This window comes from Pseudoalteromonas sp. AWH4_217, from assembly GCF_056161105.1.
Genome location: NZ_JBSWYM010000022.1, coordinates 1 through 57,671, shown reverse-complemented (window position 1 = coordinate 57,671; position 57,671 = coordinate 1). Strand labels below are relative to the sequence as shown.

General features: G+C 50.1%; 49 protein-coding genes (1 of these 49 running past the window's edge). 17 read left to right on the top strand and 32 right to left on the bottom strand.

Annotated features, from left to right (window positions below; genetic code table 11):
- Positions 1-135, bottom strand: the 5' end (the start) of a protein-coding gene (locus ACXAH1_RS21315) for a DMT family transporter (protein ID WP_475199461.1). Its footprint begins 786 nt before the window's first position; only the first 135 of its 921 coding nucleotides appear in the window; the start codon lies at positions 133-135; the stop codon falls past the left edge of the window.
- Between the two features lie 108 nt (positions 136-243).
- On the opposite strand from ACXAH1_RS21315, the gene ACXAH1_RS21310 reads away from it, so the two are divergent.
- Positions 244-1,692, top strand: coding sequence for an aminotransferase-like domain-containing protein (locus ACXAH1_RS21310; protein ID WP_253050748.1), 1,449 nt, complete (start codon positions 244-246; stop codon positions 1,690-1,692).
- Positions 1,693-1,741: 49 nt separating this feature from the next.
- On the opposite strand, the gene ACXAH1_RS21305 is transcribed toward ACXAH1_RS21310, so the two are convergent.
- Positions 1,742-2,524, bottom strand: a complete 783-nt coding sequence (locus ACXAH1_RS21305) for a YggN family protein (protein ID WP_475199458.1) — start codon at positions 2,522-2,524, stop codon at positions 1,742-1,744.
- A gap of 315 nt (positions 2,525-2,839) precedes the next feature.
- On the opposite strand from ACXAH1_RS21305, the gene ACXAH1_RS21300 reads away from it, so the two are divergent.
- Positions 2,840-3,022, top strand: a complete 183-nt coding sequence (locus tag ACXAH1_RS21300; protein WP_054017367.1) for a PA3496 family putative envelope integrity protein — start codon at positions 2,840-2,842, stop codon at positions 3,020-3,022.
- 76 nt (positions 3,023-3,098) lie between these two features.
- On the opposite strand, the gene ACXAH1_RS21295 is transcribed toward ACXAH1_RS21300, so the two are convergent.
- The gene (locus tag ACXAH1_RS21295) at positions 3,099-3,548 is read right to left on the bottom strand and encodes a c-type cytochrome (protein WP_475199457.1); all 450 of its coding nucleotides are present in this window, start codon (positions 3,546-3,548) and stop codon (positions 3,099-3,101) included.
- Between the two features lie 364 nt (positions 3,549-3,912).
- Here ACXAH1_RS21295 and ACXAH1_RS21290 point away from each other — a divergent pair, with 364 nt between their 5' ends.
- Positions 3,913-7,965 (top strand): S8 family serine peptidase, encoded by a 4,053-nt coding sequence (locus ACXAH1_RS21290; RefSeq protein ID WP_475199455.1) that lies wholly within the window; start codon positions 3,913-3,915, stop codon positions 7,963-7,965.
- 309 nt (positions 7,966-8,274) lie between these two features.
- Here the strand turns inward: ACXAH1_RS21290 and ACXAH1_RS21285 are convergent, their stop codons facing one another.
- Positions 8,275-8,739: a DUF2721 domain-containing protein gene (locus tag ACXAH1_RS21285; protein WP_253050753.1), complete on the bottom strand. Its 465-nt coding sequence runs from the start codon at positions 8,737-8,739 to the stop codon at positions 8,275-8,277.
- Complete coding sequence (locus ACXAH1_RS21280; RefSeq protein WP_475199453.1) at positions 8,739-9,242, bottom strand: TlpA family protein disulfide reductase; 504 nt, start codon at positions 9,240-9,242, stop codon at positions 8,739-8,741. Before ACXAH1_RS21280 ends, ACXAH1_RS21285 begins: the two co-directional genes overlap by 1 nt.
- 303 nt (positions 9,243-9,545) lie before the next feature.
- On the opposite strand from ACXAH1_RS21280, the gene ACXAH1_RS21275 reads away from it, so the two are divergent.
- Positions 9,546-9,971 (top strand): YqaA family protein, encoded by a 426-nt coding sequence (locus ACXAH1_RS21275; protein ID WP_475199452.1) that lies wholly within the window; start codon positions 9,546-9,548, stop codon positions 9,969-9,971.
- A gap of 17 nt (positions 9,972-9,988) precedes the next feature.
- Here the strand turns inward: ACXAH1_RS21275 and folX are convergent, their stop codons facing one another.
- The 6 genes from folX to ACXAH1_RS21245 all read right to left on the bottom strand — a co-directional run bounded on the left by folX (position 9,989) and on the right by ACXAH1_RS21245 (position 16,821).
- Positions 9,989-10,354, bottom strand: coding sequence for a dihydroneopterin triphosphate 2'-epimerase (folX, locus tag ACXAH1_RS21270; protein ID WP_054017373.1), 366 nt, complete (start codon positions 10,352-10,354; stop codon positions 9,989-9,991).
- Between the two features lie 9 nt (positions 10,355-10,363).
- Positions 10,364-10,918 (bottom strand): GTP cyclohydrolase I FolE, encoded by a 555-nt coding sequence (folE, locus tag ACXAH1_RS21265; protein WP_054017374.1) that lies wholly within the window; start codon positions 10,916-10,918, stop codon positions 10,364-10,366.
- A gap of 35 nt (positions 10,919-10,953) precedes the next feature.
- Positions 10,954-11,661 carry a dihydromonapterin reductase gene (gene folM, locus ACXAH1_RS21260; protein WP_475199451.1) on the bottom strand — a complete coding sequence of 236 codons (708 nt, stop codon included), beginning with the start codon at positions 11,659-11,661 and terminating at the stop codon, positions 10,954-10,956.
- A 148-nt stretch (positions 11,662-11,809) separates the two neighbouring features.
- Entirely contained in the window at positions 11,810-12,646 is an 837-nt protein-coding gene (nadE, locus tag ACXAH1_RS21255) for an ammonia-dependent NAD(+) synthetase (RefSeq protein ID WP_475199450.1), read from the bottom strand.
- A gap of 111 nt (positions 12,647-12,757) precedes the next feature.
- Complete coding sequence (locus tag ACXAH1_RS21250) at positions 12,758-13,375, bottom strand: YceH family protein (protein ID WP_475199449.1); 618 nt, start codon at positions 13,373-13,375, stop codon at positions 12,758-12,760.
- A 131-nt stretch (positions 13,376-13,506) separates the two neighbouring features.
- Positions 13,507-16,821: an ATP-binding protein gene (locus ACXAH1_RS21245; RefSeq protein WP_475199448.1), complete on the bottom strand. Its 3,315-nt coding sequence runs from the start codon at positions 16,819-16,821 to the stop codon at positions 13,507-13,509.
- Between the two features lie 285 nt (positions 16,822-17,106).
- Between ACXAH1_RS21245 and ACXAH1_RS21240 the strand changes: the two genes are divergently transcribed.
- Positions 17,107-19,398 carry a penicillin acylase family protein gene (locus ACXAH1_RS21240; protein WP_475199447.1) on the top strand — a complete coding sequence of 764 codons (2,292 nt, stop codon included), beginning with the start codon at positions 17,107-17,109 and terminating at the stop codon, positions 19,396-19,398.
- On the opposite strand, the gene ACXAH1_RS21235 is transcribed toward ACXAH1_RS21240, so the two are convergent.
- The 12 genes from ACXAH1_RS21235 to lptM all read right to left on the bottom strand — a co-directional run bounded on the left by ACXAH1_RS21235 (position 19,395) and on the right by lptM (position 30,972).
- On the bottom strand, positions 19,395-20,447 hold the full coding sequence (locus tag ACXAH1_RS21235; RefSeq protein ID WP_475199445.1) for a GGDEF domain-containing protein: 1,053 nt from the start codon (positions 20,445-20,447) through the stop codon (positions 19,395-19,397). The two genes, ACXAH1_RS21240 and ACXAH1_RS21235, sit on opposite strands and share 4 nt — an antisense overlap.
- 88 nt (positions 20,448-20,535) lie before the next feature.
- Positions 20,536-21,408, bottom strand: coding sequence for a multidrug transporter (locus ACXAH1_RS21230; RefSeq protein ID WP_253050774.1), 873 nt, complete (start codon positions 21,406-21,408; stop codon positions 20,536-20,538).
- Between the two features lie 194 nt (positions 21,409-21,602).
- Positions 21,603-22,295: a pseudouridine synthase gene (locus tag ACXAH1_RS21225; protein WP_475199444.1), complete on the bottom strand. Its 693-nt coding sequence runs from the start codon at positions 22,293-22,295 to the stop codon at positions 21,603-21,605.
- A 43-nt stretch (positions 22,296-22,338) separates the two neighbouring features.
- Positions 22,339-23,472, bottom strand: coding sequence for a TIGR02281 family clan AA aspartic protease (locus ACXAH1_RS21220; RefSeq protein ID WP_475199442.1), 1,134 nt, complete (start codon positions 23,470-23,472; stop codon positions 22,339-22,341).
- Positions 23,473-23,478: 6 nt separating this feature from the next.
- Positions 23,479-24,360 (bottom strand): dTDP-4-dehydrorhamnose reductase family protein, encoded by an 882-nt coding sequence (locus ACXAH1_RS21215; RefSeq protein WP_475199439.1) that lies wholly within the window; start codon positions 24,358-24,360, stop codon positions 23,479-23,481.
- A 279-nt stretch (positions 24,361-24,639) separates the two neighbouring features.
- Positions 24,640-26,139, bottom strand: coding sequence for a peptide MFS transporter (locus ACXAH1_RS21210; protein WP_475199438.1), 1,500 nt, complete (start codon positions 26,137-26,139; stop codon positions 24,640-24,642).
- Between the two features lie 115 nt (positions 26,140-26,254).
- Positions 26,255-26,959: an HAD-IA family hydrolase gene (locus ACXAH1_RS21205; protein ID WP_475199436.1), complete on the bottom strand. Its 705-nt coding sequence runs from the start codon at positions 26,957-26,959 to the stop codon at positions 26,255-26,257.
- Positions 26,960-27,018: 59 nt separating this feature from the next.
- A complete protein-coding gene (gene xerC, locus ACXAH1_RS21200) occupies positions 27,019-27,963 on the bottom strand; it encodes a tyrosine recombinase XerC (RefSeq protein ID WP_475199434.1) in 945 nt (314 codons plus the stop codon).
- Positions 27,960-28,604: a DUF484 family protein gene (locus ACXAH1_RS21195; RefSeq protein ID WP_475199432.1), complete on the bottom strand. Its 645-nt coding sequence runs from the start codon at positions 28,602-28,604 to the stop codon at positions 27,960-27,962. The genes xerC and ACXAH1_RS21195 overlap by 4 nt, the downstream gene beginning before the upstream one ends.
- Positions 28,601-29,431, bottom strand: a complete 831-nt coding sequence (gene dapF / locus ACXAH1_RS21190; RefSeq protein WP_475199431.1) for a diaminopimelate epimerase — start codon at positions 29,429-29,431, stop codon at positions 28,601-28,603. The genes ACXAH1_RS21195 and dapF overlap by 4 nt, the downstream gene beginning before the upstream one ends.
- 89 nt (positions 29,432-29,520) lie before the next feature.
- Positions 29,521-30,774: a diaminopimelate decarboxylase gene (gene lysA / locus ACXAH1_RS21185; RefSeq protein WP_475199429.1), complete on the bottom strand. Its 1,254-nt coding sequence runs from the start codon at positions 30,772-30,774 to the stop codon at positions 29,521-29,523.
- The gene (gene lptM / locus ACXAH1_RS21180) at positions 30,775-30,972 is read right to left on the bottom strand and encodes an LPS translocon maturation chaperone LptM (RefSeq protein WP_475199427.1); all 198 of its coding nucleotides are present in this window, start codon (positions 30,970-30,972) and stop codon (positions 30,775-30,777) included. It abuts the gene before it with no gap.
- A 127-nt stretch (positions 30,973-31,099) separates the two neighbouring features.
- Between lptM and cyaY the strand changes: the two genes are divergently transcribed.
- The 7 genes from cyaY to add all read left to right on the top strand — a co-directional run bounded on the left by cyaY (position 31,100) and on the right by add (position 38,109).
- Positions 31,100-31,420, top strand: coding sequence for an iron donor protein CyaY (gene cyaY / locus ACXAH1_RS21175; RefSeq protein ID WP_475199425.1), 321 nt, complete (start codon positions 31,100-31,102; stop codon positions 31,418-31,420).
- Positions 31,420-32,073 (top strand): alpha/beta hydrolase, encoded by a 654-nt coding sequence (locus tag ACXAH1_RS21170; protein ID WP_475199465.1) that lies wholly within the window; start codon positions 31,420-31,422, stop codon positions 32,071-32,073. Before cyaY ends, ACXAH1_RS21170 begins: the two co-directional genes overlap by 1 nt.
- Before the next feature lie 17 nt (positions 32,074-32,090).
- On the top strand, positions 32,091-32,972 hold the full coding sequence (locus tag ACXAH1_RS21165) for a DUF2914 domain-containing protein (RefSeq protein WP_475199423.1): 882 nt from the start codon (positions 32,091-32,093) through the stop codon (positions 32,970-32,972).
- A gap of 19 nt (positions 32,973-32,991) precedes the next feature.
- Positions 32,992-33,930: a hydroxymethylbilane synthase gene (gene hemC / locus ACXAH1_RS21160; RefSeq protein WP_138553044.1), complete on the top strand. Its 939-nt coding sequence runs from the start codon at positions 32,992-32,994 to the stop codon at positions 33,928-33,930.
- Between the two features lies 1 nt (position 33,931).
- On the top strand, positions 33,932-35,731 hold the full coding sequence (locus tag ACXAH1_RS21155; RefSeq protein ID WP_475199420.1) for a uroporphyrinogen-III C-methyltransferase: 1,800 nt from the start codon (positions 33,932-33,934) through the stop codon (positions 35,729-35,731).
- Positions 35,728-36,831, top strand: coding sequence for a heme biosynthesis HemY N-terminal domain-containing protein (locus tag ACXAH1_RS21150; RefSeq protein WP_475199419.1), 1,104 nt, complete (start codon positions 35,728-35,730; stop codon positions 36,829-36,831). The genes ACXAH1_RS21155 and ACXAH1_RS21150 overlap by 4 nt, the downstream gene beginning before the upstream one ends.
- Before the next feature lie 282 nt (positions 36,832-37,113).
- Complete coding sequence (gene add, locus ACXAH1_RS21145) at positions 37,114-38,109, top strand: adenosine deaminase (RefSeq protein WP_253110118.1); 996 nt, start codon at positions 37,114-37,116, stop codon at positions 38,107-38,109.
- Between the two features lie 30 nt (positions 38,110-38,139).
- Here the strand turns inward: add and ACXAH1_RS21140 are convergent, their stop codons facing one another.
- From ACXAH1_RS21140 to ubiD, 3 genes are all read right to left on the bottom strand, one after another.
- On the bottom strand, positions 38,140-38,550 hold the full coding sequence (locus tag ACXAH1_RS21140; protein WP_475199416.1) for a CBS domain-containing protein: 411 nt from the start codon (positions 38,548-38,550) through the stop codon (positions 38,140-38,142).
- A gap of 128 nt (positions 38,551-38,678) precedes the next feature.
- Positions 38,679-39,392 carry an NAD(P)H-flavin reductase gene (gene fre, locus ACXAH1_RS21135; RefSeq protein WP_475199414.1) on the bottom strand — a complete coding sequence of 238 codons (714 nt, stop codon included), beginning with the start codon at positions 39,390-39,392 and terminating at the stop codon, positions 38,679-38,681.
- Between the two features lie 144 nt (positions 39,393-39,536).
- Positions 39,537-41,009: a 4-hydroxy-3-polyprenylbenzoate decarboxylase gene (gene ubiD, locus ACXAH1_RS21130; protein ID WP_475199411.1), complete on the bottom strand. Its 1,473-nt coding sequence runs from the start codon at positions 41,007-41,009 to the stop codon at positions 39,537-39,539.
- A 275-nt stretch (positions 41,010-41,284) separates the two neighbouring features.
- Here ubiD and ACXAH1_RS21125 point away from each other — a divergent pair, with 275 nt between their 5' ends.
- Entirely contained in the window at positions 41,285-43,927 is a 2,643-nt protein-coding gene (locus tag ACXAH1_RS21125; RefSeq protein WP_475199408.1) for a putative bifunctional diguanylate cyclase/phosphodiesterase, read from the top strand.
- On the opposite strand, the gene ACXAH1_RS21120 is transcribed toward ACXAH1_RS21125, so the two are convergent.
- Both ACXAH1_RS21120 and ACXAH1_RS21115 read right to left on the bottom strand, forming a co-directional pair.
- Positions 43,924-44,709, bottom strand: coding sequence for a tetratricopeptide repeat protein (locus ACXAH1_RS21120; RefSeq protein WP_475199405.1), 786 nt, complete (start codon positions 44,707-44,709; stop codon positions 43,924-43,926). The two genes, ACXAH1_RS21125 and ACXAH1_RS21120, sit on opposite strands and share 4 nt — an antisense overlap.
- 88 nt (positions 44,710-44,797) lie before the next feature.
- Positions 44,798-46,231: a M28 family peptidase gene (locus ACXAH1_RS21115; protein ID WP_475199403.1), complete on the bottom strand. Its 1,434-nt coding sequence runs from the start codon at positions 46,229-46,231 to the stop codon at positions 44,798-44,800.
- A gap of 155 nt (positions 46,232-46,386) precedes the next feature.
- Here ACXAH1_RS21115 and dbpA point away from each other — a divergent pair, with 155 nt between their 5' ends.
- Positions 46,387-47,772, top strand: a complete 1,386-nt coding sequence (gene dbpA, locus ACXAH1_RS21110) for an ATP-dependent RNA helicase DbpA (protein WP_349288030.1) — start codon at positions 46,387-46,389, stop codon at positions 47,770-47,772.
- A gap of 39 nt (positions 47,773-47,811) precedes the next feature.
- On the opposite strand, the gene ACXAH1_RS21105 is transcribed toward dbpA, so the two are convergent.
- On the bottom strand, positions 47,812-48,387 hold the full coding sequence (locus ACXAH1_RS21105; protein ID WP_253110134.1) for a DNA-J related domain-containing protein: 576 nt from the start codon (positions 48,385-48,387) through the stop codon (positions 47,812-47,814).
- 86 nt (positions 48,388-48,473) lie between these two features.
- On the opposite strand from ACXAH1_RS21105, the gene ACXAH1_RS21100 reads away from it, so the two are divergent.
- Entirely contained in the window at positions 48,474-51,335 is a 2,862-nt protein-coding gene (locus ACXAH1_RS21100) for an ATP-binding protein (protein WP_475199401.1), read from the top strand.
- Here the strand turns inward: ACXAH1_RS21100 and ACXAH1_RS21095 are convergent.
- From ACXAH1_RS21095 to trxA, 3 genes are all read right to left on the bottom strand, one after another.
- On the bottom strand, positions 51,312-52,595 hold the full coding sequence (locus tag ACXAH1_RS21095) for a methyl-accepting chemotaxis protein (protein ID WP_475199399.1): 1,284 nt from the start codon (positions 52,593-52,595) through the stop codon (positions 51,312-51,314). The genes ACXAH1_RS21100 and ACXAH1_RS21095 overlap by 24 nt on opposite strands.
- 213 nt (positions 52,596-52,808) lie before the next feature.
- Positions 52,809-54,068 (bottom strand): transcription termination factor Rho, encoded by a 1,260-nt coding sequence (gene rho / locus ACXAH1_RS21090; RefSeq protein ID WP_010387091.1) that lies wholly within the window; start codon positions 54,066-54,068, stop codon positions 52,809-52,811.
- 218 nt (positions 54,069-54,286) lie between these two features.
- Complete coding sequence (gene trxA / locus ACXAH1_RS21085; RefSeq protein WP_010387092.1) at positions 54,287-54,613, bottom strand: thioredoxin TrxA; 327 nt, start codon at positions 54,611-54,613, stop codon at positions 54,287-54,289.
- Positions 54,614-54,704: 91 nt separating this feature from the next.
- Between trxA and rhlB the strand changes: the two genes are divergently transcribed.
- Both rhlB and gppA read left to right on the top strand, forming a co-directional pair.
- Complete coding sequence (gene rhlB, locus ACXAH1_RS21080) at positions 54,705-55,991, top strand: ATP-dependent RNA helicase RhlB (protein WP_475199398.1); 1,287 nt, start codon at positions 54,705-54,707, stop codon at positions 55,989-55,991.
- Positions 55,992-56,029: 38 nt separating this feature from the next.
- Positions 56,030-57,532: a guanosine-5'-triphosphate,3'-diphosphate diphosphatase gene (gppA, locus tag ACXAH1_RS21075; RefSeq protein ID WP_475199396.1), complete on the top strand. Its 1,503-nt coding sequence runs from the start codon at positions 56,030-56,032 to the stop codon at positions 57,530-57,532.
- The last annotated feature ends 139 nt before the right edge of the window (positions 57,533-57,671 follow it).

Sequence of the window (57,671 nt, the reverse complement as noted above, 5' to 3'; positions counted from 1 at the left end):
CATGCAGGCCGCAGAAATTGCAAAGCGGTAAAACAAAGAGACCACTTCGTCGACCGTGCCCAGCTGAAACTCAATCGCCAGCCACGTTGAGCCCCAGATAAGGACAGTGATCGTATACAAAAAGACGTTGTTCATTCTTTCATCTCACAACAAGGACTAGTCAGCGTGGCCAGTTTAACGATATATTCTGTATATGCCAGATACAAAAAATGTGTTTTTAGACCTATACAGATTGAGCGTGCCATGAGTCAGACCAGCCTAAAACCCGATTATTTATATCAGCAAGTGATCACTGTGATACGTGAGATGGTGGAGCAGGGGTTGCTGAATCCTGGCGATAAACTGCCGTCACTCAGAGCGATGGCGGGTCGACTACGCGTGAGTATTCCTACGGTGCAGCAAGCCTATCAGCAGTTAGAGATGTCGGGTCAGGTTGTGGCCCGGGAAAAGTCTGGTTACTTTTTGCAAAGCGGTCATCCCACCGCCACGCCCAAGCGCAGTAAGTTGCCAGCAAAACCTGTGATGGTGAACAAACAGCAACTGATTGAGCAGGTATATGAGGGGATCCATCTTCCCGATGTGGCGCCGCTGGGACTTGCCAACCCCGTAGCTGCTGCCAGTCCGCAACAGGCTCTGGCCAGAAGTATGCGCCAGGCCATGCGTCAGGCTCAGGAGAGAATGCTCGACTATGGCGCAATTGATGGCCTGATGATGCTAAAAACGCAGATAGTGCAGCAATATCTGGCACTGGGGCTGACCGTGAACAGTGATGACCTGATCATCACCAATGGGGCGCAGGAGGCTATAGCCATTGCCCTGCAGTGTGTGACCCAGCCTGGCGATATCGTCGCGATCGAATCGCCCTGTTACTTTGGCATTGTGGAGCTGGTCGAAAATCTGGGTCTGAAAGCGATTGAAATCCCGGTCTGTCCGGACGATGGGCTGTGGCTTGACGACCTCAGTGCCGCGCTGGCACGGCACTCCATTAAAGCTTGTGTATTCTCGACCAGTATCAATAACCCGCTGGGTAGCCAGATGCCCGAATCCCGGATGCAGCAGTTGCTGCAATTATTGCGTGCTCATGATGTGACTCTGATTGAAGACGATGTGTATGGAGACTTGTATTTTGGCGAACAGCGGATCAGACCGGCACAGTGCTTTGCCCAGCCGGGTGAAGTATTGACCTGTTCGTCGTTTTCTAAGACCGTTGCGCCTGGCTACCGGGTGGGCTGGATGCTGGCGGGACCATACAGTGCACGGGCGAAGCGCTTTAAGCGCGCGCTGAGTTGTTCGGCCCCTATGATGAATCAATGGGCGCTGGCAGATTTCATGGCCAGTGGCGAGTTTCAGCGGCATCTGCGCCAGTTACGCAAGCGGCTGCACGACAACAAGCAGAAAATGCGCCTGGCAGTACAGAAGTACTTTCCGGAGCACGTCCGGGTCAGCGACCCCAAAGGGGGATGTGTATTGTGGCTGGACCTGGGTGAAGGCTATGATGGCGGTTTGTTCTTTCAGCTTGCGCTTCAGGCTGGGATCAGTGTGGCACCGGGTGCCATATTCAGCGCCTATGAGCGTTACCGCAGCTGTGTGCGGATCAGCTATGGTCTGCCCTGGTGCGAGCATATGGAAGGCTATGTGCGTACGCTGGGCACTTTGGTGGCACAAGCGAAAAAGCAGCCACACATGCGCTAAGTATTGAACTTATGCAAGTGTGGCCGACTGTGCAGGGATAAACCTAGGTTTAGCGGTACGCGAACAACTGATACCCTTTCATTTGGGGGATCATGGCGCTGAGCTGAGATTCTTGTTCTGCAATGGTCTTGAAGTTGCCACACAAAGCGTTGGCTTGTAGTTCCAGCGCTTTTGCCTGGTGCTCTATCTTTTGTTCAATTTCGGCACCCAGGTTTTCCATGCGCTGTTCAAAGCGGTCCATATCGCCGCCTGAACTGACCATTTCTGAGCCGATGGCGACCAGCAGGCTGCCAATGGATTCCATCATGGCGCCTTCTATTGCTTGTTCTATTTTTTCTTCAAACTGATGCTCAAACTGCTCACCGAATTCATTGAAGGCCTGCTCTCCCATCACAAAGGTGCCTTGCTGATAAAACGCGCCCTCAATCTCTGTATGCAGTTCATCCATCAGGCCCGACAAGGAATCGAAGTTGTGCAGATTAAACGCGGTTGCCACTTCTTCAATAGCGACGCCAGCCAGTTCTACGCCCTGCAATGCAATACTGGCCACTTTGGGCAGCTCGGCTCTGAGCGTATCGGCATATGTCTGCATGGCCATGCGTTCATCCTGGTTCAGCGAAACGGGTTGATCTGCAATAAACAGGAAGCCTTGCGCGTCTATCATCACAGGCTGGCCGTTGCCATTTTTGATAAATACCTGATCAGGGGTGATCTGTACGTCGTTTTTAAAATCAACAGCGCATTCATCCGTGCTGACAGAAAAATGGTTATCTGTGTGGGCTGCCACCTGGGTAGATAACGCCAACGTTGAAGCAAGCAGTATAGTTTTCATAATAGTGGTCCTTGGTGTGTTGATGACAAGGAAGAACCAACAAGAACAATGCCAATTTATTAACTTATTGATTATTATAGAAACGCCGTATTTTCCTGTGCGATGCATTAGCTGTTTTGTTCATCAATATGACCAAAAAGTGGTGCTTTTGACTAGTGTGTTTTTTGTGCAAAAGCATAATAAAAAATTTTTATCGTATAGATAAAAATGTCTTGCTTTTCAGCGCCTGAATTTAGCGCTAAATACTAACTTAAGCAGGCTCATCATTGCATGAACTGCCGGACTAGTTAGCGAATTTAAGTTTTGGAGCTTATCGTGGGTAAAACATTTTCCTATGATCCGTTAGATGAAGATTATGAAGACGACTTTGGCTCGTTAGACAAAGAGTTGCAGGCCCAGCAAAAGAAGCGGGTGAAGCGTCGTCTGGATGATTATTTGGAACAAAAACGCCTGAAGCGTAATCTGGGAGAGGATGATCTAGATTTCTTAGATGATTGAGCTTGATTGCGGGATTGTTACCTCGCTTGAGCGTTAAATGATAAGGCAGCATTTGCTGCCTTACTTGTTTAGATGCTTAGTCTTTGAACGAGTTGTGGCAGTCTTTACAGCCCTTCGCCCAGTTCTTAAATGCTGCACCAATGACTTTCTTATCGCCTGATTCCGCCGCTACAGCCAGCTTTTGCGCATAATCTGCGAATGCCTGTGCTTTGCTGTCAAAGGTTGCTCTGTCAGACCAGATAGCAGGCAGTGCGTCTGTTTCGCCTTTATCTGATCCAGCCGGGAATGCTTCCCATGGCATGGCAGACAACTGAGCTGCATTATTTGCACGTTGTTTAAAGCGTTCTGCGTCAAACGGGACTTTACCTTTGAGCATGTCGCCCATATCCCCAATCTGGTAACGGATCAGCTGAAACGCTGCTTTACGGTATTCAATTGCATCTTCCGGCTTTTCGAATAATGAACTTGCCTGAACATTCAAAGACAGCCCAGTTAACAGGCTTGTTAATAAAAGTGTAATTCTCATTTCGACCCCTCAATTAAAAAACTGACTCTGTTCTAAGGCTTTATAAAAGATATTGCAAGTCTCTTAGACGAGATGGGAATTCTGAACTAGATTATATAGTCGATTTGTGTGTATTTTGTTCATCACGTTTTACAAACTCATCAATGTGACAACATGATGATGGGTTGGTTTACGTTTGTTTACAGTTTCAAATTTCTTTATAAACATGGGGTTACAGTGAGACATGTGATTTGCTTGCAAATTTTGTAACTTCTTTGTTTGTTTAATATTGTAATTAACCGCGAAGTCACATTATATTGATGAGCGAATCTACTCTCTAAAATTAAAAGAAACATCATTTCAACAACAAGTCCTAGGGGAAACTATGGCCAAGTATTCATTTAAAGCCACCGCGGTAGCAACAGCTGTCTCTGGTGCATTGATGGCAGCATCTGCCACGGCTGCAACGCAGCTTCCAGCAGCTCCTGCTTCTTTGAAGGTACAAGCTGAAGCACTCAGCAACCCGCAACAGGAAAGAGCAGAAGCGTTCCTGGTTGTTCTGAAACAATCTACAGCGGTTGACCTGATGTCTGAAGGCACGTACAGCGCTGAAGCTGCTAAGCAAACTTTCTCATCAGTGCAACAAGCTCAGTTCCAGATGAAAGAGCAAATGCGTGCACTTGACCCGCGGGTGAAAATCCTAGGCTCAACGAAAGTACTAGCCTCAACACTGATCGTACAAGCGTCTGAAGATGCACTGAAAGCACTCAGCAAAAACGAAATGGTTGACCGTATTCTTCCACTACGTGAAGACCGCTTGTTTGTTGAAGCAAGTTCTGACTATATCGGTGCGACTAAAGTTCGTAACGAACTAGACGTAACAGGTAAAGGTGTACGTGTTGCTGTACTAGATACTGGTATCGACTACACACACAAAGTATTCAATGAAGCAGCTGGTACGCTAGATGACTATAAAGCGGCTGCTGAAGATCCAACAACAGTAAGCTGGCCACAGGGTATGGTCGTAGGTGGTTACGACCACATGCGTGATGACCCAGATCCGATTGAAGACGATCCTACATACCGTCCAGAGGCAGATGAGCTGTCTGACCACGGTACACACGTATCGCACGATTTAACAGGTATCGCTCCGGACGTTGAGCTTTACGTTTACTCTGTATGTGGCGGCGGCTGTCCTTTCGATGCACAGGTTAAAGCGCTTGAGTCTGCAATGGATCCAAATGGTGATGGCGACATCAGCGACCGCGTAGACCTGATGAACATGTCACTGGGTGGTGAGTTTGGTGATACTGATGTTTCTTCTGGTACGGGCTACCTGATCCATCGTGCTGTTAAACTAGGCACGAACATGATTATCTCTGCAGGTAACGATGATGACATTCCGTTCCGTGTTGGTGGTCCAAGTACAACGCCTAACGCGCTGTCTGTAGCCTCTTTGACGCACCCTACATTTGAGCGCTTGTTCGGTGAAGCAACGGTTGCTGGCGAAGCAACGGTCGTTCAACCTGCAAGCTTTGGTCCTCAGGTTGCGTTTGACTTTACTCAAGACAATGCTGAACTGGTTTACCCAGAAGCAAACCAAAACGGTTGTGATCTGGACGAAGATGCAAACCCGTTTGCAGACATGGACTTTACTGGTAAAGCAGTACTGATTGACCGTGGCGCCTGTGCGTTCACTGAGAAAGTACTGAATGCCCAAGAGCGTGGTGCAGTATTTGTATTCATCGCAAACAACAACGATGACGGCACTCCGGCGCCTATGGGTGGTAGCGACGATGCTGTGACTATCCCGTCTGCAGGTCTGAACTTCGCAGCAGGTGCAAAACTTAAAGAGCAAATGAAAGATGGCGGCAAAGCCACTTACAGTGTCTCTGGTGTTGTTAAAGCGTCTCCGGGTGGCGTATCTGACTTCTCATCACGTGGTCCTTCAATGGACGGCCTGCTGAAGCCTGAAATTGCGGCTCCGGGTTCAAACATCCTGGCTGCGGCTCCGGGTACGGGTGATCAGCTACACCGTAAGTCTGGTACCTCTATGTCTGGCCCAATCACGGCTGGTGCATTGGCGCTAGTGAAAGAAGCGCGCCCTGAGCTTGATGCTCTGGAAGTTAAAGCGATTCTGATGAACACCGCTGACCTGAACATCACGGTTGAATCAACAAACGTAAACCCTGACTCACCGCTGGCACCTATCAGCCGCATCGGTGCTGGTCTGGTTGACGTTGAAAAAGCCATTGCGTCTCCGGTTGCAGCTTGGGTAGACCTGCCTGAGTTTGACACTAAGCAGGCGGCATTGTCGTTCGGTGCTAAGCGTCTTGCAGAGACTCAAACTTATACTAAGTCTGTAGTACTACGTAACTACTCAAACGAAGAACGCACATATAACCTGCGTATGGACCACCGTTATCAGAACGATGTGGATTCAGGCGCTGTAACGTTCGAACACCCAGCACAGGTTATTGTACCAGCGGGTCAGACAATTCTGATTGACGTTGACATGACGATTGATCCAAGCAAGCTACCTGAGTTTGGCATCATGAACCCGTTCGACAACGATGAACTGGCGAAAAGTGTTGAAGCACTAGACCTGGCTGAGTACGACGGTGCGCTAATCTTTGATGATGCTGCAACTGAAGGCGACCACGATCTACATGTTGTTTATCACGTGCTACCAAAAGCAGCGGCAGATGCTGAATTCAGCATCGAAGCGGGTGAGCAAATGTCATCGCTGATGGTTGAGAACACCGGTGCTGTGGCTATCTCTGGTATGGCTGAGCAAGTTGTATTGACCAGCGAAGATGATGATCGTCGTTTTGACATCAAAGCAGTGACTACAGCTGCATTCTTGAACGACAACTGTGATTCTGGCATCTCAACTTCTTTCTCACTGCAGTTACAAGATGGCATTAACCACCTGCGTCAGGCGGGCTATCGTCTTGAGTTAGACCTTAACAACGACGGTATTGCTGATAAGTTCGTAACGAAACTGAACGATACCGGTAATAACCCTGCAGTACGTGGTCGTAGCCGTACGCTGATTGGTTCAATCGTTAATGGCGATGACCAGTGGGAGTGGGGTACACCTATGCTGCACGAGTCAGGTGAAGACACTGTGACCTTCACAGCGTGTTCTGACCTGTTTGGTTTGAATGCAGATATGGTTGGCATGCCAGTTGGTGTTGAAGCGTTCGTTGGTGAAGCACACTGGCAGTCTGGTATCTGGGGTGCGCCAATGGATTCAGCGAACGGTGGCTTCATCTTCGGTATGAACCCAACTGTGGCACTGAAAGACGGTGAAGGCGAAGCGCTGAAAGAGCTGGCGCCTGGTGCAAAAGCGACTGTTGAGTTCGATATGCCGTTTGCATTCACATCAACTGCGGGCACAAACGTAATGGCAGTTGTTCCTGGTGACCTGGACGTACCTGCACTACCTGAGCTGGTTGTTGAGGGTGACCTGAGCGTGAGCGAAAACGCTGAGCCAATGCCTGTTGCAACAGTGAGCTTCGGTGATGAGTCTCCAGCGTTCCCAATCCTGGGCTACCGTCTGGATGGCATGCACGCTAGCAGCTTCGCAATCGATAACAAAGGGGTTATCTCTCTGGTAAGCTCTGAGTACCTAGACTTTGAGATGGGCGTTGAAAGCGTAGAGCTGAAAGTGATGGCGATGGACACTATGGGTTCTTCGACTATGACTGACATTGAAATCGCAGTGACCAATGAGCATGACGAAATGCCTGTGGTTGCACACGGTCAAATGTTCAGCATGATGGACGGTGCACCAGCAGGTACAGTCGTTGGTATGCTTGACTACTCTGTATTTGAAAGCGCAGCTGACGGCATTGTTGGCGGTGAAGTAGAAGGCACTGACCTGTTCGAAATCAACGAGAAAGGTGAGCTGGTAACAACGGCTGAAATCAACCAGCTGGCAGTACCAAGCTATACATTCAAAGTGATGGTTGAAGACAGCGTAGGCCTGAAGTCTGAGATGGTTGAAGTTACTGTTGATGTTGTACTGAATCCTTCATTACACGCACCAGTGATTGACCACGGTCAAATCTTCTCTGTAACTGAGAACGCTCAGCTGGGCACTGTTGTTGGCAGACTGGCTTACTCTGACCCTGATGCAGACGTATCACCAGTGACTGAGTTCATCGTAACTGGTACTAACCTGTTCACTGTTGACGCTGATGGCGCCATCCGTGTGAGCGGCGAAATTGACTTCGAATTTGAAAAAGAAGTGAGCTTCCAGGTTCAGGCGAAAGACTCTGCACAATTTGTATCTGAGGTTGTAACTGTACGTGTTAACGTGACTAACGTAACCGGTGGTGATGACAATGACGACGACGATTCAGGTTCACTGGCTTGGTTGACGTTACTTGCAGCACCGTTTGCAGCACTACGTCGCCGTAAGCGTAAGTAAGCAACTAACTAAGCATTAGTTGAAAAACCGCCCCGGGCTTCCCGGGGCGGTTTTTTTATGTGTGCAGCTGAATAAAATAGTACGCTGAAATTGAACTGGATGAGGACCCCGCTCAGAGTGTGGTATGTAATGCGGCTCGGCATCTGCAAGGGGCGAGCGTAGCTAAAGGTTGGGGATTCAGTGAGAAGTAGGTTGCAAAGGAGTTTTGAGGCCGCCGCTCAGGCTGAAGTCTCAGGCTGAGCGATGCGTTGAATGTTTCTGATTGGCGGGTATCTGACAGCACGGCTCTGCCAATCCGTATCATTGGTATTAGTCACCAATGTCTTTAAAGATCATGCCCCGGCGCATGCTGCGAGTGGCGAGAAAGACTTCGGCCAGCAATGCCACAAATGCGCAAATCAATAGCAACATAGCACCAATAAAACAGCTGGAGAGGGTAACGCCCAGTGACAGTGTGTACAGGTGAGAGACAAATAGCACCATAACGACGGCACAGACCAATAATGCAGACAGAACACTCATACTAAACGCAACGTGAATGCAGCGAGAACGTTTGAGCAGGGTGCGCATTTCGCGGGTCAGGTGGCTTTTGAGTTCTTCATCCTGACTATTGTTGAGCTTGCGATCCAGCAATCTGGCGCGGTCGGTGATGCGGGCCAGGCGATTCGATAATACGCCTAATGTGGCCGCGATACCGGTGATCAAAAAGACCGGGGCGACGGCAGTTTGGATCACCTTAGCCATGGTCAGTATACTGACGACATCCGTGTTCATTACCAACGGACCTGGTCGATAATGCCGGGCTGTTCGCCAATGAGTGTTTTTACTACCCTGTTGTGTTCATCCAGCAGAATAAGACGCGGGATCCCTTTATTTGCGTAGTGCTGATAAATCTGTCTATCCGGATCCGCAACCAGTGTAAAGTCCACTCCGAATGACTCACGAAATGCAGAGAGTGTTTTGTCGTCTTCTTCCCGGCCAATGGCGACGACCTGAAGTGTGGGATCTGCCAGTAGGTTAGAGGCTTTCAATTCAGTTAAGGTTCGTTGGGAATCAGAGCACCAGGTGGCGAACAGGATGACTAACTTTTTGCCCTGAGCTAACTGCACAGGCTGACCGTCAATATTGATCAGTTGAGTATGCTTGAACAGCTCTCCAGACTGGATATAGGTTTCATAGCCTTTGCTGTGAGGAGCGGGATCGGGTGTAGCGTTACAGGCACTGAGTTGGGCACCGAGTGCGATAACCAAAGTGGCCATTGCGAGAGGTTTTATCATTATTATGGTCCTTGCGTTACAATACCCCCCATTAATGCGTATTTTTCAGGTGAGCGCAAGTTTCAGCGGTGTATCCGCTTGCCCTCTTCAGAAACAGACCAACTCAGAATTACACCAATTTGCTTAATTAAGTGTTCTATTTTGAGGCGAGAAAACAGGGTCGATAACAAGGCAAAAATTTTGCTATTTAGTTGCTCTAAATGAGAAATTTTTAACACAGTTAGCGTCATATTTGCTCCTTCAAATTGAACAGGTATTAAGTGAAATTAGTTTCACACAGGCCATTGGTAGACGCCCATTATTATGTTGTATACATCGTTGTTTTTATCTGCCTTTATTTCCGCTACTTTGCTACCGGCTTCTTCAGAGCTCTTGCTGTCAGGATTGGTTGTACAGCAACAAGGCGCGCTGTGGTTATTGTGGCTAAGTGCCACTGCGGGCAATGTGCTGGGCAGTGTGATTAACTACTATTTGGGGACCGCGGTGAGCAGGTTTGAGGGACGACGCTGGTTTCCGGTTTCCAGATCAGCCATGGATAAAGCGCAAAGACAGTTTCAAAAATATGGCTCCTTTAGCTTACTGTTTGCCTGGTTACCCATTGTTGGCGACCCATTGACCCTGATTGCGGGCGTATTTCGCGTTCGCTTCGGGCTTTTTTTGTTGCTGGTATTTCTGGGCAAAGGCTTACGCTATGCCGTGGTGATAGGACTGGCAGCGGGCTTAGTGTAAACCGCTGCCAGACAAGGTCATGCAGGCTTGCGCCACTCCAGTGTTAAGGACACGGAATCGGCAAAGCGCAGTGCATGTGGCTTATCGACCCTGACTTTGGCATAACTGACATCTGGGTGCTGATGGCATTCAGTCAAAATGTCAGCAACCAGCTTCTCCAGCAACAGAAAGTGGCCGTCTTCCACTTTGGCGATCACGGCTTTGGTGATGGTTTTGTAGTTCAGCGCATGACCAACTTCATCATGAAATAAGCATTCCGCATCGGCGGGGTAATGGATCTCGATATTGATCACGACATCCTGCTTTTTTTCTCTTTCTTCGGGATTAAACCCAATAAAAGTGCGTAACCTCAGATTGGTAATATTGATGATCGCCGTGTGCATAAGCGGTCCTTAGCGTTTTAGTAGTTGTAAGAATTCATTGCGTGTTTTGGCATCTTCACGGAAGTTACCCAGCATGACTGAAGTACGCATCTGTGAATTTTGTTTTTCAACACCACGCATCATCATGCACATGTGTTTGGCCTCGATCACCACGCCTACACCGCGGGCTCCGGTAACCTCTTCGACTGCCTGCGCAATCTGATGAGTCAGCTGTTCCTGGATTTGGAAGCGGCGCGCGTACATATCCACAATGCGTGCAAACTTAGATAAGCCTAACACCTTGCCATTGGGAATGTAAGCAATGTGTGCACGACCAACGAAGGGCAGCAGGTGATGTTCACACATTGAATAAAGCTCTATGTCCTGGATGAGAACCATGTCATCAGCATCAGAGCTAAATACGGCATTGTTGGTCACATCACTCAGCTCCTGGCGATAGCCCTGAGTTAGATATTCCATGGCCTTAGCTGCACGTTTCGGGGTATCAAGCAGCCCTTCACGATCTTTGTCCTCGCCAACGGCGGTGATAATTTGCTGGAAACTGCTTTTTAATTCTTCATGCATAATAAAACTCACTGTAGTTGATTCGCTCAGGCCTGCTATTTCAGGTGGCGGCCTCCGTCAACGGCCAGGGTGCGGCCGGTGATGTAATTACTTTTACGCAGCAACTCGACGGCGTCGATCACTTCTCGACAGCCCGGTTCAATGCCCATGATGGATTTCTTCAATGTCTTGGCCTTATATTCTTCACTGTCATCCTCGTTGAAAATGATCAGCGAGGGCGCCACTGAGTTGACCTTAATCTTAGGTGCGTACTTGGCAGCAAAGGAGCGACTGAGATTATCCAATGCCGCTTTACTGGCAGCATAAGCAATGTGTTTTGGGCTGCCTTTTTCGACCACATAATCTGTAATATGAATGATATCGGCCGTACTTTCATGGTTTTGCAGCAAAGGCGCCAGCCCCATATTAAGTAGATAGGGAACCTTGGCATGTATGTGCATCATGGCATCAAATAGTGCATTGTGATCCGGATTACGCGCTTCACAGTCCCAGCTTGATGCATTATGTATGACGGCACTTAACGCATTGGTATGCTGCTGAACCTGTGCGATCAGTGTTGCAACGGCATCTGGTTGATTGAAGTCGGCCTGAATACAGGTCACGCCTTGTTCAATCAGCGTATCGATGATCGGGTGTTTTGTGCGATATGTCATGATCACGGGGATGTCTTCAGCAACAAAGTGCTGAACCATCGCCAGCCCTACACGTTGTGCGGCTCCGGTAATCAAAATCGGCGATGTCATTGGCATGTATCCTTCTTTGCAGGTTTAACGAGTAAAGTGCGCAATCGGGCGCGCAGTAGAATAAGCGCCCGGGTTAAGCCCCGCGTTGTGCGTCTGGCTTTGTACGTGAGGTAACGCAGGCCAGATCACAGGGCATTGCGTCTGTCACTTATTCACTGTCGTAGATGGTGGGGATAGGCTGACGCTTGTGTTGTGTTTTCTGATAAATGCCGATCAGCAGTTGCTCAACATCCAGGCTGACAGGTTTGCCTTCCAGGAAGTCATCAATATCATCATAGCTCAGGCCAAGTGCTTCCTCATCAGCAAGCCCCGGGCGATCGCATTCCAGATCGGCAGTTGGGGTTTTATGTACCAGTGATTGTGGTGCACCCAGGTAGTCGGCCAAAGCCCGTACCTGTCGCTTGGAAAGGCCAAACAGTGGCGCCAGATCGCAGGCACCATCGCCAAACTTGGTATAAAAGCCGGTAATATTCTCTGCGCTATGATCGGTTCCGACCACCAAGCCTCTTGTCAGGCCAGCGATTTCATACTGCGCAACCATACGTTGTCTGGCTTTGACATTGCCTTTTACAAAATCAACCAAGGTGGCGTTGGGCACTGTGGTGTCGCTGTCTTGCATAGCCTGAAGTGCCTGCTCGTGCATAGCATCAGCAGCCGCCTTAATATTAACGGTTAAGCGTTTGCTGGGTTGAATAAACTCCAGCGCCTGCTGTGCTTCGTCTTCGTCAGCTTGAGTGCCGTATGGCAAGCGCATGGCAATAAACTGATAACCCTGGCAACCTTGTTCGGCATTCAGCTCGTCAATTGCCAGTTGGCACAAACGGCCACAGGTTGAGGAGTCAACACCTCCACTGATCCCCAAAACCAGACTATGGCAGTGGGCTGAAATCAGCGTGTGTTTAATAAACTGAACACGTCGGGCGACTTCCGCCGCGACATCAATGGTAGGCTGAACTTTCATTTCAGCGATGATCGCTTCACGCATGGTGTTTCCTCTTACCACCCGTACTCTACGGCTGGTCCAATTATGTCTGATTGTTCTAAGTTTACTTGAATTTGTTACAGATTAGATCTGTTTCTTGCGCTGTTGTGCTTTTCACAGGCCCAGGTGTTGCTTGATGGTTTGCAGCTCTTGTTTGAGCTGATCAATTTCCTGCAGCAGTTCATCCAGGTTCACGGTTGGTTCTGATGCACTTTCTTGTGCTTGTTCGTAATCTTCCGGGTTACCGAACAGATGCTGGTAACGCGCTTCTCGTTTGCCGGGCTCTCTGGCCAGGCGTATGGCAAGTTCTTGTTGTTGCAGCTCATTCAGTGCTGCCTCTACCTCGCCAACCGTTGCAAACTCTGCCAGTCGGCCACTGCGGGTGCGTAATTCTCCGGGGGTCTGGGGTCCACGCAACAACAATAAACAGACAACGGCGCGTTGTTGCTCGGTTAGCTGCAGGCTGCCAAATTCGCTATTGCAAAAGCGATGCTGATATTTGTTTACCCTGCCGGATAGTCCCTCGTCACAAACGACAATGCGTTTCTGCTCAAGCTGAGCCAGAGCGTCCAGCACGTCAGACTCGGTCAGAGACATCACCGGTTCCCGGTTTGATTTCTGATTGCACGCATTGGTCAGTGCATTGAGTGAGAGTGGGTACTGGTCTGGGGTTGTCGTTTGCTTTTCCAGCAGACAGCCAATGATCCGCTGTTCAATCTTGGATAAATTCATATCTCTTCCCTAGTATCATGTGCCGCAGGCAGTGTGCAGCAAATCAGGTTTTTTCATGACTTAACTCTATGCGATTTGAACCGCCTTGCATAGTGGCCTCAGATGAATGAAGGGCACTTTTAGTAGCCTTATCAGCAGGTTTTGGCCTCATCGACCCAGCGCTGTAACATTTTACTCAGCGCATTGAAATTGATGGGCTTGCTAAGATAGGCGTCCATTCCGGCAGCCAGGCACTTTTCTTCATCACCTTCCATGGCATTCGCTGTCAGGGCAATGATAGGTGTTTGCTGATGTTGCTCGCCCGCAATGCCCGCACGGATCTCTTTGGTGGCTGTGTAGCCATCCATCTCTGGCATTTGGCAATCCATGAGAATGATAGCATAAGGCTCCTCTCGCACTTTGAGATGGCCAATCGCCGCCAGGCCATTGTGAGCACAGGTGACACGGGCGCCCAGCTTTTCGAGCAGGGTGGTTGCAACGGTTTGGTTAATCTTGTTGTCTTCTACAAGCAGAATATCGACATCCAGGCAGACGTCTTCGGCGATTTTGGCGGCAATGGGTTCCTTGCGTTTCACCAAAGATAGAGCATTGGCTGGGGTCAGCGGTGCCAGTAGCAGGTTATTGGATGAAAACTGAGGCCAGGCTTCAGTTTCCTGCATCGTGTGGCACAGCAGAGCATAGTTGAGATGCTTGACTTTAATCAGTTTTATCAGGCTTTGTATGTCTGAGTCCGACGAGTTGCTGAGCACTTGTGTGGCAATGATCAGGGCGGGTTTATGTGACTCCTTGGTGTCGTAGAATTCTAGCATTTGCGCCACGTTCTCAAAGTGCTCGGTTGGGATATGCCAGGCATCCAGCATATGCCGTGCAGCCAGATCGGAAGGTGAGTGCGCATCGATAACATACAGGCTGTCATTATTGGCGTCGAGCGCCCGGATTGGTTGTGGATCACTGAGCTCAATATAAAACGTAAAGGTGCTGCCAATACTGGGTTTGCTGTACGCGTTGAGGGCGCCGCCCATAAGTTCGCATAACTGTCTGGCTATGGTGAGCCCCAGCCCCGTGCCGCCGAACTTACGCGTAGTCGAGGGATCGGCCTGTGTAAAAGAATCAAAAATTTTACTAAGCTGTTGCTTGCTAATCCCTATGCCCGTGTCTTCGACACTGCACCATAAGCGTGACTGGTCACTGGTGCGCTCGGTATAGCATGTCAGGGTCACTTTACCACCTTCGGTAAACTTGACGGCATTACTTAGCAGGTTGTTGAGCACTTGTTTGAGCCTGTGCGGATCTGTCTTCGCGTACTGATATTGCATATTACGACTATCAATAAAGAGTTCAGTTTGCTGATCATTGGCTCGTGGTGCAAAGGCTGCAAAACAGTCACTGATAATTTGGATCAGGTCACATTCAATCTGCTCAATATTCAGTTTTCCGGCTTCAATCTTAGAGAAATCCAGGATGTCGTTGATGATAGTGAGCAGTGACTCCGCCGAGCTTTGAGCAAGCGACAGATTACGCTGTTGCGTGTCTGTGAGTTGCGAGTTACCGAGTATCTCCAGCATACCAATAATGCCGTTCATCGGGGTGCGGATTTCGTGGCTCATACTGGCCAGAAAGTCGGCTTTAATTTTGGCGGATTGTTCAGCCAGCTCTTTTTCTATAATCGCTTTACGTTTAGCCTGCTGCTGTTGTTGCCCGCTGAATAAACTGGCCAGCATTGCGGCAATGGCATGCACAAAGCGCCTGTCACTGTCCGTCCAGTCCGGGTACGGATCACCGTATTCAGTACAGAGTATCCCGCAGACGGCGCCGCGATGCAGAATGGGCGTGATAAGCATCGCTTCGACTTCAAAGGGGTCAAGGTACTGGTCGGCCAGGGGCCGGGTGATCGGGTGCTTGGTTGCTGTACTGGCCTCTATAATTTGCTTACTGAGTACCGCTGAAAACAGGCCCGGCAAGGTCGCCTTGCGCCAGGGCGGGAAGTGCTGCAAGCTATCTCGACGGGTATTGCTGAAACAGGTTGGATAAAGCAGTGTATGATCGTCACTGAGTAGCCAGATACTGGCACGAGATGCGCGAGCGGCCTGACAAACCGCGTCAGTACATAATTCCTGGGCGCGATCGGTGTGATTGTTGAGGATGGCCTCATGAGTACTGAGTTGGGCCAGTAGCTCATTATTTCTGGCCACTTTTTCATGCTCTATCGCCATTAGCTTACGATCATTGATGTTTTGCACTGAACCAAACACCTGCGAGGTCCAGCCATTGTGCTGTTTTGCCTGAGCTTTTATGAGCACCCAACATTCTTGCCCTTTGTGTGGCTGGACGATGAATTCATCTTCAAAGGGTTTGCCATATTTGATCGCCTGAGTCATATGATCCTGAAACTTCTTGCGATGGGGTCCCTCTTTGAAAAACTCGGTACTACTCATCCAGGTGGGTTGATAGTGTGATGGTACGGCAAAGATTTGGCGTGTTACATCCGACAGCGTGATGTGATGAGACGCCAAGTCAACCGACCAGGCCCCCACTTTTGCCAGCGAGCCCATATTGGTTAGCGCATTGGTTTTATTTTTCAGCTCAGAAAGCAAGCGCGTGTAAAAAGAAAATGCACAGAAGAAGAATATCACTATGGTCAGCAGCGCCAGTCGAAAAGGCCATAATGCAGCTGATGAGGCCTTCCATCCATAGCGCGGAGCTGCGTACATCACCCAGCTACCCGATGGGACATGAATGGTGAATGCCAGTGGGTTATGCTCCTGAATCGTAGGCGAACCATAGAAGTACTCACCGCTGTCGCCCAGGCCATTTCGGCCCTGAATCGCTATCAGGTAATCGCCTTCGAGCTTATTCAGTGACACTTGATCATACAGTTTGGGCATATCAATCACGACCGAGAGGAGTCCCCAAAAATTGTCTTTATCAACATACACGGGGATCCGTGCGATCAACGCCATGCCGCCCTGAATGAGCTCTAGCGGACCTGCCAGGACGATATTGCGAGTGTCTCTGGCTTTAATAGCGTCTTTCTTTTGCTGTGGGTGAGTAAGGTAATTGAGCCCAATCGCTTTTTCATTTCCTTCGAGGGGGTACACCAATTGTAATACCATATCGGGCGCGGCGCCCACATTACGCAACACTTTGCTGGTTTCGAACAAAGGGGCGGCAAATCGCTCAAACTGTGTCTGATCCAGGTTTGGCTGAGGCGCAAGGGCAATGGCGAGTCCCCGAACTAATTGAATATTCGCGGCCAATGTGCCTTCAATCTGAGTGCGATAAACGTTGAGCTCTTCATAAGTGCGGTTTTTCTCAACTTCAATCAGGCGGCGTTCGTTGATGCTATCGATATACCAGCCTGCTGCCAGGATCACCAATAAGAGTGCGCCCACTATAAAGCGGGTTAAAAAGGCTTTCCTTGACGACAGCACGTGTTTGGTCTGCATGTAAACGTGAAAAAATATCCTTGAATCATTTAACTATAGTTGTCTGTATGAAAACTCGCCAAGACCCAGGGTAATTTATGCCTGAAAAATGCTGCCATCAACGATAGCTGTTGTATAGGGACTCAGGACAAGAGTCAAAGCGTGTGTTGTGTCTGCTCTTTTTACCGGAAGCACAGGCGTGTCTGAGTGGGAAGTCACAGATCTGTCATGCAATACGGTAATGCAATACAGGGTAATTAGCGCTAAGCTGGCTAGGTCATTAATCACTCATAATAAGGAGAGAGTATGCTGACTTGGTTAAGGCGTACAGTGGCAACTTTTGTGTTGCTGGCACTGGCTGCCAGTGCAGTCGTGTACGGGATCTTATCACTGAGCTTGCCTGCACTCGATGGGCAGGGTCAGTCAACGGCGATAAGCGCACCGCTGACGTTGGAGCGAGATGCGCTGGGCCAGAGCGTGATCACTGCGCAGAATCGTGATGATGCCGCGTATGCACTGGGCTTTGCACATGGTCAGGATCGCTTTTTTCAGATGGATCTGTTGCGTCGCAATGCCGCTGGAGAACTGAGCGAGTTATTTGGCGAGGCTGCCATTGAGCTTGACAAGCGTTTGCGGTTTCACCAGTTTCGAGCTCTAAGCCAGACTATTTTTCAGCAACTGCCAAAGTCAGATCAAACTTTGCTTACGCGGTATACGCAGGGCGTGAATGAAGGACAAGCACAAAGTGGTATGAAAGGGTTTGAGTATCTCCTGTTAGGTGCAGACGCCAGACCCTGGCAGGCAGAAGACAGCTTGTTGGTTATCTTTAGTATGTACCTGGATTTACAAGAAAGTACTTTAAAAAGAGATGAGTCACTCATTTTAGTCGAGTCTTTGCTTGGCAAAGAAATGATAGATTTTATCATTCAGCCTAGCAACTATCAGGCTGCGCTGGATGGAAGTGAAGTCCATCAAAGTGATGTGGTTATCCCTAAAATAAGCGACATAGCTCACTTTGATGTGTGGCGTAAGATTTCAGAGTTACCGCTTTATGGGAGCAATAACTGGGCTGTGACTGGAAGGCACACTTATACAGGCTCAGCAATGCTATCAGACGATATGCACTTAGGTCTGAATGCGCCGGCTATCTGGTATCGGGCACAACTCAATTACAACACCGCTGCTGGCAACCCCGTGCAGGTATCTGGTGTCACTTTGCCTGGTGCACCTGCTATTGTTGTGGGCAGCAATAACCATATTGCCTGGGGATTCACCAATGGTTATCTGGATACTGCAGACTGGATCAAACTTGACCCGCACAGTGATAAAACCTGGCAGGTCACAGAAGAGTTGCGATTGCCAGGTGGGAAGAATCAGGAATTCATCCTGACGCTAAGCGACTACGGACCTGTTAAACAGATCCAGGGCGAAGCCTATGCGCTGAGCTGGGTGGCACATCGGGACTACGCGGTCAATCTTGGCCTCACAGGGCTGGAACAGGCCATGTCCGTTGATGATGCATTGCTGCGGGCTGAGCATATCGCTATTCCGGTTCAGAATATGGTGGTTGTCGATGCAAACGGAAATGCGGCATGGCGGCCGACCGGTGCAGTGCCGGCCCGACAGTCTCCCAGTGATTTGGCCGTTGCCAGTCAGGATTACAGTGCTCTGTGGCAACGTAATGAAGTACACCGTCCGGTCGTGAAAAATCCTGCGGATGGTAAGATCTGGACTGCTAATTCCCGGGTTGTGTCGGCACAACAACACCAGCGATTTGGTGATGGGGGTTACGCACTGGGGGCCCGGGCTCAGCAGATCCGCGACCGGCTGATGGCACAATCCCAGTTTAATGAAGCCGATTTCATGCGCCTGCAACTCGATAATGAGGCTCGCTTTCTGATGCCCTGGCATCAACTGTTAAGCGAGTTACTTGAAAGCCGTAAAGCGCACTACTCACGTGACCTTGCATATTTAGCTGACTGGCAGGCATGTGCCTGTCCGGAATCGGTCGGTTATACACTGGTCAGGCGATTTCGAGACCAGACTATCGACGTGCTGTTTGCCCCGGTAGAAAATACTCTGCAACAAGCCGATGGCAGCTTGTCGCCTCTCAAACGCTATCTGGAACCAGCAGTGTGGCAGCTCATTCGTCAGCAACCCTCACAGTGGTTGCAAAAGTACAGTGACTGGGACACGTTGTTACTCGCGGCTTATGAGGCGGCCAAAGAGCAGCTGCGCGAGTCTGAAGGGCGTGACATGGCTGCGTGGCAGTGGGGGCGAGTAAATCAGCTTGAAGTTAAACATCCTTTTAGCCGACAGATCCCACTGCTCAGCGGTTTGCTCGATATGCCTGTAGTGGCTGGATTTGGTGACGCCTACATGCCGGCGGTTCAAAAACCGGCATTTGGCGCTTCCCAGCGCTTTATTGCCCAGCCCGGACATCTCGACAAAGCGATCATGAGTGTTGCTGGTGGACAAAGTGGTCATCCGTTATCACCGTTTTATCGGGCTGGGTTCAGTGGCTATGCACAAGGTGAAGCGGTGCCCTTGTTACCGGGTAAAATCAGCCATCGTATCACCTTTACTCCCATGAACTAACTGGACTGGGCTGCGGTCACGCGATTGCGGCCCTGTGCCTTACTGGTATATAGCGCGTCATCGGCCAATTGCAATGCCACTGAAAAGGGCAGGGCAGTATGCCACAGAGCCACACCGAAGCTCATGGTTGCGGTGAGCTCATTGCCGTTGAATTTCTGCATTTCAAGAGTTTGGCGCAGTGTTTCCAGGCGATGAACTGCTTGTTCCAGATTGCAGTCGACCAGTACCAACAGAAACTCTTCTCCGCCCCATCTCACAGCAATATCCTGATCGGTCACATGTTTGTGCAGAATATCTGACACGGTTTGCAGCACTTCGTCACCCATATCATGACCCAGCTGATCATTGATTTGTTTGAAATGATCTAGATCGGCCATCACCACACACAGTGACTGGTCATTGTGCGCGCAACTGGCATGAGCCCTTAAGATCAGCTCCTTTGCATAGCGGCGATTGAATAAATTAGTAAGCGGATCTCTCGCGGCCAGAGTCGCCAGCTGCCGACGCTGAATAAAGGTGCTTTCGCGTATCTGCCCAATGACGTAAATCATGGGCAGGCCGCAGATAAACACATTGATAAAGTGGATGGGCCGGGCGTAGTCGCGAAATGCAAAGGTGGTGTTTACCGTGTCATAAAGTTCAAACAGGACTGCAAACAACACAATTAAGCTTAAAGACAAAGTGATGGCAAGTCGCAGTTTTAATTGCATATCCAGGAGTAACATGCAGGCAATGGTCCACAGGTAATACTGAAAACCATAATCCATACCGAGCGTGGCGCAGACCAGCACGGAATGGACGGTCACTTCAATACAAAAGACCCTGAGGGCCAGGTGGCTGTGCCCCCGGTTGAGCAGATAAATACCTGTTGCCCAGGCGGTAACACTGGCGATATTGGCGATGGCCAGAATATAAACATGGCTGTACCAGAAGGCAAAAATAAACACCAGGTGCAAGCATAAACAGTAGTAAGCGACTTGCTTAAACAGTTTCACTTTGACCAGTTCAACCTCATCAGGCTGACTATAAAAATGTTGTGCAATCGGCACGTAAGGCACTCAGTCTTGATTGTTGCGATATCTTCAGTATAGAAAGTGCCGGCTATTTTTCCCTGAAAATTTACTTTGAACCAGAAACCTAGCCCATCATTACCAAAATGGCAGCCAATGCGATAAGCAACAGCCCCAGAGTGTCACGCCTGGCAACGGGGGTTTTTAACCACCAAAACGCGATGGCCAGAGTGAAAAAGACCTCAATCTGGCCGAGTGTTTTGACATAGGCCACATGTTGCAGGCTCATGGCACTAAACCAGCCAATAGAGCCGATGCAGCTGGTGAGACTGATGGCACTGGTGAGCCGGCGTTGCTGCCACAACGTGTGCCAGGAATTTTGCTCCGCATAACTCAGATAGATGGCCAACAACAGGGTTTGACAGGAGAGTACCAGTAACAGCACCCAGGCAGCACTATGTGGAAAGGGCAGCCCCGTGGTGAGGCTGGCCTCCCTGACCCACAAAGAAGTCAGTGCAAATGCGCCCCCGCAGGCGAGTCCGAGCAGTGCGGTAGCGGGGGCAAAGTGGCGTAATGTCACACCGCTAAGCAACAGGACTGCTACACCACCGAGCAGGACACCCAACCAGCCCAATGGACTGAGATGTGAGCCGAAAAAAGCCATCCCCAGCACTGCCGCAAGCAAGGCTTCGCTCTTAGCCAGACCCACACCAACGGCATAGTTGTTCCGCTTGAACAGCATCACCATCAATCCGGTGGCGATAATTTGCATGATACTGGCACCCAGTATATAGCTGATTAATGGCCCAGTTATGGTCAGCGCCGGTGCTGTCTGCCAGTGATACAGACCGAGCAGGTACAGGGCTGCCAGCGGTGTGGCGAGCAGAAAACGGGCAAGTGTCACGCTGGCTACACTGGCATGTTCACTGAGACGACTTTGCAGGGCATTACGCCAGGCCTGACTAAATGCGGCCAGACAGGTAAACGCTATCCACTCCATAGGGTATGAACTCTGATGATATCGGAACACAGAAACTAACTGGGCAAAGTGCGAATTACCAGTGCCTTGAAAAATATTCAGGATAACAGGGAGAAATAGTGGTGCGACAATATGCCGCAGTGCGTTGCCGTCAGCAGCTCGCTATACTGTGAAGCGATGCTACTTTTACCGCCCAGTAAGTTGGTTGGGCGGTATTATTTTTTCTTTTCTTCCAATACCAGCTGAGTGAACGGGATGGGCTGATATTCCCCTGGGGCCAGGGTTTCGGCATCCAGTACCAGGTTAGCAATGCGTGTCCGATATAAATCGATCACCCGATAACCGCAATGCCGTGCCATTTTTCGGATCTGGCGATTCATTCCCTGCGTTAACACGATAGTAATGGTATCCTCTGTAAGCGGCTCTACCCGGCAAGCTTGCGTCATCACACCATCGACGGGGACACCTGCACTCATACGGGTGCAAAATTGCGGATCAAATGGCTTGTCGACGACGACACGATATTCTTTTTCCTGGTGGTGATCGGGGTGGATGAGACGATTGCATAGTTCACCGTCATTAGTGAGCAGTAACAGTCCGCGGCTGTCTTTATCCAGGCGGCCAATGGGGTAGACTCGCACACCTGGTGGGAGGTGGTGGATCAGGCTGCTGGGATCGTCTGTGCGCAGTTTGCAGTCAATGCCCACCGGTTTGTGGTACAGATACAATTGTTTGGGAACCGGGCCGGTGATCTGTAAGCCACTCACGGTTATATGGTCGGCGTCGGTAACATGATCAATGTGATTTGCCGGATTACCGTTCACCCTGACCTGGGCTGCGTCGATCAGTCGAGAGGCTTGACGACGGGAACAGACGCCACAATGGCTCAGGTATTTGGCTAGGCGCATTGGCTGCATAATTGAGATAGCCTGGGAGCAAAAGCTCAGTATATCAAGGTTGACTGCGAGGACGCAAAATCAGCACAGCATTGCGCTGGTCTATGTCAAAATCAAAATGGCGCAGGAAGTTCATGCCCAGTAGCCCCGGACCAGCACGCATCTCATTCATGACTGCAAACTGCATGGGGCCTCTGAGCTGGTCACCTACCTGCATGTGCTCACTTTGATAGAACTCGACATTAGCCAAACCATTAGCCGTTGACACTGTTCTGGTATCGAGATATTCAACAGCCTGATCCAGCGCGGCAAATTGCTGCTGGGTCAGTGAGGTCACGCTGGCTCCGGTGTCGATCATCAGCTCAATGGTGCTACCTGCCAGTTGAGCTTCAAGCACAAAGTGACTACCCAGACGGCGTAGCGGCACATGTGTCACCCCCTGCTGCAGTGCCTGTGCCTGATTGTAAAGGGCTTCCACATCCTGGTGGTGGCGCAACGTATCGCTTGCCTGAGCAATCAAAAACAGCGCTTCGGAGGGCTGCAACAATGCCAGGTGCGCTTCTATCTGGTGCGTCAGTAGCGCCAGCATTTGCGGTTTTTCATCGTACCAGGGGGCGGCAAGCAGCAGTAGTTCATGCCACTTCTGTTGCTGCTTCAGTTCAACCAGGCGTGGTACCAGCAAGTCATCAATCAGAGTTTGCCAGCGAGAGTACGCGGGATTGCTTTGGTAGGCGACCATCAGTCGTGTAAGTGCTTCATCGGGCTGTTGCAGCGACTGGTAAAGGCGAATTTCAAGGCGCTGTACCACAAGCGCCTGTGGATCAATCCTGAGGTAACCCTGCACCAAAGCTAACTGGGCAAACAGCTGAGCCTCGCTGCTCTGATCAAGGTGTGCATTGATCCATTGCCACCACTGTTTGGCATGGCGGGTTGTTGCCCCAGGGTGAGTCTGGTGTGTCTGTAACAGATAAGCCAGCGCCTGTTCATAGTGTCCCTGCTGAAATGCCTGCTGGGCTTGGGTAAGTGAGACGGGTATTCGGTCTGAGCTGGTGCTCGGAGCGTCGGCGGGCGCAGCCGGTAGCGGGACTTTAGTCCTGGGGTGGACCGCTGTTGATGATTGATATAGCTGCCAGCCCAGATAAGCATTGAGTGCCAAAGAAAGGCCCAGAAGCGCAGAGTTCACCCGCATAATGTATTACCCCTGCAAATGGTGCTTAAGCGCGGCAGCTATCGCACCGGCAAAGTCTCGGTGGTGCGCAATGCCCAGTGCGTGCAAACGGGTGTCCTTGAGCGCACAGTTATGAGGGCGAGCCGCGCTGTGTGTGGGTTCTGGCAACGCGACAAGATTTGCTCCTTCTAACCCCAGCACGGTTGCCATGATCTGGGCCATTTTATACTTGGTCAGTGCCTGAGTATCGGACACATGGTAAACCCCACCCAGTTGCTCTTTTGGCAATGCGACCAGATCTGCCAACGTCAGCGCTATATCCTCAACATGAGTAGGGTAGCGGATCGCCCAGTCGTCAAGGGCACTGTACGGGTCCGATTTGAGTTGCTCGGCTATCACAGTGACTGCGGATTCTGCCAGATATTCGACATCCCCATACAGGACTGGTACCCGGATAACACAATGTGTGGGATCGCTCGATAGTACGGCTTGCTCGGCTTGTTGTTTGCTCTGCCCGTAAAAATTGAGCGGGTTGGTCGTGGCTTGTTCGATGTAAGGGGGCTCAGCGCCATCAAAAACATAATCGGTGCTGATGAAAAACAATCGGATACCACGCTGAGCGCACTGTTTTGCCAGATGTTCACTGGCGGCGACATTCAACGCGAGCGTTTGCGCATGGTCGTTTTCACAGACATCAGGTTTGCGCTCTGCGGCGGCATGGATGAGTATGTCCGGTACGTATTTATCCAAAAAAGCGCAGACCGCGTCTTTGTCTGATAAGTCCAGAGACACCAGTGGCGGGGTCGCCCGGCGAAATCCACAGCCAATAATGTGGTAGTGGGCTTCTAATATTTTAACAAGCGCGCGTCCCAGTAATCCGGTTGCGCCAGTGATGGCGATGCTTTGCATACTGTCTCCAATGTGTATCTGGCCGTTCTGTATAGGAAAGTGCATTTTAAAACAGGCGACATTATGCTTAACTTTCCGTTGCGTACTATGTTGCTTCTGTTGCCGCTGCCACACAGGTGAGACATCTGTTTTGTTGGCGGCAGCAAGCAAAGCAGCAGCTTTGCCAGCTTACCCAAATTCCAGACGGTGTCCAGATGGAAACCTTGATTTTCTCAGTCCGGGGTGCCCAACCAGGGCACCTGTTGATGAGGTAAGGGCCGGAGAAACCGGCCCTGGAACTTATGCTGTTTGTTGCTGACCCTGGCCTTCCCAAATTTTGGCTCGCAGGCCAAACAGGCCAACCAGGATCCCCACGCCGATACAGAACAGGCTAATTTGAAGATATAAATTTGGCATTTGCTCGACGTTTTCCGGGTCGAAGTTTCCGGCCAGCAAACCAGAGATGATGTTGCCTATCGAGTAGGTTAAAACGAACACGCCCATCATCTGACCGGCAAACCGTTTAGGGGACAGTTTACTCACCGCACTCAGGGCCACCGGGCTCAGACATAGTTCACCGACGGTATGCAGGAAGTAGGTGGTTACCAGCCACATAGGAGCAACCTTGAGACCCTGAGCTGCATATTGGGCGGCGAAGAACATAACAATAAAACCACTGGCCATGATCACCAGGCCAATCGCGCATTTTACTGTGTATGAGGGGGAGATCATGCGTTTTGCCAGGTTGATCCACAATGCGGCGAAAAAGGGAGACAGTACAATGATAAAAAAGGAGTTAGTGGACTGAAACCAGGCTGTCGGAATCGTAAATCCGCCAAGCAGTCGGTCGGTATAATCTCTGGCAAACAGATTCAATGAAGACCCGGCCTGCTCAAACCCAGACCAGAAGCAGGCTGAGGCCACACAGACCAGAAACAGTGCCCACATTTTGCGCTTTTCATCATGTTCCAGATTGCCCGCAAAATAAATAAATCCGTAATAGGCCAAAAAGATAAGGGTAAAAGCGATTGCGACGTACTGGGCGACAACAACCGGGTTGATGACCAGCACACCTGTGTAGGTCAGTGCCACGACACCGGCAACGGCGGTGATAACGGCAATGATGACTGACCAGGCTTTGCGGGCTTTCTCTGGAGACAGCGGGCTGCTGGGTTTATCGCCAACATGCGCGATATAACCCAGTGTTTTACGATACTGGATCAGGCCAACGCCCATGCCGACTGCGGCGGCACCAAATGCCCAGTGCCAGCCCAGGTTTTCCATAAAGTACCCGCAGATGGTGTAGCCTAGTACGGAGCCCACATTGATCCCCATGTAATACAAGGCATAGCCCCCGTCACGACGCTCGTCTTCATCGCGATACAGCTGACCAACCATGGCGCTGATATTCGGCTTCAGCAGGCCGGTACCCGCTGCAACCAGGATCAGGCCGATAAAAAAGGTTTCATGGGCTGGAATGGCCAGTACAATGTGACCGCACATAATGATGATACCGCCATACCAGACTGTGCGTTGACCGCCCAGCAGACGGTCTGCTATCCAGCCTCCGGGCAACCCCAGAAAGTACACCGCACCTGTGTACAATCCGTAGATAGCGGCAGCCGCTGCAACGGTGAACTCAAGGCCCTCTTCCTGTAAAGAGGCGGTCATAAAAAGCACCAAGAGTGCGCGCATGCCGTAGTAGCTCATTCGCTCCCACATTTCGGTGAAATAAAGCGTAGATAAGCCTTTCGGGTGGCCAAAAAACCCCGTATCAAGATGGGTATCCTGCGATGACATAATAGACTTCCGATTGTTGTTTTATTATACGAAAGTCTTATTAGTACGTGATTTGTTAAAAGTTTGCAACAGAAGTAGGGTCACCTGCGGTTGGGAACACAATCAGCGGATAGTATTAAGTGAGTAATAACGACAGGGCATGAATATCGCGAATTTCTATATCCGCCAGCCCCTGATAACGATATTTGATGCCCTGGTTATTGAGCCACACACTGCGGCAACCCGCCAGGTTTGCGCCTTGCACGTCGGTATCCAGGCTGTCACCAATGTGCAGTAGCTGATTAGGCGCCACATTACAGTGCTGGCAGGCCGCATCAAACAGGTCAGTATGGGGTTTGGCGCGACCATCTCTTCCGGCCATCAACACCTGTTCAAACTGACCTGCAAGGTTAAAGCGCTCGACCTCGACATTGCCATTGGTGATGGCGATCAGCCGGAACCGTGTTCTCAGGCTAGCCAACAGGTTAAGTACGGACTCATCAACGACTATCTGGCTGCGTGCCGTTGCAAACGCCTGATAGGCCGCTTCGGCATGTGTCTCAGTTTCAGCTGGGCTGAAGCCGGCTTGCTGTAAACCAAAACGCAATGCCACCTGACGCCAGCGGGTAACGTCATTGGTCAATTCAGGGTGCTGAATTGCAACCTGTTTACGGCATTTGAGCCAATATTCTGGCCCCTGGGCACGCCAGGGCGCAAGTGCATTGACGTAGTCGTTCATGGCCTGAACCGCAGCGGCGATCACTGGGTGGTTGTTATACAAAGTATCATCCAGGTCGAAGCTCAGAACCTGGATCTCATCAATGGCACGGTTAAATCGCATAACACTTCTCTTTACTGAAAGTTCGCCAGAGTTTACCTAATTAATGGCCAAAGACCTACTTAGTCTTTACGCTGTTTGCGTGCTCTGGGGTGGGCATTGTCATACACTTTGGCAAGATGGCCAAAATCAACATGAGTATAAACCTGAGTGGCGGATAAACTGGCGTGACCTAACATTTCCTGAATGGCCCGCAGATCACCACTGGATTCGAGTAAATGGGTGGCAAAGGAATGGCGCAGTTTGTGAGGATGAATGGTGCCTGAGATCCCCTGACGGATCCCCCATTCCTGCATTCTGGCACGTACATGGCGCGCTGAAATACGGGTTTTGCGCTTACTGACAAACAACGCGGGCTCCTCTGCCGTGGCAAACTGAGGGCGATGTTTGAGCCAGAGTGTGATGGCTTCCAGCGCTTTGGCGCCAACTGGTACGACGCGTTCTTTATTGCCCTTACCCAGTACCCGGATCTCGCCATCACGGATGTCGTGAAGGTTGGCATTAACCAGTTCACTGACACGCAGCCCGCTGGAGTACATCAGCTCCATAATGGCTTTGTCTCGCAGTGCCAGAATATCATCGTCCCGGATATCCAGAAGCTGCGCCATTTGGTCGACATCCAGACTTTTTGGCAGGGGCTTTTGAAATTTAGGACCGCGCAACCCCTGAGCCGGATTCGGCGTTTCGGCGTGGGCCTGGTGCTTGTGCTGCAAAAACTTATACAAGCTGCGTACGCAGCTGAGTTTCAGGTTGATACTGCGCGGGTTATATTGCCGGGTGCGCAGTTGTATCGAATAGCGCCTGACCAGCTCACTGCTGACTGCCAGCCAATGGTCACAATGAGGTGCAAAAAAAGCGGCGGCCTGCAACAGTTGACGTCGGTACTGGCCCAGCGTATGTGCCGAGTATTGACGTTCAAACTGCAGGTAAGCGGCAAACTCAGCAATCGGTTCCAGCCAGCCCGGGCCGAGGTCATTTGGATTCACATCGAGATGCGGTTTGCTCATGCCAGATGGTGTAATCGAAGTGCCAGGGAAGTGACCAGTTCACTGACGAACAAGTCGCCGTTACCTGGGGCGAAGTGATCGGCGCAATGACTGGCAAATAACAGCAGGGCTTTGGGGGCCTCACTGTCACCTAGTGTATATAACGCAAAGGACTGACACTGAGTGTCTTCGAACAGCCCGGTACGTTCGGCCTGACTCAGGCGACCCAGATAACAGCTCGAATCTTTGAGCCGACTGCGTTGCAATGCGCTGACGGCACGTACCTGTTCATTGTCTTCTTGTAAATTGATCAGCTGACAATGACTGACTTTGGGTAATTGAGTTAATTCATGACTCAGTAAATCGGTCAGGGAAGACACATCCTCACACTGCCACAGGCGACGCTGGCACTCACTGAACAGACGATAAATCTGTTCATTCTCATTAGCATGCGCAACCATCTGTGCGATCTGTTTTTCAAGTTGCTGATTGCGCTCACGCAAAGTGCGTTGCTGTAATAAAGCCAGATTAGGCGCACCCTGAGAATCGTTGTATAGATTGAGCTCAAGCAACAGGTAAGGGTGTTGCAGCAAAAATTCGGGGTGGTGGTGGAGAAAATCCTGAACCTGCTGAGGTGTCAGCGAGCCTGCGCCATTACTCATAAGGCGATTTGTCCGTCGAATACGTGTTCCGCAGGGCCGGTCATTTTAACGCTCTGGCCCGGGCCATTCCAGCGCACCTGAATGCTACCGCCCGGTAAATCGACCCGCACAGTGCTGGCCAGTTTATCCTGGGCAATACCGACGACTGCTGCGGCACATGCGCCGCTGCCGCATGCCAACGTTTCAGCCGCGCCCCGCTCCCAGACTCGCAATTTAATGTGCTCACGGTTGATAATTTGCATAAAACCAATATTAGCACGTTTTGGAAAACGTTCATGTTGCTCAAGCAGGGGACCAAGCGTGTTAACCTCTGCCTGGTCGATATCTTCAACCTCTATCACACAATGTGGATTACCCATAGACACGACACCGCAGAAGACGGTGTGTTCATGTGCACGTAGAATATAGGTTTGTTCCTGTTGCTTTGCTTTAAATGGGATTTGCGCAGGTGCAAATTCCGGTTTACCCATATTGACCGTAACCTGGCCGTCTTTTTCGGTGAACAGAGTAATGTTGCCACCTTTGGTGGAGACACTCACTTTATGCTTATTGGTCAGGCCTTTCATGCGGACAAAGCGCGCAAAACAGCGTGCACCATTACCGCACTGTTCTACTTCGGTACCGTCAGCATTGAAGATCCGATAATGAAAATCCAGATCAGGTGAATAGGGCGGTTCAACCAGTAACAGCTGGTCGAAACCGATGCCAAAATTACGGTGTGCCAGTTTACGGATCTGGTCTCGTGACAAAAAAACATTCTGGGTCACATTATCAACGACCACAAAATCATTGCCTAAACCATGCATCTTAGAAAAATTTACAAACATAAAGCCTTATCTATTTTGGTGTCGGCGGCCAGCAGGCACCGCACCTATTTTATGATTGTGATAACCTTACTTTGCCATGCCGCGCATCATTACGGAAGCACTTGCTCGCCTTGCCACAAGGATTCCAGTGTCTCTCTTTCGCGGATCAGGTGACAGGCATCCCCATCGACCATGATTTCTGCAATGCGCGGACGTGAGTTGTAATTCGAGCTCATGGTAAAGCCATAGGCACCGGCACCACGTTGGGCCAACAAGTCACCAGGCTGAATTGCCAGTGGTCGATCTTTACCAATAAAATCGCCTGTCTCACACACCGGCCCTACAACATCGTAGGTATACAGCGGCGTATCATCCTGGCGCGGTGTAACGGCAATGATCTGTTGCCACGCCTGATACAGAGAAGGCCGCAACATGTCATTCATGCCGGCGTCAACAATGGCAAAGTGCTTGTCTTTGGTTGGTTTAAGGTATTCAACTTTGGTGACCAGGATCCCGGCATTTGCGGCAATAGCACGGCCTGGCTCAAAGATCAGTTCCAGATGTTGATACTCGGCGAGTCGCGCTTTGACCTCAGCTGCATAGGCACTGGGGTGTGGCGGCTTTTCGCTGTCATAGGGCACGCCCAGACCGCCGCCAATATCCAGATGCCTGAGCGTAATACCCGCCGATGCGAGTGTCTCTACCAACGCAAGTACTTTGTCCAGGGCCGCAATAAAGGGGGTGACTTCGGTAAGCTGGGAGCCGATGTGAAAATCAATGCCCACAACATCAATGCCGGGCAAAGCACAGGCAAGCTGATAGACATTGAAGGCTTCTTTAATATCAATACCGAATTTGTTTTCTTTTAGCCCGGTCGAAATATAAGGATGTGTTTTGGCATCTATATCCGGATTGACCCGAATTGAAACCGGCGCGAGCAAATCGAGTTCACTGGCCACTTGACTGATACGACGCAATTCAGCCTCGGACTCGACGTTAAAGCATTTTATGCCAGTTTCGAGTGCAAAAGCGATTTCCTGTGCGGTTTTTGCTACGCCGGAAAACACGATTTTAGCCGGATCGCCGCCAGCTTTGAGCACCCGGGCTAATTCTCCTTGCGAGACTATGTCAAACCCGGCACCCAGCCTTGCCAGTACATTCAGTACCGCGATGTTGCTGTTTGCTTTAACAGCATAACAGACCAGATGTGGGTGTCCTGCGGCCGCATCGGTGAACGCATGGTAGTGGCGCTCCAGCGTTTTTCTTGAATACACATAGCAGGGCGTACCATAGTGCTCGGCGATGTCCCGGATGGCGACCTGCTCTGCATGTAGCTGATTATCCTGGTAGTGAAAGAAATCCATTTACGACTCCTGTTTCGTATCATCGTCCTCAGACGGTGCGGTATCCTGAGCAGGCTGAGGCGTTTGCTCGGGCGCATTGATCGGTTGTGGACGTTGCTCTGGCAAATAAAGGGGGCCACTCTGACCGCATCCACTTAGCAGCAAGAGGCTGGTCAAGATCAGGGTAAATAGGCTAAATTGAGTGTATGTCGCTTTCATTAGATTAATGATGTCAGTGCCTTTATAATCGCAGAGTAACAGAATTGGTAAAAAAAGCAGCTTAGAAAGTAAATTTAATTCCGCGAAAGTAGCGGACTTTCGGGGTTTGCACAGTAAGGATCAAGCTATGACAGATCATGAGTATCACGAGTTAGCCGATGCGTTAATGTTGACCATTGAGGAGCAAATTGACGACTGTGAGGTTGACCTGGATTATGAATCGGCATCCGGGATCCTGGAGATCATTTTTCCGGACCGCAGTAAAATAGTGATTAACAAGCAAGCTCCACTGCACCAGGTGTGGGTTGCAACTAAGTTTAACGGGCATCATTTTGAGCTGCGCGATACGCAGTGGATAGATAACCGCAGTGGTGCCGAGTTCTGGCAGTTTATGAGCGATGCAGCAACACGCCAGGCGGGCCAGAGCATAGAGTGGCAGCACGACTGATGCTGCCGTTTGTAGAGTACCCGGCCCAGGGAACCCACAGGGCAAGCGTGATTTGGTTACATGGTCTGGGCGATTCCGGAGAGGGCTTCTTACCGATCGCACCTGAGTTAAGGCTACCCGCCGAACTGGGTGTGCGGTTTATTTTCCCGCACGCGCCAGAGCAGCCAGTGACCGTGAATAATGGTATGGTGATGCGCTCCTGGTATGACATCAAATCTTTTGATCTGGATAAAAGAGCCGACGAAGCGGGTGTGAGAGACTCAGCGAAGCTGGTTCAGGCACTGATTGAAGCTGAGCTGGACGCTGGCATACCACCAGAGCGTATTATTCTGGCTGGATTCTCACAAGGTGGCGTGATGGCACTGCACCTGGCACCGCGTTTAAAAGTGCGGTTAGGTGGTGTGATGGCCCTGTCGTGCTATATGTGTGCACCGGATAAGCTGGCACAGGAAGCAGTGCAGGCCGACCTGAGCGTGTTTATGGCCCATGGCAGCCTAGACCCTGTAGTCCCTATGGTGGCTGGACGACAGGCCTTTGACACCTTACAAGCTCAAGGCTACGAAGTTAGCTGGCAGGATTACCCGATGCAGCATCAGGTTTGCCAGGAAGAGCTGGAGGCAATCCGCACCTGGTTACTGGCCAGGCTAACGTGACAACAGAGTGAGCACCCATGACACAACGTATTGTGATTAAAACCGCAGTAACCAAAGCGAACGAGGTCCCGGCAAGGCCCGTCACCTACCAATATCATTGGCGCCGCATTGGTGTGGTTGGTAGCGTGGCTGCAATTGGCCTGGCAGCCACGTTTTATGGGATAGTGAACTCGGTGAGTGCAGACGAGCAACCTGTCGAGGTAGTAGATGCGTATCAGAGCCCAGAGCCTACAAACAGTGTGTCTGGCGTCATTGCAGAAGATATGCTTGTTACAGATACGGCGCTTGTAGCATCTGTTGAAAACATTCAGCCTGCCTCGGAAGAATCGCTCCCCGAGCTGGTGGCCCAGCCGACCGACGAGCTTGTTAGTGCAACTGAGTCTGAAGCGGCGGCAATCGCGGCCGTTGAGTCAGAGTTTGTTGAGCTGAAAGATGAAGCCGCGGTGGCGAGTGCAGACTTACAAGTGGACGAGCCTGACAATGGTCGTGACAGTGAGACGGCCAAACGGTTTGCGGAAGACGCCCGGGTTGCCAGCGTGGCCATGGCTGCACAAGTTGATACCACTCACGTGAGTCGTGCGGTGCTGACCACAGAGGTTGTGGAGCGGGAGCCGGTCGATGTACTCAAAGACAGTGTCGAGCAAAGTGCCTTTTCGGAGAAGTTGTATTTCTTTACCGAAGTGCGTGGGTTGCAGGGACAAACTATACGGCACCTGTGGTTTCATCAGGATCAGTTGATGGCTGAAATTGAGCTGCCTATCAGTGCCTATCGGCATCGGACCTACTCCAGCAAAAATATTATGCCAAGCCAAAGTGGTCAGTGGCGGATTGAAGCAATCACCGCTGATGACCGGCTGTTGGCACAGAAAACCTTTAGAATTATTGCAACCGCTCAATAGCGAGCAAACTGAGTAAAGCATGACGACGAAAAAGAATGTGTTGCGTATCGCAACAAGAAAAAGTGCACTGGCCCTGTGGCAGGCCGAGTTTGTGAAAGCCGAACTGGAAAAGTTTCACGCCGATCTGGAAGTCGAACTGGTTCCTATGTCGACCAAAGGCGATAAGATTTTAGATACGCCGCTGGCTAAGATTGGTGGTAAGGGTTTGTTCGTCAAAGAGCTCGAGCAGGCGATGCTGGAAGGGCGTGCAGATATCGCCGTACATTCAATGAAAGATGTGCCTGTAGAGTTTCCTGACGGGCTTGAACTGCATACCATTTGTGAGCGCGAAGATCCCCGCGATGCGTTTGTCTCGAATACCTATCAATCGCTGGCAGAGTTACCGGCAGGTGCTGTTGTGGGGACATCCAGTTTACGCCGTCAGTGTCAGATCCGTGCAGTACGCCCAGACCTGGTGATCAAAGACTTACGCGGTAATGTGAATACGCGCCTGGCCAAACTGGATGCCGGTGAATTTGATGCCATTATTCTTGCCGCTGCGGGATTGATCAGACTGGAAATGGCTGAGCGGATCGCCAGTTTTGTTACGGTTGAAGATTCGCTACCCGCGAATGGCCAGGGTGCCGTAGGCATTGAATGTCGAAGTGACGATGCGCAGGTTCAGGCCTGGCTGGCTCCCCTTGAGCATAGTGCAACGCGCATGCGTGTGTTGGCTGAGCGGGCCATGAACCGTCGCCTGGAAGGCGGGTGTCAGGTCCCTATTGGTGCATATGCCGAAATTGACGGTGAACAATTGACCTTGCGTGGTCTGGTGGGCGCGGTAGATGGCAGCCAGATCCTGCGAGGGGAGCAAAGCGGTCCGGTCGCCGACGCTGAGCAGCTGGGGATCCGCCTGGCTGAGTCTTTGCTGGCGCAAGGTGCGGACCAAATTTTGGCTGAGGTTTACCGGGACAACTAATGTGAAACTAGCCATCACACGTCCGGCAGGCAAAGGAACACTGCTTGCCGATCAGCTCGAAGCACAGGGGATCAGTTGTGACTGCACCCCCGTGCTGGAGCTGGTAAAACTGCCGGTCAGTGATACTGAACTGGCCCCCGTCACAGATGCTGATCTACTCATTTTCATATCTCAGGATGCGGTGCACTATCTGGCACAGCATCAGCCCGACTTCTCTGCCGACTGTCAGTTTTTCGCGGTGGGCGAAAAGACCGCCGCAGCCATCGAAGCGTGCTTTAATCGCCAGGCTTGTGTGCCTCAGCAGCATGACTCCGAGGGTTTACTTGCCTTATCGGCACTGCAACAGGTTGAAGGTAAACGGGTTGTGGTGGTCAAGGGTCGAGGTGGTCGCACACTGATCAGTAAGATGCTCAAACAGCGTGGTGCGCTGGTATCGCATTGCGTAGTCTATGAGCGGATCCCGGCTGCAACAGGGTCCGATATCTGGTTGGACCACTGGCAAAGGCTGGGCATTGACGGTATAGTGATCACCAGCAATGCAGCCATTGACGCCATCTTCAATACCCAGCAGAGCGAATTACTGAACTGGCTGAGCAGTCGCCGGTTTTATCTGGTTAGTCAACGCAGTGCAGAATATCTTCGCGAACAATACGCGATTGAGGACAAACAAATCGCCATCAGTGCAGGGGCAGATAACGATGCGTTACTGGCCTGCATTATGGACAATCAGCCCCGCCAAGGTGGAACTATGACAGAACAACAACAAAGTCACTCAGGCCCTCAGTCTTCGGGCAAAACATCTAAATCCGTCAATGCATCCGGAAAAATCAGTAAAACGGCTGTTCTGGCTCTATTGGTAGCACTGGCTTCCGGTACCGGCGCGGGAGGAGTGTATTATCTGGGGCAGCAGCAGCTGCACCAATACCAGCAAACGCTGACACAACTGGGTAGTGAAAATCAGCAGTTACGTACAGAATTGGCAGCCAGCAAACAGGCACTTAGCGCGCTGCGTGGCGAGGTGGCTGACCGTGAGCAGCAGGTTGCACAGCAACTTAACGCGCAAACTCGTGAGCTTGAGCAACGCTTACAGAACACACTGCAGGCAGCCAAACAGCAACTGGGTGGTGCCCAAAAAGCAGAGATAACCGCTTTGATACGCAGTGTAGAGTTTCAGACCAATATCCAAAAGCACTACTTGGCCGCAGCCGCGACCTTGACTCGTCTGAACGATCTGATGCGTGAGCAGAGCAATACATCGGCGGTGCAAACGGCTATTGCTGCCGATCTGGCGCTGTTGAATGCCCAGCCAAAACCTCAGCTGGAAGCGCTGTATCTGGATCTGCACGGTTATGTTGCTCAGGCCGATGACTTACCATTACAGATCATGACTAAACCAGCGGAGCAGCAATCTGAGCAAAGCGAACTGACAGAGCAGGTGAGTGACTGGAAGGCCAATGCCTGGCGCTCCTGGTTAAAAATCCAGGATCAGTTCATAAAGGTACGCAGTCACGATAAACCGGTTATTGATCCGCTGTTAGATGCCGAGGAACAGCAGCTTATTCGTGCTCAGCTGAGTAGTTATCTGCGTCAGGCCCAGACGGCATTGATGCAGCAACAGCAGAGTATTTATTTTACCGCGCTGGAAGGGGCGGGCGCGACCTTAGCGCGTTACTACCGGACTGAGGACAGTGCGGTGGTGGCAATGCAGGCTGGCCTGAAAGCACTGCAACGCAAAGAGTTTGCAGCGCCTGCAACCCTTGAGTTACAAACCCCTCAGGCGGTGAAGGAGTGGTTACAATGACACGCACACTGATCTCTGTTTTAGTGCTTCTGGGCGTGCTGGCAGCTGGCCATTTGTTGATCGACGAGAAAGGCTATCTGCTGATTGCGGTGAACAACCACACCATAGAGACCTCCTTGTTTGCACTTGCTGTCATGGTGATTTTTGCTGTGCTGCTCGGTGCTTTGGTGCTGAACTTGCTCGGTGCACTCTGGCGGACCTTCGTCCGTAGCCGTGGTTGGCTGAAAGGACGCAAAAATAAACGTCAACAACACGCACTGGAAGCCGCTGTCTGGGCATGTATTAATGGCGATGACGCACAATTGCAGCAAGCCCTGGCGATCGGTGACTTGCCCGCTCACTGGCAGGATCAGCAGCGCGCGATGGCAGCTCGGGTTGCGTTGCAACAGCAGCAGCCGACGCAGGCATTGGCAGAGCTACAGGCGATGTCTCCCCAATCGCAAGGGCAGGTTGCCAAGCTTTGGCTGGCAGCCAATCAGGGTGAGCAGGCATTAACCCTGCTGGGAGCTCAGATGGCCGATAAAAAAGTGTCTGACAGTGTGGTGGCAAGCTATCTTGAGGCTTTGATCCAGGCCGGGCAGAGTGAACAAGCACTAGCATTGCTCCAGCAAAAGTACAAACAGCTGGACTGGTCAGAGGCGCGCTGGAAAACGTATCTGAACGCCTTGCTTGCAATCGATGACAGCACGGCGCAGGCCACGTTTAATGCGCTGCCTAAAGCACTGCGGCCTTTAGCAGCGCCAGCGCTGACCCAACAAGCGCTGCGTCATGGCCAGTTTGATGCTGTGCGTGGTGACTTACTGAAATATCTTAAAAAAGGTCAATATCAGCAACTGGCAGAGGCGTTACAGTATGCCGCCAGTTCGGATCCTGAATTGCGTAAACTGATCCAGGCCGCCTTAAAGAAACAGCCGGATCAGCCTGAACTGCTGTTCTGCCTGGCGTGTCTGGCCAATGCACAAGGGGAGCATGAGTTGGCAGCCAAGATTTTCGATACATTGGCTCAATCACCCTGGCAAGGGCTGTGGCAGCAACAAGCCGAACAGGCCTATGCCAAAACGGGGCAATTTGATAAGGCCTACCTGCTGGCCACCCAGTAAATCACTTATACAGTCAAAACACCGGTCGTCAGGCCGGTTTTTTGCTCTGGCACCCATCAGCTTGTAATATCACCTATCCTGACCTGAGAAAACCTCGGGACAACGCGCTATGTGCGCGCTCAATAACAATTTTTAAAATCGGTGGTAAAAGCAGTTGTCCATTGGGATGACTACATATGAATGTGGATTGGTGTAAATAATCGACTTTGCGGATATTTGTCCTTGAATCTACACTTAGGCTGCGTATGATCTGAAAAATTTTATCTGCAATCCGAGTGCCTTATGATCAATACCAAACTACCTTTACTTGATTTACACCGCCACTTAGACGGTAATGTACGTCCTGAGACCATTTTGGACCTTGGTCAGAAGTTCAATATGCCGCTGCCAGCACACGATGTGGAAGGCCTGAGGCCACATGTCCAGGTACTCGATAATGCGCCAAACCTGATGGCCTTTTTGGCAAAGCTGGACTGGGGCGTCAAGGTGTTGGGCGATTATGATGCCTGTCGCCGTATTGCAGTTGAAAATGTCGAAGATGCCATTGCTCAGAAGATGGATTACACCGAGCTGCGCTTTAGTCCTTATTATATGGCCAAAACCCATGACTTACATCCACAAGGTGTGGTGGAAGCGGTCGTTGACGGGATTCATTCGGCTACTCAGGGGCGTGATATCAAGGTCAATCTGATTGGTATTATGTCGCGTACCTTTGGTGTTGAAAAATGCCAATATGAACTCGATGCCCTGTTGGCGTTTAAAAATGACTTAGTTGCTGTAGATCTGGCCGGTGATGAAATCGGTTTTCCGGGGACACTATTTAACGACCATTTTAAACAAGTTCGTGATGCGTATCTGGGTGTGACCATTCACGCAGGCGAGGCGGAAGGTGCAAGCAGTATGTGGCAGGCGATCAACGAGCTGGGAGCGACGCGCATTGGCCACGGTGTGAAAGCCATTGAAGACCCTAAGCTGATGGATTACCTGCGCGACAACCGCATTGGCATTGAATCCTGCCTGACCAGTAACCTGCAAACCAGCACCGTCGCGAGCATTGAGACCCATCCCCTCAAGCAATTCTTAGATCATGGCATTCTGGCGACAATTAATACAGATGATCCAGCAGTACAAGGGGTGGAGTTGGACAACGAATTTGAACGGGCGGCGCCACTGGCAGGGCTCAGTGAAGCGGATATCAGACAGGCGCAAGCCAATGCGGTTGAGATTGCTTTTTTAAGTGACTCGGATAAGCAGGCGCTGTTACAGAAATATACCTAACTGGCGTTAGTACGTTCAAATACCTGCTGCTCAGTGCGCTGAGCAGCTTAAGTAGTTTTCTTTTAGTGCATTGAGTACCTGACTGCGGGTCACCACTGCTACCACCTTGCCATGCTCAATGACCGGATAGATCTTGGGTTTGTCCTGCTGCATCTGCGTGGCTAAATCTATCACTGTGGTGGTTTTGCTGACCGACAGGGTCTCTGTGCGCATCAATTGGCCGACTGCCGTGGCGCCATCACAGAAATAACTACTTTGCAGTAGCGGGGCCAGTAACTGTTGTTCGGAAATAAAGCCCACCAGTTTACCAGCATGGTCTTGTACCGGCGCACCAAATAGGGCGAATTTTTCGAGTTGTGCAATGGCGTCGGTGATTTCGGTATCGGGTGTGATCAGTGGAAACTGGGTAGACATGATGTCTGAGATAAATTGTTTAGCCATGTGGGTTCTCCTGTTAAGTGACAGTCCCAGTATGGATAAACGAAATTCATTTTAAAAATGGATTATTTGTATTACAGCGATTGGTTTTTTTGATTGATGCGCGATCAAGAGACCGCGCATTCAGTGAATTACTTAATAAATGCAAAGGCATCGGCGAACATAAATTCGCGTTGTGCGCCATGGTTGATGAAGTCATCACGTACGATGCCAATCATGTCAAAACGACCGGCCATATAAACACTGTATGGTTCCAAAGAGACAATGTCCTTCATCACTGCCTGGTGTACATAACCGGTGTGGCCTGTCCAAGTCTCTGATGCATGCTCTACCACAGGAATAAACTGGAAGTTTGCCCGGCTGTTTGCCCAGGCTTCCATCTCGGCCTTGGCATACAATGCCGATTCTTCTTTGACACCCCAGTAGAACAAGACTGGCTGATCATAGTTAATTTCCGCCAGGTGGTCGGCCATCGATTTTACATAGGAAAAACCGGTTCCGCCTGCCAGTAGTACTAGCGGACGCGCCTGTTCAGGACGAATTTGAGAGACGCCCAGTCCGACTTCTAAATCGACCTGTGTCTGGTTGCTGTGTGCTGCTTTTAAATGATCCAAAGCCTGCATGGCATAGGAGTCTGCGCCAGATGCACCTATATGTAGCTCCAGAGTATGTTTCTTCGACGGGCTACTGGCGATTGAGAACGCACGTTTGTCTTTTTCACCAAGTACTAATTGCAGGTAATGGCCAGCGGCAAATTCGGCATCCTGCTCGGGTGTTAAGACAACTTTAGATACGTATTCAGTCAGTGGCGAAATCTCGGCCACTGTGGCTTTGAGTACTTGCATTTTTTACCTTAGAAAATAAGCACGGTGGTGAAAGTGTGTGCACTTTACCACACTCGCGATTGCCCTGTAACCGCTTTCACACCGAGACAGACAGTTTCCCAGTTGGCTATCATCAGAAAACCAGAAAAAAGTCTGTCTTATTCGTTACGATTTCATGATTTTCAGGCTATCCCAGATCTCATCGACACGTTGTTTCGTCGCGTCATCCATGACGATGGGCTCACCCCATTCCCGATCGGTTTCACCCGGCCATTTGTTCGTTGCATCCATGCCCATTTTGGAACCAAGTCCAGATACAGGAGAGGCAAAATCGAGATAATCGATAGGCGTGTTCTCTATCATAGTGGTATCTCGTGCAGGATCCATGCGGGTCGTAATGGCCCAGATCACATCATTCCAGTCTCTGGCATTGACGTCGTCGTCGCACACTATGACAAACTTGGTATACATAAACTGGCGCAGGAATGACCACACACCCAGCATTACGCGCTTGGCATGGCCAGGATACTGTTTCTTCATGGTAACCACGGCCATCCGGTAAGAGCATCCCTCAGGTGGCAGGTAGAAGTCGACAATTTCCGGGAACTGCTTTTGTAAAATAGGCACAAAGACTTCATTGAGTGCAACGCCCAGAATGGCAGGTTCATCGGGTGGTCTGCCGGTATAGGTGCTGTGATAAATCGGGTTGTCGCGATGCGTGATGTGGGTGACTGTCATCACCGGGAAATCATCAACCTCATTATAATAGCCAGTGTGATCGCCATAAGGGCCCTCCGGTGCGGTTTCACCTGGCTGAATATAACCCTCCAGAATGATTTCCGCTGTGGCGGGTACCTGCAGATCATTAGAAACTGACTTAACAACTTCGGTCTTGCTACCACGCAGCAGGCCTGCAAACGCATACTCGCTTAGTGTATCTGGTACTGGTGTCACCGCACCGAGGATCGTTGCCGGGTCTGCACCTAGAGCGACTGAGACCGGATAAGGTTCGCCGGGGTTTTGCTGACACCACTCCTGAAAATCCAGAGCACCGCCGCGATGAGATAACCAGCGCATGATAATTTTGTTTTTACCGAGCAGCTGCTGACGATAAATGCCCAGATTCTGGCGCTTCTTGTGGGGTCCGCGGGTGACGGTTAAGCCCCAGGTGATCAAGGGTGCAGCATCACCCGGCCAGCAATGCTGGATTGGTAACTGAGTCAGGTCGACCTCATCACCACTCAATACGACCTGTTGGCAGGGGGCTTTTTTGAGCTCCTTCGTGGGCATATTGAGTACTTGTTTGAACACCGGGATTTGACCCAGAGCTTCTTTGATACCTTTAGGTGGCTCGGGCTCTTTCAGAAACGCCAGCAGTTTGCCGACTTCGCGCAATGCTTCCACGTCATCCTGACCCATCCCCATGGCAACCCGTTTTGGTGTGCCAAAAAGATTAGCGAGTACAGGCATGTCAAAGCCTATGGGATTTTCAAACAAGATAGCGGGCCCGCCGGCGCGCAATGTACGGTCTGCTATTTCGGTCATCTCCAGCTTGGTGGAAATGGGCTGGCTTACCCGCACCAGCTCACCCTGCTTTTCAAGCAGAGCTATAAATTCTCTTAAATCTTTATATTTCATCACTATCTAGGGCTGCACTGATTCAATGGCGCTAGTATAACAAGTCGCCAGATGTAGAACAGACATTTACGTTTGGTTAGCCTGTTTGGTTTACTACCACAGGGTACAGCAGATGAAAAAGTGCTCCCTGAGTGTGTTTCGTACTTTTATTAACTACTATTATGCTATCGGTAGAAATAATTGATTCGGCGCAATAGTCTGGATCCTCTATGTATCTTTGCTTTTTGCTTTCAGTTATAGTCGGTTGCATTGCGCAGTATTTGTTTGGAGGCGGCTTGAAAATAACAACCACACTAGCCAGCTCATGTATTGCCATCCTGGCCCTATTTTTTTCTGCAGCGAAAAGTGCTGCGGCGCAGCACGCTTTGCCGATAAGTGCATTTGAGCAACATAGTGCCGTGATGTTACTCATTGAACCTAAAACTGGAAATATCGTTCAGGCGAATGAAGCCGCGGCGTTGTTTTACGGTTACAGTCAGGCACAACTGGAAAACATGCAGATCCAGCAGATCAACCAGTTTTCACCTCAACAGGTGGAGCAGGAGCGGATGTCTGCGCTGAGCGAAGGGCGCAATTATTTTATATTTCAGCACCAGCTTGCCAATGAAGAAGTCAGAACGGTGAGTGTGTATTCTGCACCATTTACCAGTGACGAAGGCCTGCCGCTGCTGTTATCGGTGATCCAGGATATCAGTGCACAACGCACCCTGGAGCGAGATTTGTGGCACTATCAATCCAACCTGGAGCAGCAAGTTGCACTACAAACCGCAGAGCTCAAAGACGCCAATACGGTCCAGCTGATTTTGCTTGGCAGTGTCATTGCCATTTTGGGTGGCTCCATTTTGGTGTTAGTGATGTTCACGCTGCGATTACGACGTGCAAAACGCCGTACAGAGTTACAGAAAAACCGCTTTAGTGCCATTTTTAACGCCATCGGCGATTATCTTATTTACACTAACTCAAGTAATGTTGTGGTCTCTGCAAATCAGGCTGCTAAGCGCGATTTAGGCAACATACAGGGACGCCCTGTTGGGTTTATTCTGGAAGAATGTAGCTGCCTGGATAATCTTGGGGTTGAACCCATCGAGTGTGAAGTCAAACTGGCAGGTCAACGTCGGGATGTCGAGATTAGTAAGACTGCTGTGCTGGACAGTGCCGGCGCGGAAACCGGGTCGATTTATTTAATCCAGGATATCAGCAAGCGTCTTGCCGGGGAAAAGGAACAGCGACTTGCCAGTACCGTCTTTGCGACAACCAGTGAGGGTGTGCTGGTCTCCAACCGTGACAATCAGATCCAGATGGTCAACCAGGCATTTACAGATATCACCGGCTTTACAGCTCAAGAGGTACTAGGTAATACCCCATCAATATTCAACTCGGGCCGACATGATGCCGCCTACTTTGCTCAGTTGTATGATGCGCTGACTTCCCGGGGCCATTGGGAGGGCGAAATCTGGAACAAGCGTAAAAACGGCGAAGTATACCCCAGCTGGTTGCAGGTTTCGGCGGTGTTCGATGCCGCAGGCGAAATCGATATGTATGTGGCCCTGTTTAACGATATTACCTCCCGCAAACGCAATGAGCAGCTGATGTGGCAGCAGGCCAACTTTGATAACCTCACCGGTCTGGCCAATCGTCATCATTACCATACTAAGTTTGACCTTGCGCTGGCGCAGGCTAAACAAAAACAAACCCGCCTGGCGGTGTGTTTTATCGATCTCGACCGTTTTAAAGCGGTAAACGACACGTTAGGGCATCACATTGGTGATCAGTTACTCATTGAAGCGGCCAATCGGATCCGCGAATGCACCCGAAATTCAGACACCGTGGCACGCTTAGGGGGAGATGAGTTTGCGCTCTTGTTACCTGATATGGCAAAAATCAGCGATATGGAAAAGCTTGCAACCAAAGTGCTGCACGCACTCAGCGAGCCATTTTTTCTCGAAGGCCATGAAGCCTTTGTATCCGGTAGTATGGGCATTACGTTTTATCCTGATGATGGTGCAGACCGTAAAGTGCTGCTCAGAAATGCCGACAGTGCCATGTATAAGGCCAAAGAGCATGGCCGTAATTGCTTTCAGTTTTTCACTTCTGCAATGCATGAGCATGCCAAAGCACGCAGCGCGCTGGAAGGGGCGTTGCATCGTGCTCTGACCAATCGTGAACTTTATCTGGCATATCAGCCGATCGTCGGGCAGGAGCGACTTGGATGTGAGGCGTTATTAAGGTGGCACAACCCTCAGCTGGGGCAGGTTTCACCGGCAGACTTTGTGCCCGTCTGTGAAGAGTTAGGACTGATCATCACCATCGGCGAGTGGGTGCTATATCAGGCTTGCGCGCAGGCAAAATCCTGGATCACGCAAACCGGTCAGCCTTTGTTTGTGTCGGTGAATGTCTCGAGTACACAGTTTAAGCGTCAGGATATTGCCAGTCTGGTTGCCAAAGTACTCAAAGAAACCGGATTGGCAGCCGATGCTTTAACGCTGGAGATCACCGAAACCGTATTGGCCGACAATTCTGGTCATATTCAGCGTCAGCTTGAGAGCTTGCGTGCAATGGGCGTAGGATTGGCCATTGATGATTTCGGCACAGGGTACTCTTCACTGAGTTATCTGAAGCGCTTCCCTTTGTCTAAGTTAAAGATAGACCGTGCTTTTATTCGAGATCTGCCTGATGACGAAGAAGACAGGGCACTGGTGAGCGCTATTATTTCGATGGCGGGTAAGCTGCATTTGAAAGTTATTGCGGAAGGCGTTGAAACGCCGGAGCAACTGAACTTTTTACAGGAGTTAGGGTGTGATTATACTCAGGGCTTTCTGCACGCTAAGCCTGCAGATGCGGCGCAGTTTGAGGCGTTTATTCACGATTACGCGGAGCAAAACCACAGTCGTCCTGAGCGGACGAGTATCGTCCGCTAGTCACACGAAAGCGTATTAGAACACAACTCACTGAGCAGTGCTTTTGCTTTGTGATTGCCCTGCGCAGCGGCCTGATTAAGAAGCTGGACTGCCTGCTTTGTATCTGCAACTTGGCCTTCAGTATCGAGCAGCATGGTGGCCAGATTATATTGCCCCCAATGGTCGCCCAGTTCTGCTGCCTTGGCAAAGGCTTCACGCGCTTGAGAAAGCTCACCTACCTGATAATGCGCAATACCACGTTGGTTATCGGGTGACAGTCGGTGTTTGGGTATGGGTGTATGCAGGCGAGGTATAACACGAGGCTTGACTATCCCACCCATAACATAAATATCATTGGGCCTGTGTATGGCGTAGATCGCGCCTTGCTCAAAGTAGTCGGCCAGCTCATCTCTGGGCCACTCAATTGGATCTGGGTGAAAATACTTGTCCAGCATCAGATTATCCAGCTGGATCGCCCGTTTTACATCCCGTTTTCGCCCATAGGTGTAACGCCCTTGCTTAACCGTAACGGTATCTTCGGTGGTTGCTATGACCTGAGTGATCCGATACTGGGCCTGATAGGCCCGTTGGGTTTCAAAACGACCCAGGTCAATCAAAATCAGGTCGTCCGTTTTCGGTTCGACTAACAGATGCTGATAGTGCGCTGTCTGCTGCACATGTTGCAACCAAAAATACGCGATAACACCCATTATGGCCGTAAGTAGTAACGCATTTTTAAAGCGGATCAGAAAGCGGCTGATCAGATCATGAGAGGTAAACAGGCCAGCGGTGAGTTTTTCCATTGTTCGCTCCTTGTTTTGGTGATGGCGTCGGGCTCTGATGTCCGACGCCATAGGTTGGTATGCATTTACTTAATAAAAGCGGCGTGCCTTACTTTCCCTGCATGCGTGTTTTACCGTTGGCAGCCATCAGTGCGAAGACGGCATAGGCCGCGGTATTTTGTTTCAACTTAGCGGGATCGACTTTATCCAGCGTGTCATCTGCAGTGTGATGGTAGTCAAAATAATCGGTGCCATCCTGATGCAGATCGAAAATTGGCGCAGAGGTTAGTTTATTTAACGGGATCAGATCCGGACCTCCACGTGCACGGTTGGCACCAATGTAGTTAATGCCTAAAGGTTTTAACTGTTCAGCCATGGCGCGAACCAGCGGCAGAGAAGCGGCATTCACGTTAGACTCAAATGCATACACCACATCCGCACCAAAGTCTGATTCGGCGGCGGCAACAATCTGCGCCAGTTTGTCTTCATGACGTTTGAAGTACGCTTTGGCACCCCATAATCCCAACTCTTCGGCGGCAAACAGGACGACCCGGATGCTGCGTTTGGGTCGGGTCACTGAGGCGATGTGTTTGGCCGCGGCCATGGTCAGCGCCATACCGGCACCATCGTCCAGAGCACCTGTGCCAAGATCCCAGGAGTCATGGTGACTGCCAAGCAAGACGTATTGATCAGGAAACTCCGAGCCGGTGATTTCACCAATCACGTTAAAACTAGTCCCTTCACCGAGATCTTCGGTCTGAATATTGATTTCGACTCTGGGGGTGTGACCATGCTTGAACAGACGCGCAATTTGATCAGCGTCCGGGTTTGCAATGGCGGTGGCCGGGATTTTCGTGACCTGCTCGTCATAGTGACTGCCCCCGGTGTGCGCAAAACGGTGATGGGCGGTACTGACTGAACGCATCATATAGGCGATGGCCCCTTTCTTTGCCGCCTCAACGGCCCCTTTATTGCGAGCCTGGACTGCCGGACCATAGCCATTGCCATCAATATCTCTATTCATTTTGTAGTTGATGAAAGCAATTTTGCCTTTCAGGCTACCTGCTGGCGCAGCTTTTAGTTCGTCAAAGGTTTCAAACAACGCGATTTCTCCACTCAGCCCTTGCTGAGGGGTACTGATGCTATTGCCCAGTGCCGTGATGTGCAGTGGCTGTTCGCTCGGCGCGACCAGCTTGGCCGACTCGTGATAGCGACGCCATTCCGGAAAGGTTGCGGCTTCCAGCCAGACTTTGTCAAAACCCAGACGCTTAAACTGTTGCTCAGCCCAGGCTACCGTCAGCTTATCGTTTTCTGTACCGGGCAGGCGTGGGCCTATCTCGGTCGTCAACGATTCCAGCAATTGCCAGCTTAAATCACTCTGGCTGGCCAGAGTACGTACTTTGGCGACTTCCTCTAGTTGTGCTTGCGTGAATTCCTGCGCCTGAGCAACCGCACTGGCGGTTAATGCACACAGTGGTAACAGCCAGTGTCTGGCGGCGCTGGTTAGCCTGCTAAAAGGCGTAAAGCGTATCATCTGATCCATAGTAACCCTTGGTAATTTACATCGCTTTAGATTGTCGCAACAAATGTTGTTAAATTAAACTTTTTCGGGGTGAACGGGCGTTTTTACTTACTGAAGTGACGGCGCTATGCGGGATTTGCTAAACTTTGCAAATTGAGTTTCTCCGAGGTAATAGTGTGACCCAATCGTTTAATCAAGTGCCGTTGACCCGGCATCTCCAAAGTGGCTTACAGCAAGCCGGTTTTACCACCATGACGCCCATTCAGGCACAGGCATTACCCGCCATTATCGCCCAGCAGGACGTAATCGCTCAGGCAAAAACCGGATCGGGTAAAACTCTGGCATTTAGCCTTGGTCTGCTAAACAAGCTGGTAGCTGAGGAGCAGGTGATCCAGAGCCTGGTACTGGCACCCACCCGAGAGCTGGCACAACAGGTGGCCACGGAGATCCGCAAGCTGGCGCGTGGCATGCAAAATATTAAGGTGCTGACAGTATGTGGTGGTGAACCCATAGGTCCGCAGATCAGCTCGCTGGAGCATGGTGCGCACGTTGTGGTTGGTACCCCCGGGCGAATTGAAGAGCATCTTTATAAAGGCACACTTGACCTGACTCAGGTGCAGACCTGGGTTCTGGATGAAGCCGATCAAATGCTGGCTATGGGCTTCATTGAAGCGCTGGAAAACATCGCCATTTATCTGCCCCCGGAGCGTCAGACATTGATGTTCAGTGCCACTTATCAGAAAGATATTGAGGCGCTAACCCAACAATTTATGCGCGAGCCTGTCATGGTTAAGGGAGAGGAAGAAAGCCTCAACCGGCAAATTAAACAGCAGTTTTTTGCGCTTAAAAATAACAAACTGAGATTTAACACATTGCGCCTGTTGCTGCAGCATTACAAACCCGTTAGCTGCATTGCCTTTTGCAACACCAAAGTCGAAACGAAGAAGTTATATAGTGAGCTCAGGGCCAGTGGCGTGAATGTTGTCACCTTGCATGGCGACCTGGATCAGGCTGAGCGGGTTCGCGCATTGATCCGCTTTGCCAATAAAAGTGCATCAGTGCTGGTTGCTACGGATGTTGCAGCACGGGGCCTGGACATTGATGATGTCGATATGGTGGTTAATTACCACATGGCACTGGACCCGCAAACTCATGTACACAGGGTCGGTCGCACCGGGCGGGGCGGCAAAAAAGGGCTTGCATGCTCTTTGTTCGGCGAAAATGAAGCATTTAAAGTCGCTAAACTGAGTGAAATCTATGAACAGGCGTTTGAGCCAGCAACGCCGCCACCTTTGAGTCTGCTCGACAAGCCTGCCTTCAAGCCCCCGATGGTTACTTTGCAAGTAGATGGAGGGAAAAAAGACAAGCTTCGCGCTGGCGACATTGTCGGTTGTCTGACGTCAGAGCAGGGGATTGGTGCCAGTCTGATTGGTAATATTGATTTACTGGATCATCAGGCGTTTGTTGCTGTGGCCAGAGAAGGGGTCAAGCCCGCGCTCAGAAAGTTACAGGAGAGCAAGCTTAAGGGGCGCAAATTTAAAGCAAAGCGGATGAGTCTGTAGTTATATCAATCCACATTCATATAAATCATGGGGGTGGTATTATTCATCCGCTTCTGCATAGCATTTAAGTAGCTCGTACTCCTCTTGGAGTTGTTGGAACAAGGTTTGTTCCCCTTGTTGATCCGGGTGAGCCGCAAATGCCAGTGTACGCCAGCGTTTGCTAAGCTGGCGTCGGGAATACGGGCACGGCAGTTGCCACTTACTGATGAGCTCAACGTGCCGCTCGGCCCCCGTTTCAGGCATCTTCATATAGCGCTGCCAGAATTGAGTCAGCAGCGCGGTGACCTCGTCTTTACTGGTATCATAGTTGCACCAATCTAAATAATAATCCCTGAGAGGGTCTTGTTTTTGCAATGTGGAGCGTGCTTGCTGTTCAAGCAGACGGATGTCCATGGCCTCAACCTGCAAATAATACCCTTGCTCAGCAAACTCTTGCTGTAGTTGATAGAGCGCATTCATCAACAAAAAGTTACGCTTAAAAAGCGCTTTGTCAGGGTCATCGTCCAACCTGGGGAACCCCATTTCTTTATCCAGTGCGCTAGCGAGTCGGTGTAATTGCGTTGCGCGCTCACGGGTGATTATCCTAAAAGTGGCATCAAGGAGGGGGTTCAACATTGTTCCGCCTGTAAACATGGTGTATCTTCTTTGTTCAATTCTTATTTTTTGACACGTCTATTGCAAGTAATACGGGGCAGACAGGGATGATAAAGGGTTTTAAGTGGGCTGTGGCTGCTGTGTTATTGATCGGAGTATGGTCACTCAGAGTTAATGCCGACACATCTGTTTCTTCGCCTGCAATCACGCAGCAAATTACTGCGCTGTCAGAGATGACAAACTGGCAGGAACAGATGCTGGGCGCGGAGCGTTTACTGCAGCTTCCGGAGTTAACGCCTGAGCAACGGGCAAGTACGCTCAAAACCATCGGTAAGATCGCGCTAGAGAGTACGCGCTATGAGATGGCCATTCGTTACTTTGAGCAGCTTGAGGCCCTGAGCCGCGAAGCTGGGTTGTCAGACAGTCTATACCATGCTTTTAAAATGCAAGGGATCAGCGCCTTTTACCAGGGAGACTATTCGGCATCGGTTATCGACTATCAACAGGCTTTGGTGGTCGCTGAGCAAAGAGCCAAGCCAATAGAGCGGGCGGATATTCACAATAATCTGGGCATGTCTTTTATCCAGATCCACGATCTGGAAGCCTCACTGGAACATTATCTGGCTGCTTACATGCTGTACGAGCAATATGGCAATGAGCAAGACAGGGCTGATATGTTGCTGAATCTCGCCGGTGTGTACATTCGCCAGTTTCGTTACAACAAAGCTGAGGAATTACTCAAGCGTGCCATTACACTGTTCGAACGGTTAGGTGATGAGTATGGCGTGGCGCTGTCACAAGGCAACCTTGGGGTCATTTATACCGAATCAAACCGGCCTGAACTGGCGCGTACCGCTGTTAAAGCGGCGGTTGATTACTATCACAGTATCAATAACACCCGGCACCTGGCGTTTGAATACGTCAATATGGCAAAGCTAAGTTTATTGACCAGGGACTACACATCCGCTGAACAGGAAGTCAACTTTGCCATGTATTATGCGGAGAAGGCTGATAACCAGGCTGGCGTTATGCATGCCTTGCACCCCACGGCCAGACTGCAATTAATGCGTGGAGAAATTGATGCGGCAGAGGAGAGTATCGATCAGGGGCTTACCTTAACACGTAAACTGGGTGATCGCCTCAGGGAGCGAGAGTTTTTGCATTTACTGGCTCTGGTTCAGGCCGCAAAAGGTAAAATGCAGGCGGCAGTAGAAACGCTAGATTATTACCGGGATCTGCAGTTTGCCCTGCTGAATGAAGGTTTGATCACCCGCCTGAATAAGTATCAGAGCAAGTTTGAAGAAAGTCAGCTAAGTCAGGAGTTGGCAAAAATGAGGCAGGCACAGGAGTTGCAAAAACTCCAGGATGAGCAGCAAAATCAATTGTTATGGATGAGTGGATTGATCTTATGTCTGGCGCTGATTTCTGTCTTTGCATTTTACCACCGTGCGACGGAGCGCCGTGCAAAAATTGAACTCAGTAAAAAAGTGGCCCAGCGAACGGCGCAGTTGCAACAGACTGCCGATGAGTTGCGCAATGCGAACCAGATAAAAAGCCAGTTTCTGGCTAATATCAGCCATGAAATACGCACCCCCTTGACTGCTATTTTAGGCCATGCGGAAAGTTTGCAGCAGGACTATGTACACGATCCCCATTTAATGTCATCTCTGGGGGTGGTGACAAGGCAAGGTAATCACCTAAAAGACCTGATCAGCGATGTACTGGACCTGAGTAAGATTGAGGCGCAGAGACTAGAACTGGAGTACACCGAATTTACCATCGAGAGTCTGCTCGCCGATGTCTGTGATATGTTCCAGCGGCCCTGTATGGAGAAGTCGCTTGGGTTACTGGTCGAGAATGACTTACCCACTCCCTATTTAGTGCGGCTCGATTATGTGCGCCTGAAGCAAATTTTGATCAACCTGCTCAGTAATGCGGTGAAATTTACTCAGGAGGGACAGGTCGAGCTGATTATCAGGCAGCAGAAGGACGGTATCTTATTCATTGTGCGAGACAGTGGTATTGGTATGTCGGAATCTCAGGTTGCCAGGATTTTTGAGTGCTTCCAGCAGGGAGATAATAGTATAACTCGCCGGTTTGGTGGCTCCGGACTCGGACTGAGCTTATCACAGCATTTGGCAAAAATGATGGGGGGCGAGATCTCAGTTCAGAGTGAAGTTGAAAGAGGCAGTCAGTTTAAACTGAGTATGCCCTGTGCCAGACTGAGTCAGGCCAGTCAGCCAGATAACCTTGAAAAAATATCGCATGCGCAGTCTTTGGCATCAGATGTGAAATTATCTGGCACAGTGCTGCTGGCTGAAGATCATGATGATAATCGTGCGCTGATCTCTCGACTGCTCGAAAAAATGGGACTTGAGGTCGATGTTGTAGGCAATGGGCGAGAGGCGGTAGAGCGCTGTCTCAGCACTTATCCGGATGTTGTATTAATGGATATTCAGATGCCGGAAATGGACGGTCTTGAGGCCCTGAAACTATTGCGTCAGGCTGGTTTTGAAGGAGAAGTGTATGCACTGACGGCCAATGTGATGGAACATGAAATCAAAGGTTATCTGGCTCAGGGGTTCAGTGGTCACCTCAGCAAGCCAATCAACAGCGAACTGCTGTATCAGACACTTGCCCAGTCTTTGCAGCGTATCCATGCCTCTCAACCACTGGATTTATCAATAGATATGAGTGACCTCAAGCAGAGTTTTGCACAAACGCTGGAGCAAGAGAGATATAAATTGATTGATTTGTGGCAGGAACAAAACTGGCAGGCACTCCAGCACCATTGTCATAAATTAAATGGTGCTGCAAGCATGTTTGAATTCGTCCATATCTCAGATATTGCTTCACAGTTCGAAGCGGCGCTAAAACAAGAGCAAACGGCCCTGTATCAAGACTTGTTCCTGATCCTGTGCGACGAATTAAAAGTGTGTAGCTACTCAGAACAGCTCGATGTCACCTAGTGCGCTGTGCTCTCTGGCTTGGCTGTTTTTGTCTGAAGTGACGGCCTGTGTATCTGTGTCACAATTATACCGGCTGGTATCCGTACGGTGAGTCACATCCGGCTGGGGCCGCTCTGCTTTGAAGATCGACAGTTTCTCATGAATACATGCAGCCAGGTTGATAAGGTCGCTACTTGAAACAGCCTGAATCTTGGAGGCAGAAAGGGCATCAGAGTTAAGCTCAACCATTGACTCAATGCTGGACTGAGCCTCATCGGAGACTGCTTTCTGTTGGCTTACCTGGGTATGAATGCTGTGTGACAGTGCATTGATATCTATCATTGACTGCTCTATTTGGTCTACTTCTTTTGTAGAGGCCTCAGATAAGCTGACTGTTTTGTCGGTTTCTGCCAGTGCGGTAAGCATCTGGGCATGTGCGCTGTCAGTTCCTGCCTGGATTTTGTTGACCATATTGCGGACTTCCTGTGTTGATTGACTCGTCCGCGCTGCCAGATTACGCACTTCATCAGCCACGACGGCAAAGCCTCGGCCCTGTTCACCTGCTCGGGCAGCTTCAATGGCGGCGTTTAGTGCCAGTAAGTTGGTTTGCTCCGCGATGGCATTAATGACGTCTATGACAGAGCTAATGGCATCACTATCGGCTTTCAATGAAGCGATTTGTTCGCTGGTAGCCTGAATATTACCCGCCAGGGTCATCAGGCTCTCCTGGCTTTTGTCTGTGTCTATGCGGGTCTTTTTGACCGCTTGTGTGGCATTTTCGACTGAGCTGTAGATTTTCTCCAGGCTGTCATCCAGCTCTCTCGAAACAGTCAGCATGTGATTAATTGCTGTTGCCAAGTCTTCACCATGAGCATGCTGAATAGTCGCTTTTTGTGTCATAGATGCGTAGGTATCGCGCAGGCTGTCAGCCATAGGGGTGAGCCTTGAAGATGAAGCGTATACTTCGCCAATAATATGCTCCATCATCGCCATACTGTCGTTGATGGCCAGGCAGGCTTCGGGTAAGGTTTTGTCTTTTTCATCAAAACGAAAAGTCAGGTCTATTGTATCCTGGTGGTGTAACGCACTGACAAAGCTATATAAATAGGCACCTTTTTGCTGTTTCTTGTTTAGCCACAGGGCGGCGAAGAAAGAGGCAATCCCCATCAGGAGGATGAGCGTGATCGTGACTTTGAGAGGAAGTGAAAATATGGCTGTACAGACCAGCACGACGGCTATATTCACTGTAGTCACGGCCATGGCACTGGCTACTAAACGCATGGGTGTGTTCTTCCTTTATCGGGCTTGCTTGATGAGTCTTGTTGTACGTGGTGTGCCTAGACAAAAGCAAAGGTCAGGCGGACAGGACTTGCCCTGATCTGTTGTTAGTGTCTGTGCGCATCTACATATATATAGAACACCTACAGGAGCGTGTCAGCAGTGGAGACATAAAAAAAGCCTGCATAAGCAGGCTTTCTTTTCTAGCGTGAATAATTACTTACGCTTCATTGAGTCAAAGAACTCGTTGTTTGTTTTGCACATAGACAGCTTATCGATGAGGAATTCCATCGCATCGATTTCACTCATTTCATGAACAATCTTGCGTAAAATCCACATCTTTTGCAGTTCGTCCGGCTTAGTAAGCAGCTCTTCACGACGTGTACCTGAGCGGTTAAAGTCAATGGCCGGGAAGACACGCTTTTCAGCAATCTTGCGGTTTAAGTGCAGTTCCATGTTACCGGTACCCTTAAACTCTTCGTAAATGACCTCGTCCATCTTAGAACCCGTGTCAATCAGGGCTGTTGCGATGATGGTCAGGCTGCCACCTTCTTCAACATTACGTGCAGCACCGAAGAAACGTTTTGGCTTATGCAGTGCATTTGCATCAACACCACCCGTCAGTACTTTACCAGAAGACGGGATCACTGTGTTGTACGCACGTGCAAGACGCGTGATTGAGTCCAACAGAATGATAACGTCTTTTTTGTGCTCAACCAGTCGTTTCGCCTTCTCAATAACCATTTCAGCTACCTGAACGTGGCGACTTGCTGGCTCATCGAAGGTTGAGGCGACAACTTCACCTTGTACCAGACGTTGCATCTCAGTTACTTCTTCCGGACGCTCATCGATCAACAGTACCATCAGTGTTGCGTCTGGGTTGTTGTAAGAAATAGACTGCGCAATGTTCTGTAGCAACATGGTCTTACCGGCTTTTGGTGGCGCAACAATCAGTGCACGCTGACCTTTGCCGATAGGTGATGCGAGATCCAGTACTCGGGCAGTGATATCTTCTGTACTACCATTACCGCGTTCCATCACCATACGTTCGTTGGCGTGAATAGGTGTCAGGTTTTCGAACAGGATTTTAGTTCTGGAGTTTTCTGGTTTATCGAAGTTTACTTCATTCACTTTTAGCAGTGCGAAGTAACGCTCACCATCTTTTGGTGGGCGGATCAGGCCGCTAATGCTGTCACCAGTACGCAGGCTAAAGCGTCTGATCTGGCTGGGCGAAACATAAATGTCATCCGGGCCTGCCAGGTAGGAGGCTTCCGATGAGCGTAAAAAGCCGAAGCCATCCTGAAGAATTTCCAGCACGCCGCCACCATAGATGTTTTCGCCGCTTTTAGCGTGCGCTTTCAAGATGGCGAAAATGATGTCTTGTTTTCTTAGACGAGCAACGTTCTCGAGTCCCATAGACTCGGCAAGTTTTACAAGCTCATTGATTGACTTGTCTTTTAGTTCGCGTAAATGCATATTGGTGGGTTCTTTATTTAAAAGTTGTTCTCTCGTGGTACGAGGGATTGAATTGAAATTGCTTAAGGTTAGTGGCTCTATAAGTTAGCAGCTAGGGGAGCAGTCGTCCAGTCTTTATACAAATTTAATCAGGTAGGGCCGATGCAGCGCTACCTGATACATTCGGACTGTGACTTATCGGCTCTCAGCGTATGCTGATGCCTGAGATAAGTAATCAGTTAGATGTTGTTCTCAAGGAACTCGATCAGTTGTGTTTTTGACAACGCACCAACTTTAGTGGCTGCAACCGCACCGTCTTTGAACAGTAGCAGAGTTGGGATACCACGGATACCAAACTTAGGCGGTGTCAGAGAGTTTTGATCGATGTTGAGCTTAGCTACAGTTGCGCGACCTTCGAACTCGTCTGCAATTTCGTCCAGGATAGGTGCAATCATTTTACATGGACCACACCATTCAGCCCAGAAATCTACCAGTACAGGGGTATCCGACTTAAGCACGTCTGCTTCGAAGCTGTCATCAGTTAATTGAATAATTTTGTCGCTCATTGCGCTCTCCGTTAGAATTAGGTCAATTATTTAATGCGTATTTAAACACTCTTGTTTCTTATTGCAAGTTTAAACGTTATGCTTAATTGCTATGACTAAGACACATTTGACCAATAAAAAATTTATCGACTTTGCTTTAGCACCGGAAGTGGTCGCCGGTTTGACAGCGAGTGGCTTCGAATATTGTACGCCAATCCAAGCAAAGTGCATGCCCTACATCAGTGAGGGTCGAGACATTGCCGGTCAGGCGCAAACAGGTACAGGTAAAACGCTTGCGTTTTTAACTGCGACCTGCCATCGACTGTTGCAAAGCCAGCCTGATGCTCAGGTTGCCGGTCAGCCACGTGCGTTAATTATGGCCCCGACACGAGAGCTTGCGATCCAAATCCACAAAGACGCCCAAATTATGGCACCAGCGTGTGGGTTAAAGCTTGGCTTAGTATATGGAGGCGAAGAATACGAAAAACAACGGTCACAATTAGAAAAAGGGGTGGATATCCTGATTGGTACCACCGGACGCCTGATCGATTTCTACAAACAAGGTGCCTATAACCTTAATAACATTGAAGTTGTTGTGTTGGATGAAGCGGATCGCATGTTTGATCTGGGCTTTATCAAAGATATTCGATACTTGTTTAATCGTATGCCGGATACGCAGCAAAGACTTAACCTGCTGTTTTCTGCAACGCTGTCTTATCGTGTCCAGGAGTTGGCATTCGAACACATGCATAACCCAATTCATGTGCAGATAGAGCCAGATGTTAAAACAGGAAAACGCATTCAAGAAGAGCTGTTCCACCCTTCGCAAGAGGACAAAATTCCTTTACTCCTTACCTTGATTGAGGAAGAGTGGCCCGATAAGGCCATTGTATTTGCCAATACCAAGCACAGTTGTGAAAACGTCTATGAATGGCTAAAAAATGACGGGCATCGAGTGGGGCTGTTAACTGGCGACGTCAATCAGAAGAAGCGTTTGTCTATATTATCCAAATTCACCAAGGGTGAACTGGATCTGCTGGTTGCAACGGATGTCGCAGCGCGTGGTTTGCACATTCCAGAGGTAAGTCATGTACTCAATTTTGACCTGCCAGACGATTGTGAGGACTATGTACACCGTATTGGTCGTACCGGTCGAGCTGGCGCATCAGGGCATGCGATTAGCTTTGCCTGCGAGCAGTATGCATATAACTTACATGAGATTGAAGAATACATTGACCATGCAATTCCGGTTTCTCACTACGATAAGTCTGCACTACTAGATGACATTAAAGCGCCTGCCAGACAACAAAGGCGCAGAAACTCATCCGGTCAGCGCGGTAATCGCAATGGTAGTAACCGTCGACAAGGTAGTTACCAAAAACCGCGCCCGCGTAATTAATCGGGCATTTTGGTAGAAGTAGATAGAGGTTAGTAAGCGTGGTTCAGAGATCCCCACATGAAAATGTGTATGCGGTGATTGATTTAGGATCAAACAGCTTCCATATGTTGATCGCAAAACATATGGCCGGTGGCGTGCATACAATTGGGCGAGTCAAACGTAAAGTTCGGCTGGCTGCAGGTCTGGATGAGCAAAATTTGCTGAGCGAAGAAGCAATGCAGAGGGGCTTGGAATGTTTGTCCCTGTTCGCTGAAAGACTGCAAGATATCCCGACTGACAATATACGTATTGTGGCCACCGCGACCTTGCGCCTGGCAACCAATGCAAATGTGTTTAAGCAAAAAGCTGAACAAATTCTTGGTCACCCTATTTCTATCATCAGCGGGGAAGAAGAAGCCCGTTCTATTTATAAAGGCGTCGCACATACATCTGCCTGTCAGGGGCGCCAGCTTGTTGTCGATATAGGTGGAGCGAGCACCGAAATCGTTATTGGTCAGGGTTTTGAGGCAAAGCTTTATCATAGCCTGAATATGGGCTGTGTCACCTACTTAGAACGCTACTTCGCAGACGGCGCGCTGAGTGAGAGCAATTTTGCTGCGGCAACGACGGCTGCTCATAAGGTGGTTGCACCTTATGCTGCTCAATATAAAACTTCTGGCTGGGAGCTTGCTATTGGTGCATCCGGCACAGTTCAGGCTATTCAGGAGATTTTCGCGGCGCTCGGTTTAGATGAAATGCTGACCCTGGATAAACTTCAGGCAATTCGTGCGCAAGCAATCCGGTTTGAGAGCATAGAACAACTTGAGTTGCCAGGGTTAAGTGAAGAGCGCCGTTTAGTCTTTGTCTCAGGGCTGGCAATATTAATTGCACTGTTCGAAGCGTTGCAAATTGAACGAATGGGCCTGGCAGGTGGTGCCTTACGTGAAGGCATCCTGTACAGCATGATTGATCAGCTCAATCAGGCGGACATTCGTAAACGCACACTTGATGGCTTTATGTCCCGATATCATGTTGATGATGGGCAGGCTGCACGTGTGTTTGATATATGCAAAATTTTGCTTCAGCAATTAGAAGCGCCGATGCAGTTTGACTTTCAAAGTGCGTGTGGCCTGTTACGTGCTGCAGCGTCAATGCATGAGATTGGTTTAGTTATTGACTACAAATCTTATCATCAACACAGCGCCTACATTTTGAAACACACCGGCATGCCTGGGTACTCCCGAGTTCAAAAGCAAATGGTAGTGACGTTAGTGGGTAACCACAGGCTCGATGTAGAAGAAGGGCCTTTTACTCAGTTTGGTAATCAACAAGGGTTTATAGAGTTACTTGTCAGGATACTCCGGATTGCGGTAATCCTATCCATGCGCCGTCAAGATGATGTTTTGCCCGACCTTTACATTACAGCAACTGAACCTGAGACATTGACTCTGACATTACCCGATGATTGGCTGCATGATCACCCATTGATGCGCAGCGAATTGGAGTTAGAAGCTGGATATCAGGATAAAGCAGGTTGGATATTGAAAATTGAGCGCGATTAGGCGCTCTTTTTGTACAATAAACGTCTAAAAAGAGGTGTTTTGGTTGTATTTTGTCCGAACGCACCGTTTTTCTCACTTTTCTTCAAAAAAGGGGTTGCGCTGGGTTTCGATTTCCCTATAATGCGCATCCACCGACACG

Excerpts from the sequence above, each read along its gene's own strand:
- ACXAH1_RS21310 (WP_253050748.1), top strand. The coding sequence starts at position 244 with ATGAGTCAGACCAGCCTAAAACCCGATTATTTATATCAGCAAGTGATC.
- ACXAH1_RS21305 (WP_475199458.1), bottom strand. The coding sequence starts at position 2,524 with ATGAAAACTATACTGCTTGCTTCAACGTTGGCGTTATCTACCCAGGTG.
- ACXAH1_RS21295 (WP_475199457.1), bottom strand. The coding sequence starts at position 3,548 with ATGAGAATTACACTTTTATTAACAAGCCTGTTAACTGGGCTGTCTTTG.
- ACXAH1_RS21290 (WP_475199455.1), top strand. The coding sequence starts at position 3,913 with ATGGCCAAGTATTCATTTAAAGCCACCGCGGTAGCAACAGCTGTCTCT.
- ACXAH1_RS21285 (WP_253050753.1), bottom strand. The coding sequence starts at position 8,739 with ATGAACACGGATGTCGTCAGTATACTGACCATGGCTAAGGTGATCCAA.
- ACXAH1_RS21280 (WP_475199453.1), bottom strand. The coding sequence starts at position 9,242 with ATGATAAAACCTCTCGCAATGGCCACTTTGGTTATCGCACTCGGTGCC.
- ACXAH1_RS21275 (WP_475199452.1), top strand. The coding sequence starts at position 9,546 with ATGTTGTATACATCGTTGTTTTTATCTGCCTTTATTTCCGCTACTTTG.
- folX (WP_054017373.1), bottom strand. The coding sequence starts at position 10,354 with ATGCACACGGCGATCATCAATATTACCAATCTGAGGTTACGCACTTTT.
- folE (WP_054017374.1), bottom strand. The coding sequence starts at position 10,918 with ATGCATGAAGAATTAAAAAGCAGTTTCCAGCAAATTATCACCGCCGTT.
- folM (WP_475199451.1), bottom strand. The coding sequence starts at position 11,661 with ATGACATCGCCGATTTTGATTACCGGAGCCGCACAACGTGTAGGGCTG.
- nadE (WP_475199450.1), bottom strand. The coding sequence starts at position 12,646 with ATGCGTGAAGCGATCATCGCTGAAATGAAAGTTCAGCCTACCATTGAT.
- ACXAH1_RS21250 (WP_475199449.1), bottom strand. The coding sequence starts at position 13,375 with ATGAATTTATCCAAGATTGAACAGCGGATCATTGGCTGTCTGCTGGAA.
- ACXAH1_RS21245 (WP_475199448.1), bottom strand. The coding sequence starts at position 16,821 with ATGCAGACCAAACACGTGCTGTCGTCAAGGAAAGCCTTTTTAACCCGC.
- ACXAH1_RS21240 (WP_475199447.1), top strand. The coding sequence starts at position 17,107 with ATGCTGACTTGGTTAAGGCGTACAGTGGCAACTTTTGTGTTGCTGGCA.
- ACXAH1_RS21230 (WP_253050774.1), bottom strand. The coding sequence starts at position 21,408 with ATGGAGTGGATAGCGTTTACCTGTCTGGCCGCATTTAGTCAGGCCTGG.
- ACXAH1_RS21225 (WP_475199444.1), bottom strand. The coding sequence starts at position 22,295 with ATGCGCCTAGCCAAATACCTGAGCCATTGTGGCGTCTGTTCCCGTCGT.
- ACXAH1_RS21220 (WP_475199442.1), bottom strand. The coding sequence starts at position 23,472 with ATGCGGGTGAACTCTGCGCTTCTGGGCCTTTCTTTGGCACTCAATGCT.
- ACXAH1_RS21215 (WP_475199439.1), bottom strand. The coding sequence starts at position 24,360 with ATGCAAAGCATCGCCATCACTGGCGCAACCGGATTACTGGGACGCGCG.
- ACXAH1_RS21210 (WP_475199438.1), bottom strand. The coding sequence starts at position 26,139 with ATGTCATCGCAGGATACCCATCTTGATACGGGGTTTTTTGGCCACCCG.
- ACXAH1_RS21205 (WP_475199436.1), bottom strand. The coding sequence starts at position 26,959 with ATGCGATTTAACCGTGCCATTGATGAGATCCAGGTTCTGAGCTTCGAC.
- xerC (WP_475199434.1), bottom strand. The coding sequence starts at position 27,963 with ATGAGCAAACCGCATCTCGATGTGAATCCAAATGACCTCGGCCCGGGC.
- ACXAH1_RS21195 (WP_475199432.1), bottom strand. The coding sequence starts at position 28,604 with ATGAGTAATGGCGCAGGCTCGCTGACACCTCAGCAGGTTCAGGATTTT.
- dapF (WP_475199431.1), bottom strand. The coding sequence starts at position 29,431 with ATGTTTGTAAATTTTTCTAAGATGCATGGTTTAGGCAATGATTTTGTG.
- lysA (WP_475199429.1), bottom strand. The coding sequence starts at position 30,774 with ATGGATTTCTTTCACTACCAGGATAATCAGCTACATGCAGAGCAGGTC.
- lptM (WP_475199427.1), bottom strand. The coding sequence starts at position 30,972 with ATGAAAGCGACATACACTCAATTTAGCCTATTTACCCTGATCTTGACC.
- cyaY (WP_475199425.1), top strand. The coding sequence starts at position 31,100 with ATGACAGATCATGAGTATCACGAGTTAGCCGATGCGTTAATGTTGACC.
- ACXAH1_RS21170 (WP_475199465.1), top strand. The coding sequence starts at position 31,420 with ATGCTGCCGTTTGTAGAGTACCCGGCCCAGGGAACCCACAGGGCAAGC.
- ACXAH1_RS21165 (WP_475199423.1), top strand. The coding sequence starts at position 32,091 with ATGACACAACGTATTGTGATTAAAACCGCAGTAACCAAAGCGAACGAG.
- hemC (WP_138553044.1), top strand. The coding sequence starts at position 32,992 with ATGACGACGAAAAAGAATGTGTTGCGTATCGCAACAAGAAAAAGTGCA.
- ACXAH1_RS21150 (WP_475199419.1), top strand. The coding sequence starts at position 35,728 with ATGACACGCACACTGATCTCTGTTTTAGTGCTTCTGGGCGTGCTGGCA.
- add (WP_253110118.1), top strand. The coding sequence starts at position 37,114 with ATGATCAATACCAAACTACCTTTACTTGATTTACACCGCCACTTAGAC.
- ACXAH1_RS21140 (WP_475199416.1), bottom strand. The coding sequence starts at position 38,550 with ATGGCTAAACAATTTATCTCAGACATCATGTCTACCCAGTTTCCACTG.
- fre (WP_475199414.1), bottom strand. The coding sequence starts at position 39,392 with ATGCAAGTACTCAAAGCCACAGTGGCCGAGATTTCGCCACTGACTGAA.
- ubiD (WP_475199411.1), bottom strand. The coding sequence starts at position 41,009 with ATGAAATATAAAGATTTAAGAGAATTTATAGCTCTGCTTGAAAAGCAG.
- ACXAH1_RS21120 (WP_475199405.1), bottom strand. The coding sequence starts at position 44,709 with ATGGAAAAACTCACCGCTGGCCTGTTTACCTCTCATGATCTGATCAGC.
- ACXAH1_RS21115 (WP_475199403.1), bottom strand. The coding sequence starts at position 46,231 with ATGGATCAGATGATACGCTTTACGCCTTTTAGCAGGCTAACCAGCGCC.
- ACXAH1_RS21105 (WP_253110134.1), bottom strand. The coding sequence starts at position 48,387 with ATGTTGAACCCCCTCCTTGATGCCACTTTTAGGATAATCACCCGTGAG.
- ACXAH1_RS21100 (WP_475199401.1), top strand. The coding sequence starts at position 48,474 with ATGATAAAGGGTTTTAAGTGGGCTGTGGCTGCTGTGTTATTGATCGGA.
- ACXAH1_RS21095 (WP_475199399.1), bottom strand. The coding sequence starts at position 52,595 with ATGCGTTTAGTAGCCAGTGCCATGGCCGTGACTACAGTGAATATAGCC.
- rho (WP_010387091.1), bottom strand. The coding sequence starts at position 54,068 with ATGCATTTACGCGAACTAAAAGACAAGTCAATCAATGAGCTTGTAAAA.
- trxA (WP_010387092.1), bottom strand. The coding sequence starts at position 54,613 with ATGAGCGACAAAATTATTCAATTAACTGATGACAGCTTCGAAGCAGAC.
- rhlB (WP_475199398.1), top strand. The coding sequence starts at position 54,705 with ATGACTAAGACACATTTGACCAATAAAAAATTTATCGACTTTGCTTTA.